The 57,671-nt window shown below is 70.7% G+C and carries 49 protein-coding genes and 1 pseudogene (1 of these 50 only partly in view); 28 read left to right on the top strand and 22 right to left on the bottom strand.

What is annotated here, in order from left to right; genetic code table 11:
• The first annotated feature begins 59 nt into the window (after positions 1–59).
• Genes O3X23_RS17115 through O3X23_RS17100 form a run of 4 tightly spaced genes read left to right on the top strand, consistent with a single transcriptional unit; the run spans position 60 to position 6,797 of the window.
• Positions 60–1,292 (top strand): MFS transporter, encoded by a 1,233-nt coding sequence (locus tag O3X23_RS17115; RefSeq protein WP_269272255.1) that lies wholly within the window; start codon positions 60–62, stop codon positions 1,290–1,292.
• Positions 1,289–2,770 carry an aminotransferase class V-fold PLP-dependent enzyme gene (locus O3X23_RS17110; RefSeq protein WP_269272254.1) on the top strand — a complete coding sequence of 494 codons (1,482 nt, stop codon included), beginning with the start codon at positions 1,289–1,291 and terminating at the stop codon, positions 2,768–2,770. The genes O3X23_RS17115 and O3X23_RS17110 overlap by 4 nt, the downstream gene beginning before the upstream one ends.
• Entirely contained in the window at positions 2,713–5,343 is a 2,631-nt protein-coding gene (locus O3X23_RS17105) for a tetratricopeptide repeat protein (RefSeq protein WP_269272253.1), read from the top strand. The genes O3X23_RS17110 and O3X23_RS17105 overlap by 58 nt, the downstream gene beginning before the upstream one ends.
• Entirely contained in the window at positions 5,343–6,797 is a 1,455-nt protein-coding gene (locus tag O3X23_RS17100) for a leucyl aminopeptidase (RefSeq protein ID WP_269272252.1), read from the top strand. Before O3X23_RS17105 ends, O3X23_RS17100 begins: the two co-directional genes overlap by 1 nt.
• A 57-nt stretch (positions 6,798–6,854) precedes the next feature.
• On the opposite strand, the gene O3X23_RS17095 is transcribed toward O3X23_RS17100, so the two are convergent.
• Positions 6,855–7,208, bottom strand: a complete 354-nt coding sequence (locus O3X23_RS17095) for an STAS domain-containing protein (protein ID WP_269272251.1) — start codon at positions 7,206–7,208, stop codon at positions 6,855–6,857.
• A 688-nt stretch (positions 7,209–7,896) separates the two neighbouring features.
• On the opposite strand from O3X23_RS17095, the gene O3X23_RS17090 reads away from it, so the two are divergent.
• The 7 genes from O3X23_RS17090 (at position 7,897) to fxsT (ending at position 18,447) form a co-directional block, all read left to right on the top strand.
• Entirely contained in the window at positions 7,897–8,355 is a 459-nt protein-coding gene (locus tag O3X23_RS17090) for a CU044_2847 family protein (RefSeq protein ID WP_269272250.1), read from the top strand.
• Positions 8,356–8,400: 45 nt separating this feature from the next.
• Positions 8,401–10,389 (top strand): VMAP-C domain-containing protein, encoded by a 1,989-nt coding sequence (locus O3X23_RS17085; RefSeq protein WP_269272249.1) that lies wholly within the window; start codon positions 8,401–8,403, stop codon positions 10,387–10,389.
• Between the two features lies 1 nt (position 10,390).
• A complete protein-coding gene (locus O3X23_RS17080) occupies positions 10,391–11,395 on the top strand; it encodes an AAA family ATPase (protein ID WP_269272248.1) in 1,005 nt (334 codons plus the stop codon).
• On the top strand, positions 11,392–13,854 hold the full coding sequence (locus tag O3X23_RS17075; protein ID WP_269272247.1) for an SAV_2336 N-terminal domain-related protein: 2,463 nt from the start codon (positions 11,392–11,394) through the stop codon (positions 13,852–13,854). Before O3X23_RS17080 ends, O3X23_RS17075 begins: the two co-directional genes overlap by 4 nt.
• Positions 13,855–13,985: 131 nt before the next feature.
• On the top strand, positions 13,986–14,195 hold the full coding sequence (locus tag O3X23_RS17070; protein ID WP_269272246.1) for a hypothetical protein: 210 nt from the start codon (positions 13,986–13,988) through the stop codon (positions 14,193–14,195).
• A complete protein-coding gene (locus O3X23_RS17065; protein WP_269272245.1) occupies positions 14,192–15,340 on the top strand; it encodes an FxsB family cyclophane-forming radical SAM/SPASM peptide maturase in 1,149 nt (382 codons plus the stop codon). Before O3X23_RS17070 ends, O3X23_RS17065 begins: the two co-directional genes overlap by 4 nt.
• A 65-nt stretch (positions 15,341–15,405) precedes the next feature.
• On the top strand, positions 15,406–18,447 hold the full coding sequence (gene fxsT / locus O3X23_RS17060; protein ID WP_269272244.1) for an FxSxx-COOH system tetratricopeptide repeat protein: 3,042 nt from the start codon (positions 15,406–15,408) through the stop codon (positions 18,445–18,447).
• A 227-nt stretch (positions 18,448–18,674) separates the two neighbouring features.
• Here the strand turns inward: fxsT and O3X23_RS17055 are convergent, their stop codons facing one another.
• The 3 genes from O3X23_RS17055 to O3X23_RS17045 all read right to left on the bottom strand — a co-directional run bounded on the left by O3X23_RS17055 (position 18,675) and on the right by O3X23_RS17045 (position 20,238).
• A complete protein-coding gene (locus tag O3X23_RS17055) occupies positions 18,675–18,929 on the bottom strand; it encodes a hypothetical protein (protein WP_269272243.1) in 255 nt (84 codons plus the stop codon).
• Positions 18,930–19,417: 488 nt separating this feature from the next.
• A complete protein-coding gene (locus O3X23_RS17050) occupies positions 19,418–19,651 on the bottom strand; it encodes a helix-turn-helix domain-containing protein (protein WP_269272242.1) in 234 nt (77 codons plus the stop codon).
• Positions 19,651–20,238 carry a DUF2975 domain-containing protein gene (locus tag O3X23_RS17045; protein WP_269272241.1) on the bottom strand — a complete coding sequence of 196 codons (588 nt, stop codon included), beginning with the start codon at positions 20,236–20,238 and terminating at the stop codon, positions 19,651–19,653. The genes O3X23_RS17050 and O3X23_RS17045 overlap by 1 nt, the downstream gene beginning before the upstream one ends.
• Positions 20,239–20,379: 141 nt before the next feature.
• Between O3X23_RS17045 and O3X23_RS17040 the strand changes: the two genes are divergently transcribed.
• Positions 20,380–21,303: an aminoglycoside phosphotransferase family protein gene (locus O3X23_RS17040; RefSeq protein WP_269272240.1), complete on the top strand. Its 924-nt coding sequence runs from the start codon at positions 20,380–20,382 to the stop codon at positions 21,301–21,303.
• Between the two features lie 68 nt (positions 21,304–21,371).
• Here O3X23_RS17040 and O3X23_RS17035 read toward each other — a convergent pair whose 3' ends face one another.
• Entirely contained in the window at positions 21,372–21,503 is a 132-nt protein-coding gene (locus O3X23_RS17035; protein WP_269272239.1) for a hypothetical protein, read from the bottom strand.
• 159 nt (positions 21,504–21,662) lie between these two features.
• On the opposite strand from O3X23_RS17035, the gene O3X23_RS17030 reads away from it, so the two are divergent.
• Complete coding sequence (locus O3X23_RS17030) at positions 21,663–22,745, top strand: protein kinase family protein (RefSeq protein WP_269272238.1); 1,083 nt, start codon at positions 21,663–21,665, stop codon at positions 22,743–22,745.
• 296 nt (positions 22,746–23,041) lie between these two features.
• Here the strand turns inward: O3X23_RS17030 and O3X23_RS17025 are convergent, their stop codons facing one another.
• The 4 genes and pseudogenes from O3X23_RS17025 to O3X23_RS17005 all read right to left on the bottom strand — a co-directional run bounded on the left by O3X23_RS17025 (position 23,042) and on the right by O3X23_RS17005 (position 27,650).
• Complete coding sequence (locus O3X23_RS17025; RefSeq protein ID WP_269272237.1) at positions 23,042–24,037, bottom strand: TolB family protein; 996 nt, start codon at positions 24,035–24,037, stop codon at positions 23,042–23,044.
• The gene (locus O3X23_RS17020; protein ID WP_269272236.1) at positions 24,034–25,347 is read right to left on the bottom strand and encodes an MFS transporter; all 1,314 of its coding nucleotides are present in this window, start codon (positions 25,345–25,347) and stop codon (positions 24,034–24,036) included. The genes O3X23_RS17025 and O3X23_RS17020 overlap by 4 nt, the downstream gene beginning before the upstream one ends.
• A gap of 86 nt (positions 25,348–25,433) precedes the next feature.
• Positions 25,434–26,567, bottom strand: a pseudogene (locus O3X23_RS44200) (chitosanase); the annotation flags it as partial.
• A gap of 33 nt (positions 26,568–26,600) precedes the next feature.
• On the bottom strand, positions 26,601–27,650 hold the full coding sequence (locus O3X23_RS17005) for an alkaline phosphatase family protein (protein ID WP_269272234.1): 1,050 nt from the start codon (positions 27,648–27,650) through the stop codon (positions 26,601–26,603).
• A gap of 758 nt (positions 27,651–28,408) precedes the next feature.
• Between O3X23_RS17005 and O3X23_RS17000 the strand changes: the two genes are divergently transcribed.
• Positions 28,409–29,833, top strand: a complete 1,425-nt coding sequence (locus O3X23_RS17000; RefSeq protein WP_269272233.1) for a lamin tail domain-containing protein — start codon at positions 28,409–28,411, stop codon at positions 29,831–29,833.
• A 101-nt stretch (positions 29,834–29,934) separates the two neighbouring features.
• On the top strand, positions 29,935–30,669 hold the full coding sequence (locus O3X23_RS16995) for a hypothetical protein (RefSeq protein ID WP_269272232.1): 735 nt from the start codon (positions 29,935–29,937) through the stop codon (positions 30,667–30,669).
• On the opposite strand, the gene O3X23_RS16990 is transcribed toward O3X23_RS16995, so the two are convergent.
• Positions 30,642–31,901 (bottom strand): erythromycin esterase family protein, encoded by a 1,260-nt coding sequence (locus O3X23_RS16990; RefSeq protein WP_269272231.1) that lies wholly within the window; start codon positions 31,899–31,901, stop codon positions 30,642–30,644. The genes O3X23_RS16995 and O3X23_RS16990 overlap by 28 nt on opposite strands.
• 69 nt (positions 31,902–31,970) lie before the next feature.
• On the opposite strand from O3X23_RS16990, the gene O3X23_RS16985 reads away from it, so the two are divergent.
• The 4 genes from O3X23_RS16985 to O3X23_RS16970 all read left to right on the top strand — a co-directional run bounded on the left by O3X23_RS16985 (position 31,971) and on the right by O3X23_RS16970 (position 35,714).
• Positions 31,971–32,720, top strand: a complete 750-nt coding sequence (locus O3X23_RS16985) for a TioE family transcriptional regulator (protein ID WP_269272230.1) — start codon at positions 31,971–31,973, stop codon at positions 32,718–32,720.
• A gap of 197 nt (positions 32,721–32,917) precedes the next feature.
• Positions 32,918–34,123: an NAD(P)/FAD-dependent oxidoreductase gene (locus O3X23_RS16980; protein WP_269272229.1), complete on the top strand. Its 1,206-nt coding sequence runs from the start codon at positions 32,918–32,920 to the stop codon at positions 34,121–34,123.
• 197 nt (positions 34,124–34,320) lie between these two features.
• A complete protein-coding gene (locus O3X23_RS16975) occupies positions 34,321–35,217 on the top strand; it encodes an RNA polymerase sigma-70 factor (RefSeq protein WP_269272227.1) in 897 nt (298 codons plus the stop codon).
• Between the two features lie 41 nt (positions 35,218–35,258).
• Positions 35,259–35,714 (top strand): GNAT family N-acetyltransferase, encoded by a 456-nt coding sequence (locus tag O3X23_RS16970; protein ID WP_269272226.1) that lies wholly within the window; start codon positions 35,259–35,261, stop codon positions 35,712–35,714.
• A 63-nt stretch (positions 35,715–35,777) separates the two neighbouring features.
• On the opposite strand, the gene O3X23_RS16965 is transcribed toward O3X23_RS16970, so the two are convergent.
• From O3X23_RS16965 to O3X23_RS16950, 4 genes are all read right to left on the bottom strand, one after another.
• On the bottom strand, positions 35,778–37,349 hold the full coding sequence (locus O3X23_RS16965) for a carbohydrate-binding protein (protein ID WP_269272225.1): 1,572 nt from the start codon (positions 37,347–37,349) through the stop codon (positions 35,778–35,780).
• Positions 37,350–37,640: 291 nt separating this feature from the next.
• Positions 37,641–38,513 (bottom strand): haloalkane dehalogenase, encoded by an 873-nt coding sequence (locus tag O3X23_RS16960; protein WP_269272224.1) that lies wholly within the window; start codon positions 38,511–38,513, stop codon positions 37,641–37,643.
• Between the two features lie 6 nt (positions 38,514–38,519).
• On the bottom strand, positions 38,520–38,942 hold the full coding sequence (locus tag O3X23_RS16955; RefSeq protein ID WP_443047867.1) for a pyridoxamine 5'-phosphate oxidase family protein: 423 nt from the start codon (positions 38,940–38,942) through the stop codon (positions 38,520–38,522).
• Positions 38,939–39,631, bottom strand: coding sequence for an NAD(P)-dependent oxidoreductase (locus O3X23_RS16950; protein ID WP_269272223.1), 693 nt, complete (start codon positions 39,629–39,631; stop codon positions 38,939–38,941). The genes O3X23_RS16955 and O3X23_RS16950 overlap by 4 nt, the downstream gene beginning before the upstream one ends.
• A gap of 76 nt (positions 39,632–39,707) precedes the next feature.
• Between O3X23_RS16950 and O3X23_RS16945 the strand changes: the two genes are divergently transcribed.
• A complete protein-coding gene (locus tag O3X23_RS16945) occupies positions 39,708–40,325 on the top strand; it encodes a TetR/AcrR family transcriptional regulator (protein WP_269272222.1) in 618 nt (205 codons plus the stop codon).
• 58 nt (positions 40,326–40,383) lie between these two features.
• Complete coding sequence (locus O3X23_RS16940) at positions 40,384–40,764, top strand: hypothetical protein (RefSeq protein WP_269272221.1); 381 nt, start codon at positions 40,384–40,386, stop codon at positions 40,762–40,764.
• Between the two features lie 111 nt (positions 40,765–40,875).
• On the opposite strand, the gene O3X23_RS16935 is transcribed toward O3X23_RS16940, so the two are convergent.
• Complete coding sequence (locus tag O3X23_RS16935; RefSeq protein ID WP_269272220.1) at positions 40,876–43,119, bottom strand: MMPL family transporter; 2,244 nt, start codon at positions 43,117–43,119, stop codon at positions 40,876–40,878.
• Between the two features lie 259 nt (positions 43,120–43,378).
• On the opposite strand from O3X23_RS16935, the gene O3X23_RS16930 reads away from it, so the two are divergent.
• Complete coding sequence (locus O3X23_RS16930; protein ID WP_269272219.1) at positions 43,379–44,089, top strand: TetR/AcrR family transcriptional regulator; 711 nt, start codon at positions 43,379–43,381, stop codon at positions 44,087–44,089.
• 83 nt (positions 44,090–44,172) lie between these two features.
• Here O3X23_RS16930 and O3X23_RS16925 read toward each other — a convergent pair whose 3' ends face one another.
• Entirely contained in the window at positions 44,173–45,456 is a 1,284-nt protein-coding gene (locus O3X23_RS16925) for an alkaline phosphatase (protein WP_269272218.1), read from the bottom strand.
• A gap of 142 nt (positions 45,457–45,598) precedes the next feature.
• Complete coding sequence (locus tag O3X23_RS16920; RefSeq protein ID WP_269272217.1) at positions 45,599–46,771, bottom strand: PP2C family protein-serine/threonine phosphatase; 1,173 nt, start codon at positions 46,769–46,771, stop codon at positions 45,599–45,601.
• 118 nt (positions 46,772–46,889) lie between these two features.
• On the opposite strand from O3X23_RS16920, the gene O3X23_RS16915 reads away from it, so the two are divergent.
• The 3 genes from O3X23_RS16915 (at position 46,890) to O3X23_RS16905 (ending at position 48,605) form a co-directional block, all read left to right on the top strand.
• Entirely contained in the window at positions 46,890–47,396 is a 507-nt protein-coding gene (locus tag O3X23_RS16915; protein WP_269272216.1) for a MarR family winged helix-turn-helix transcriptional regulator, read from the top strand.
• 265 nt (positions 47,397–47,661) lie between these two features.
• Positions 47,662–48,048 (top strand): STAS domain-containing protein, encoded by a 387-nt coding sequence (locus O3X23_RS16910; RefSeq protein ID WP_269272215.1) that lies wholly within the window; start codon positions 47,662–47,664, stop codon positions 48,046–48,048.
• Positions 48,049–48,266: 218 nt separating this feature from the next.
• On the top strand, positions 48,267–48,605 hold the full coding sequence (locus O3X23_RS16905) for an STAS domain-containing protein (protein ID WP_269272214.1): 339 nt from the start codon (positions 48,267–48,269) through the stop codon (positions 48,603–48,605).
• A gap of 92 nt (positions 48,606–48,697) precedes the next feature.
• On the opposite strand, the gene O3X23_RS16900 is transcribed toward O3X23_RS16905, so the two are convergent.
• The gene (locus O3X23_RS16900) at positions 48,698–49,483 is read right to left on the bottom strand and encodes a VOC family protein (protein ID WP_269272213.1); all 786 of its coding nucleotides are present in this window, start codon (positions 49,481–49,483) and stop codon (positions 48,698–48,700) included.
• A 271-nt stretch (positions 49,484–49,754) separates the two neighbouring features.
• On the opposite strand from O3X23_RS16900, the gene O3X23_RS16895 reads away from it, so the two are divergent.
• Positions 49,755–50,003, top strand: a complete 249-nt coding sequence (locus O3X23_RS16895) for a hypothetical protein (protein WP_269272212.1) — start codon at positions 49,755–49,757, stop codon at positions 50,001–50,003.
• A gap of 203 nt (positions 50,004–50,206) precedes the next feature.
• Positions 50,207–52,564: an Ig-like domain-containing protein gene (locus O3X23_RS16890; protein ID WP_269272211.1), complete on the top strand. Its 2,358-nt coding sequence runs from the start codon at positions 50,207–50,209 to the stop codon at positions 52,562–52,564.
• Positions 52,565–52,682: 118 nt separating this feature from the next.
• On the opposite strand, the gene O3X23_RS16885 is transcribed toward O3X23_RS16890, so the two are convergent.
• Together O3X23_RS16885 and O3X23_RS16880 are read right to left on the bottom strand one after the other, a co-directional pair.
• Positions 52,683–55,127 carry an RICIN domain-containing protein gene (locus O3X23_RS16885; protein WP_269272209.1) on the bottom strand — a complete coding sequence of 815 codons (2,445 nt, stop codon included), beginning with the start codon at positions 55,125–55,127 and terminating at the stop codon, positions 52,683–52,685.
• A gap of 293 nt (positions 55,128–55,420) precedes the next feature.
• Positions 55,421–55,885 (bottom strand): ATP-binding protein, encoded by a 465-nt coding sequence (locus O3X23_RS16880; protein ID WP_269272208.1) that lies wholly within the window; start codon positions 55,883–55,885, stop codon positions 55,421–55,423.
• 138 nt (positions 55,886–56,023) lie between these two features.
• Between O3X23_RS16880 and O3X23_RS16875 the strand changes: the two genes are divergently transcribed.
• Positions 56,024–56,377, top strand: coding sequence for a VOC family protein (locus O3X23_RS16875; RefSeq protein ID WP_269272207.1), 354 nt, complete (start codon positions 56,024–56,026; stop codon positions 56,375–56,377).
• Here the strand turns inward: O3X23_RS16875 and O3X23_RS16870 are convergent.
• Positions 56,331–57,392, bottom strand: a complete 1,062-nt coding sequence (locus O3X23_RS16870) for a BtrH N-terminal domain-containing protein (RefSeq protein ID WP_269272206.1) — start codon at positions 57,390–57,392, stop codon at positions 56,331–56,333. The genes O3X23_RS16875 and O3X23_RS16870 overlap by 47 nt on opposite strands.
• Positions 57,389–57,671 carry the 3' portion of a MerR family transcriptional regulator gene (locus tag O3X23_RS16865; RefSeq protein WP_269272205.1) on the bottom strand. The gene runs 527 nt beyond the window's last position, so the window shows 283 of its 810 coding nt (coding positions 528–810); its start codon lies off the right edge, out of view; its stop codon occupies positions 57,389–57,391. Before O3X23_RS16865 ends, O3X23_RS16870 begins: the two co-directional genes overlap by 4 nt.

The following is a 57,671-nucleotide window of genomic DNA, read 5'->3' as shown; positions in this document are numbered from 1 at the left end:
GCTGCATCAGTCAGGATGTCCACGGCTTCGAGGGCGCCGAAGAACCGGGGGTGGGGGCGATGGCGGCTGCGCGACCGGGCCTGGCGATCTTCCTCGCCGCGAAGGCGGCGTCGGACGTCGGGTACGCGCTGGACTTCGTCTGCCTGTCGGTGTTCGTCTGGGAGCGCACCGGCTCCGCACTGGCCACCGGGCTGGTCAGCGTCGCCCTCTACGCAGGCGCGATCCTCGGCGGGCAGGCGGGCAACCGCTACGGGCGCGCCTGGAACCGGCGCGGGGTGATGATCGGCGCCGACGCCCTCCGGATGGCGGTTCTGGTGGTGCTCGCGGTACTGCCGGCGGGGGCGCAGCTGGCTTGGCTCTATCCGGTGGTGTTCTTCCTGGGAGTCGGGCGGTCGGTGTTCGAGGGCACGTTGGCGGCGGCGACGCCGGTGCTGGCCGGTCCTCGGGTGCAGACCGTCAACAGCCTGCTGGCCGGGCTCAAGGGGATCGCGTTCGTGGTGGGGATGGGCGCGGCCACGGTGGTCGTGCCGGTCCTCGGCTACCGGGGGGTGTTCGCGCTCGACGCCGGAACGTACGCGCTGTCCGGGGTGGTGCTGTGCGCGCTGCGGCTGCCGCTGCGGGAGGCGGCGCCCGTGCCGCCGGCGGCTGCCGGGGCGGCCGACCGGGGATCCGGTCGGCCGACGTGGCCGCTGCTGGTGCTGACCGCGGTGGCACCGCTGGTGGTGCTGCGCGGGTTCGACGCGTTCGGCAGCTCCTCGCAGCAGGTGGGACTGCCCATCCTGGGCAGCCGGTTGCGGCCGGACGCGCCGGAGCTGTTCGCCGGCACCATGTGGAGCGTCTGGGCGGTGGGGCTGTTCCTGGCCGGGTTCGTGCTGCGACCGATGGCCACCCAGGTCGTGGCGCGGGCTCCCGCGAGGGTGTTCTGCCTGTCGACCATCGTCATGTCCCTCGGGTTCATCGGGGTGTTCTGGCTGCCGGGTTGGTGGCCGCGGCTGCTGGCGGCGCTGGTCGCGGGGGTGGGCGACGCGTTCAGCGAGATCACGTTCAAGCAGGCCCTGCAGCAGCTCCCGGACGAGGAGCGCGGGCAGGCGTTCGGCTTCTGCCAGATCGTCGTCAACGGCGGTCTGATGGCGGGGCTGGCGGTGACGAGTGTGGCCCTGACCCCGGATCTGGCGGCCCGCTGGGTGCTGCTGCTGCACGGCCTGCCGATCCTGCTGGCCGGATGGCTGGTGCTGACCTCCCAGCCGGGCCGCCGACTGCAGGAGCAGCAGGAACAGGAGCAGCCCACATGAGCGCCGACGACCGGGCCGCGCAGGCGCCGCGCGCCTACCTCGACCACGCCGGGCTCGGCCTGCTGCGCACCCCGGCCGTCGACGCGATGCGCGGCGCGCTGGACGAGGTCTATCCGTACGGCAGCGCCCGGATGGGGCGGATCTTCCCGGCTCGGGCGGCGGCCCGAACGACCGCCGCCCGCCTGCTGGAGTGCTCCCCCGACGAGGTGGCGCTGGTGCCCAACACCTCCACCGGCCTGCACCTGGTGGCCGACGGGCTGCGCTGGGCGCCCGGCGACGAGGTGGTGGTCTTCGACCGGGACTTCCCCGCCAACGTGCACCCCTGGCGGGCCCTGGTGGAGCGGGCGGGAGTGCGGCTGCGGTGGGTTCCGATGCGCCGCGGCGGCTACGAGCTCGACGACGTCGCCGCCGCGATCAAGCCCTCCACCCGGCTGATCGCGGCCAGTCACGTCAACTTCGCGACCGGCTTCCGGCTCGACCTGGACGTGCTCTGCGCGCTGGCCGCCCCGGTGGGCGCGCTGGTGTGCGTGGACGCCGTGCAGGGGTTGGGCGCGCTGCCGCTGTCGACGGCCGCCACCCCGGTGGACTTCGTCGCCGCCGGAGCGCACAAGTGGCTGGGCGGCCCGCCGGGCACCGGCCTGTTCTACTGCCGGTCCGCACGGCTGCCGTTGCTGCGTTCGGTCCCCGCGGGCTGGTTCGGCTACGACGGGGCCAACGACATGCTCAGCAAGGGGCCGGGGCACTTCCGCTACGACCTGCCCCTGCGGTCCGGTGCCGGCCGCGTGGAAGGCGGCATGTACGACGTGCTGGGCATGGTGGGGCTGTCGGCCGCGCTGGACGAACTGGCGCGGGTGGGCATCGGGGCGGTGGCGGAGCGGATCGGGTTGCTGACCGGGCGGTTGCGCGAGGGGCTGGCCGCGAGGGGCTGCCGGGTCGAGTCGCCTGCGGGTGAGGGCGCGGGTCGGTGGGCGGTTGGTGCAGGAGCTGGCGGCGCACGGCATCCACGTGTCGTACCCGGACGGCATGATCCGGGTCTCGCCGCACTACTGGACGGCCGACGAGGAGATCGATGTGCTGCTCGACACCTTGGCCGGACCGCCCACCCGCTCGCACCCCCGTCGGTGAGCAAGGGCTTGGCAGCAACTGCCCAACGTCTTGCGGCCGTTGACGGGTCGTGCGAGAAAGGATCCGTACTCGCACAAACGGGTGCGGGTCTTCCTGCAACGGAGGGGGTTCCTGATGGAGAAGGAATACGAGAGCTGGGAGCAGCTCGAGGACGAGGTCGAGGTCACGACCGGCGCGGCCGACTGCTGGACCTGTCTGATCGACGCCGGCGCCTGACCGTCGTCCCGCACACCACGCTCCCCGCGGTCGCGCCCTGTGCGGCCGCGGGGAGACCTTCTCTTCCCCGGGGGCTGCAGTGGAACGGTGGCGGTTCAGCCACGGCGTGGTCGGCGTCAACGCTCCCAGCTGGTTGACGTTCGAGGTGCACCGTCCGTATTTCGACGGTGCCGACTCCCCGCTGGCCGAGATCCAGGCCCGTGCGCCGCTGCTGGCCGCCCGCCGCTTCGACCAGCGCGCCGCGACCGCCCTGCGGTTCGGAATGAACATGCCCGCCGGCTACCGCCGGCTGCTGATCGAGGAATCGCGGTTGCGCGCCTACCGGGCCGTCGCTCCCACCGACCTGCCCCCACACCTGGCTTCGGCGTCCTGGACCCGGCTGACGCGGGCGTACGCGCGCCGGGACGGACTCGACCCGGTCGACCGGGCCACGCTGGCCCAGTGGCTGGTGGCCGTGTGCCTACCCGCGGCGGTGCTGGAGGTGGTGCCGGCCGATCTGGATCCGGTGCGCTGCCGCGACGAGGTCGAGGCCACCGTGCAGGCCGCACGGGCCTCCGCGCTGTTCCAGGCCGAGGGTCTGTCCGAGCGCACCGCAGCGGCCTTCCGGGTGCTGACCGAGGACCCGCCGGACACGTTGTGCCACGCCCAGGCCGCCGGATCCTGGGGCTACCTGCTGGCCCGGCACGCCGATGACGACGCGGCGGCCCCTGATCTGGCCCGTCAGGCGCGGGAACTGCTGGCGCGGGCGGCGGGCGGCCGCACCCCGTTCGAGTGCGCGATCGCGGCGGTCCGGCTGGACCTGCGCGAGGCCATGCGCGCCGAACGCGAGCGGGACTTCGACGGCGCCGCGACGCTGCTGGCCGCGTCGGACGCCTCGCTGGCACCGCTGGCCCCGGCCGGCCCGGAGGACGAACTGCTCCTGCTGGAGGCGCGGCGCCGGCTGATCGACCGCCGGCTGGAGATCGCGGTCCGCCGCGAGGACGTCGCGGGCGAGCAGCGGGCGCTGGCCGAGGGCATCGCCCTGGACCCCTACTCGATCAAGATCCGGATGCAGGCCGCGCAGGCGGAGCAACGGGCGGGCCGGCCCGACCGGGCACTGGCCGGCTACCTGCACGCCGCCCGGCTGGGTCCGCTGGGCACCGGTTTCGCACTGGTGGCCGCGGCCGAGTGCGCCCGGCAGGCCGGCCACCAGGAGTTCGCTCTGCTGCTCGCGGAGCGCGCCTTCCGGGCCGCGCCGCGCTCGGCCAGGACCGCGCAACTGCTCGCCGACGGCTACGCCCGAGCCGGCGAGGAGCCGCTGGCCGAGGTGGCACGCCGGGCCGGGCGCCGCCCGGACCGGCCCGCGTACCAGAACAACTGGCACTATCAGATGTACGCGTCCTACTTCAATCTGGGCGAGTCCCGCTCGCCGAACCTGTACGCCGCCCTGCCCACACTCGCCCATCAGCACGCCGCGGCGGGCAGCGCCCCGGACATCACCTACCAGCGCCTGATGCCGCCGGCGTTCCGCGGCAACCTGGTGCGCGAGTCCGGGCTCGCGGAGTTCGCCGTGACCCATCCGGCAGAACTGCCCGAGCACCTGCGCACCCCTGCCTGGGAGCAACTGTGCGGATGGCTCGACACGTTCGAGGCGGCGGACCCGGCCCGCCGGCTGCTCACCTCGGCCCTGCTCTTCCGGCTCGGCTTCGGCCGGCTGGTGCTCGACCTCATCCCGTCGCGTCCCGCCGCCGAACTGTCGGGGGCGGCCGAGTTGCGGCTGCACCACTGGCGCGACCTGGTGCGCTACGTGGGGTCGATCGGCGGCGGGCGCCAGCAGGTGGCCGCCCCCACCACCTCCTTCGACATCGCCCGGCACCCCGACTGCCCGTTGCGGCTGCGGTTCGTGATCGCGGTGTTCGCCGTGGTCTTCCACGCGCGGGAGACGAAGTCGCTGGACGAGGCACTGGCGTGGCGGGCCACCGCCGAGCAGGCCCTGGCCGAATTGCTGGCGGACCCCGACTGCACCCCCCTGGACCGGCTGATGCTGGAGAGCAGGTTCTACCGCAGCGTCACCTACGTGCCGTTCCTGCAGCGTGACGAGGAGCGGCTGGTCGCGGAGATGGACCGGGCCGAGGAACTGGCCAGGGCGGTCACGTCGGCCACACCGTACGAGGAGTTCCTGCGGCGCGAGAACCTGCGCGCCTGCTTGGAGAGCCGCTCCAAGGAAGCGCTGGGCCTCGGTCGCCACGACCTCGCCCACCAGCGGATCACCGAGGTGATCGCCCTCGACCCGTACGAGCCCAAGAGCCATATCGAGCTCGCCGAATCCCTCGTACGCCAGGGCCGGCACCGGGAGGCCGCCGACGCCTACCTGCGCGCCGCCCGCCTCGGGCCCACCTCGACGGCCATGAGCTACGGCCTGGCCGGCGAGTGCCTGGCCACGGCCGGGCTGCCGGAACTGGCCGGGGACTGCTTCATCCAGTCGCTGCGCATCGACCCGTACGCCGCATCGTCCGCCCGCGGATGGGCAGCCACCGGCGGCGACGACACGATGGGGGCGCTGGGCCGGGAGTACCGCGACGGCCTGGAAGCGTGGGCCGCGGCACGCCGCCAGGCCAGGACCGAGACCCGCGACGGGAGGACGGAGGTCCGGGCGACGCCTGCGGCGGACGTGCGGGCAGCGGTCGGCGTCAGCGGATCGACGGGCACCGGCCCTGGCAACCGGTCCTGATGCGCTGGTCCCTGACGGAACAGGCCCGGGCCGGCACCGACGCGGTGGTCGTGCCCGCCTTCGCGGACCAGCTGAAACACGTGCCCGCGGCCGACTTCGTGGCCGCCTGCGGTTTCACCGGCCGCCCCGGCGAGGTGCTCCGGCTGCCCGGCGCGGCAGGCGGACCCGCGCAGGTGATCCTCGGCTTCGGAACCGCCGCCGCCCTGGACGACGACACGATCCGGCACGCGACCGCCCGACTGGCCCGTGCGGTGCGCGGGTTCGGGCGGCTGGGCCTCGCGCTGCCCGCGCCCGACGGGCGAGCGCCCGGCCCGACGGCGGTGCGCGCCGCCGTCGAAGGATTCCTCCTCGGCGGCTACCGCTTCACCCGCCACAAGTCCGCACCGGGCGGTCCGAGCGGGCCTGAGCACGTCGACCTGCTCCTGCCGGACGGCGGCGGGGCGGCCGGGCTCACCGCGCTGGACGAGGGCCGGCGGCTCGGCGCCGCCACCTTGCTGGCCAGGGACCTGGTCAACGAGCCCGGTCAGGACCTCACTCCCGCGCTGTTCGCCGAGCGGGCGGCCGCGGTCGCGGCCGACAGCGGGCTGCGGTGCGAGGTGTGGGACGAGGAGCGCATCACCGCCGAACGCCTCGGCGGGCTGCTCGCCGTCGCCCGCGGCTCCTTGCGCCCGCCACGCCTGGTGAAGCTGACCTACCGGCCGGACCGGCCGACGGGCCGGTACGCGCTGATCGGCAAGGGCGTCACCTTCGACGCGGGCGGGCTGTCCCTCAAACCCAGCGCGGAAATGCTCACCATGAAGGCGGACATGGCCGGCGCGGCCGCCGTGCTCGGTGCGATGTCGGTACTGGCCGGGTTGAACTGCGGCACACAGGTCGACGCCTGGCTGCCCCTGACGGAGAACATGCCCAACGGCGACCCGGTCCGCATCGGTGACGTGCTGCGGATGCGCGGAGGCCGCACGGTCGAGGTGCGCAACGCCGACGCCGAGGGCCGACTGATCCTGGCCGACACCCTGACCCTGGCCGGCGAGTGCAGGCCGGACGCGATGATCGATGTGGCCACCTTGACGGACGCCGCCCCCATCGCCCTGGGCCGGAAGATCGCCGCCGTGATGGGCACCGACGACGCCCTCGTGGACCGGGTGCGGGAAGCCGCCGGGCGGGCCGGCGAGCCGGTCTGGCCGCTGCCGCTGTCCGACCGCTACCGCTGGCAGTTGGAGTCCCCGATTGCCGACCTGGTCAACTACACCATCGGCAACCGGCACGGCACCGCACTGCTGGCCGGTCTGTTCCTGCGCGAGTTCGTCCCACCCGGCGTCCCCTGGGCCCACCTGGACATCCAGGGCACCGCGCTGTGCGACGCCGAGGACGGCGAGTGGGTGCGGGGCGCCACCGGCTTCGGCGTACGCACCCTGGCCGCCCTGGTCCGCGAACCGTTCGCGTCGCCCCGTTGATCCGCTACCAGTAGGCGTGGCCCGCTCCTGCGCGGCACCCGCGCGGGCCGGCGGAGGTCAGCGGCCGGCGGGACCCGGGTGAGCGGCCAGCGCTGCCTCGAGGTTGCGGTGGCACCGGATGTCCGGGTCGCCGGCGCGGGGGGTGAAGGCGGCGTTGTCGACGGGCACCCCGGCCAGTTCCAACGAGCGCCCCTGCTCGGCCAGGCGCCCTGCCGCCGCCGCCAGCGTCTCCTGTCCCCCCTCGGACCAGCCCTGCAGACCGGTCAGATCCACGATCAAAGTGCCCTGGCCGCGGGTCAGAGCCCAGCCGACGGCCCCGGCGAATCGGGGGCAGGCCTGTTCACCGAGGAACCCCGACAATGACAGGAGGCCTACGCCGGGCCGGTTCTCGTAGTGCCACTGGATCGTCATAAGCCCTCGGCTCTCTGCTGGATATATCTATTGGATAGAAGGTCAGGGGTTCCGGCCGCCGCATCGCAGCGGTTCTTCCACCCGTTCTTCGCCACGGGTTCCCGGGCCTGTGGCGGCGACCGGCGCACCCCGAGCAACTTCTCTCCCACTCCGTTCCGACCCGCCCAACGTAGTACGTCCGCCGACTTCGTACCGCGGCTTTGTCCGAGCCGAACAGTGAATCGCCAATAGGTCATCAAAACCGGTCTCGGCGCCGATCGCAGCGGAGCCCGTGTCCGTCAACCGTCGCCCGGCGGCCGCCCCTTGAACGTTCTGTCGAGGACCGATCTGACGGGCGAATCCCATCATGGGAGGTCACCGGCCCTGCCGACCCCGCACGGCCGGGCTCGTCGTCGACGAATCCCCTGCCTCGGCACCGGGGGTCGAATTCGGAACACATCGGCAAATGACGCGGAGGCCGCTTCCCCGACAGTTCGGGACGTGCCGAAGTGATCCTTTCCTTCGCGCCTGCCCCGTGATCTTCCGGAGTTCCGCGTACCGGCCGGCTTTCTCGAATCGCGTCCACCTGCTCCACCGGGGCCGCTATGCTGAACTTCGCAAACGCTGCATAAATGCGGGGGGAGTTATCGTGGTGGACTTGGAAGGCATTCCGGTTCAGGTGGAAATGCCAACGGGCCAGTTGGTATGGGTGAGACTCAGCACCTCCGGGCTCGCGGAGACCTCCGAGTACGACGACGGCGACTCCGACTACGACGTGGACCCGGGCCGCGCCCAGGACACCGGCGGCCGCCCCTGGATCCGGCAGCGGCCGTCCGATCCGGAAGCCCCGGGATCAGTCGCCGACTCCCCCCGCCTCAGCGGGTTCACCGAGGCCATCGGCGGCATCGCGCAGAGCGTGTGGTCCAGCCTGCGCAGCGTGCGGCCCGACACCGTGGAGATCGAGTTCGGTCTGGACATCGACGCTTCGACCGGTCAGGCGGTGAGCCTGATCGCGGATGTGCACGCCAACTCGTCGGTCAAGGTGAAGCTCGGGTGGGACGCCAGGGACCGGATGCCGGGGGCCGCCCCTTTCGCGGACGACGAGTCGACAGCGTCGCCCCCGGCCGAAGGAGAACGGACGGCGGCGGCCGGCGCAGGGCAGGCGTAGCCGACGACAGGGCGGAGAAGGCCCTCACGGCGGGGGTCGCGCGCCGTGACGGCTGACGGCTCGAACCTTCTGGACGTGGACATCCCGTCCTTCTGCGAATACGCCGTCGTAGCGGTTCTGGAGCCGGGGCGGCAGGGCGAACTCCTGGGAACGGGCTTCTACATCACCCCGGATCTGGTGCTGACCTGCGCTCACGTCCTCAACGGCCGGCGCCGGGTCAGGATCAGGAACGACACGGTCGATGTGCGGGGGGTCGTCGAGCTCGCGGTGCCCGAACGCAGTCCCGCCGATCTGCCGTGGGGTCGTCCGGACCTGGCCCTGATCCGGGTGCCGCGCCGTGACGACCGCGGGAAGGGTGGTGTGGTCTGGCTGGAACTGGGGCCGGACTATCGCATCGAGGCGGCGGAGTGGTTCCTCGACTGGGGGTACGACAAGGTCGGCCTGGACCAGGTGTCCTGCGGCGACCGGACGTTCAGGGCCGCTGGGCGACGCATGGCGCGCCGCTCGCTCGATGTGATCGAAGTGACCGGCGACTCCGTCCCCAAGTTCCGGTCCGGTTCGCCCGTGATCGACAAGGCGACCGGCCGCGTGGTCGGCGTCATGAAAGCGTCCCGGGCTCCCAACGACGGCAAGGGCGGCTATGTGATCCCGCTCCAAAGGTGGTTGACCGAGGCGCTCGGTGGGCGAGCCGACAAGGTGATCGGCGACCACGACCGTTTCCACGCCCGTGACCGGGTGTGGCCGGCGGCGTGCGCACTGGTGCTTCCCCCGCCCCGGCCCGAAGCCGTCAGTGGGCGCCCGCTGCTCGAAGTCGTCCTGCTGGACCTGCTCGCCGACGCCAGGACGGTCCTGTCCGACGAGCAGCAGGCCGATCTCGTCGAACCCCTGGTCCGGGGGCGTCTGCTGGCAAGAGGCACTTCCCTGCGCGATGCCCTGCTCACGCTGGCCGGCCAGACGGCGCCGAACGCGGTCAATCCGCATGAACTGCTGGTGTTCTTCGACCGCTTCGCGGCGACCGTGCGTGCGGAGCTCGGGCCGCGATGGTCCCAGGACGCGGCCAAGTGGATCCAGGAGTGTGCCGACGCGCTGGGACACGGCAGCAGGTGGCAGGCACACCTGCGGCACGCAGCGACCTTGGACGAGGGTGCCGAGGAGCCCGCCGGGGGCTATCCCGTGCTGCGCGTCCACGTCCAGCCCACGCTCCAGCGGTCCGGCGGGTACGACGTCAGCGTACGTCTCCACCACGCCATCGAGGAGGAGGCGGCGGAGCCGGAACAGGGGCCGTCGGAGCCGGTCGACCGGGCCGCCCTGTGGCCATTGCTCAGAGAGCTGCTGCCCAAGTCGATCGCGAGCCTGCCCCGGCGCGCGTCGACCGTCCTGGACCTCATCGCCCCGATGGACCTGCTCAACGAGCCGGTCCACGCCTGGCACATACCCGGCCACGGGGTGCTCGGGCACCTGCTCCCCGTGGTCGTCCGATCCCAGGAGCGCTGGCAGGAGGAGGAGTTCGCGCCGAGCCGGGAAGCGCTGCGCGACATCTGGTCGCGCACCGCCGCGTCCGCGGCTCCGATCCAGTGGCTGATGTGCGACGGCACGGCGGACCCGGACGCCCGCGGAGGCGACGGCGCCCGACGGGCGGCTCGCGGCGGGTCCGACGCGGACCGGAGCGGCACCTGCGGTGTCGCGCTCGGCATGACCAATCCGCCGACCTTCAAGAACCCGCGCTCGTGCGCATGGCTGCGAGCGGCGGTGCAAGAGGGCCTTCCGGTGCTGGTGTGGCACGCCGATGGTTGCCGCACACGGCACGACCCGGGCAGCATGGAACCGGTGAAGTGCTCCGGCCTCATGTTCCGGGACCGGTTCGAATCAACGTTGAACGGAACCCGATTGATCGACCTACCGAGAAGGCTGTTCGAGTTACGGGCCGAGGCGCGGGAGCGCATCGCCGACGAGATCGTCCTGTTCTGGGACGACGCCGACCGCCCCTACCGGGAGCCCCTCCTCGAAGAGCCGGCCTATCCCGAGGTGGTATGAGATGGCAGACTGGTGGATCTTCAAAGGCGAGGGCGCCCCGCACAACGGAATCGCGGCCCTGCCCGAGCCGATGAGATCACGTGCGTTCGACGGCGCCCCGCTCGTTCCGGCGCAGTGGGCCGAGGACCGTTCGGCGCGCGCCCACCTGGGCATCGTCGACGTGCACGAGTCCCTGCTGCTGAGCGAGACCGATCTCGACCTGATCAACGCGGCGATCTACTGGCGCCGCCCCCTCCTGGTGACCGGAAAGCCCGGCAGCGGCAAGTCATCACTGGCCTACGCCATCGCCCGTGAACTCTCGCTCGGCACGGTGCTCCAATGGGGCATCACCAGCCGGTCGACCCTGCGCGAGGGGCTCTACAGCTACGACGCGCTCGCCCGTCTGGAGGAGACCAACCTCCGCCGTCTGGAGGAGCGCGGTCCGGCGGCGTCGAACATCGGCGACTACATCCGTCTCGGCCCGCTCGGCAGCGCTCTGCTCCCGCACGACCGGCCCCGTGTGCTGCTGATCGACGAGATCGACAAGAGCGACATCGATCTGCCCAACGACCTCCTGCACGCCTTCGAGGACGGCGAGTTCGAGATAGAGGAGCTGGTGCGCCTGCGGGATGCGGGAAGCCTGGTGCCGGTCGGGGTGACGGGAGGAACCCAGCCGGTCGATGTGGTCGCGGGCCGGGTCCGGTGCAGCGCGTTCCCGATCGTCGTGCTGACGGACAACGGGGAGCGCGAGTTCCCGGCGGCTTTTCTGCGCCGCTGTGTCCGCCTCAGGCTGGAGGAGCCCGGTGCGGAGCGCCTGGCACGCATCGTCGCGGCCCATCTGGGGGCGGATGTCGCGGATGCGAGCCGGGACCTGATCGAGGCCTTCCTTCACAAGCGCAGCGAGGGCACGGTCGCCACGGACCAACTGCTCGGCGCGGTCTATCTCGCGAGCGCGGCAGCTCTCGGCACCGGCGACCGCGAGGAGTTGGCGGATCTCATCCTCGCGCCCCTGGATCCGGTTCGGTGAACGCCGACGCGCCCCGGGCGGACAGCCTCGTGCGGTTCGCCGAGGCGATCGCGCCCTCCGGGCTGAACGCGCGGGAGATCGCCGAGGCGCTGTGGCTCGCTGCCCATGTGCAGGGTCTGGGGACGGGTGCCGCGGCCGGGACGGAGGCGCGGGACGACCCTCCGCCGGCGGGCGCCGAGGCGGTTCGGGCCGCTGCCGAGCGACAGGCACCGGCCAGGACCCGCAGGCGGCTGCCGGTCCGCTCGGCGCGGGACGGCTCGGCGCACCGGCCAGGACACCCCAGGAACCCGCAGGAGGGTCCGGCCGGAGTTCCCGTCCGGATTCCGGCCCCCAGCGGCTCGGACGCGCAGATGATCGGCCGGGCGCTGCGCCGATTACGCGAACGGCCCACCCCCGGCCCGTTGTGGGGACCACTCGACGAAGCGGCCACAGCGGACCGGGCGGCGCTGTCGGGGATCTGCTGGCCGGTCCCGGAACGGCTGCGACCGCGGCGGGCCACGGCGGCGCTCCTGGTCGACAGCTCCGTGTCCATGGAGTTGTGGAGAGATCTGGCCGCCGATCTGGAGGCCGGCCTCGCGCTGAGCGGGGCCTTTCGCACGGTCCACGCCTGGTCCTTCTACCAGCGGGACGGACGGGCACGGATCACCTCCCGCCATCGGGCCCACGCCGCGGAGCAGGCTGTAGAACTGCTGCACGACCCCAGTAGTCGCTCGGTGGTGCTGATCCTGACGGACGGCGTCTCCGCGCTCTGGCACAGCGGCGTCGGCGCCGCAGCCGCCGCGGCACTGTCCGCGCACTGCCCCGTCGCCGTCATCGAACCCCTTCCGCACCGGCTCTGGCGCCGGACGGGATTGCGTGTGCAATCGGCTCCGCTGGTCTCGGTACCGCTGGGTTCGGCCGGGTGTCTGCTGGCGATCCGGGGCGACGGGGCGGCGCGTGCGGTAGCCGTGCCGGTGCTCCAGCCGGAACTGCCGTGGTTCGCCGGTTGGTCGAACCTGGTGTCGGGGCGGTCCACGTCCGCTCGGCAGGCGGTCGTCGGCCTGCGCCCGGCGGCCCCGACGGGACGGGCGGGCTCCGAACGGCCGACCCGGCCCGGAGAACCCGCCGTGGCCGTCGCCTCCGGCCGCCAGGTACTGCGGCGCTTCGAGTCGATGGCGAGCGCGACCGCGTGCGACCTCGCGGCGGCACTCTCGTTGGTGCCGCTCAGCCTGCCGGTGATGCGGGCGGTGCTGACGCTCTGCTTCCCGTCGGGCAGTACGGTGCATCTCGCCGAGGTGGTCACGGGCGGGCTGATGCACCGCGCCGGTGGCCGGCGGTCACCGGGCTCGGCCCCGGCGTTCCAATGGCTCCCGGGCGTTCGCGAGGAATTGCGCCGCAGACTGACCGCGAGCCGTGAACTCGAGGTACTCGACGCACTCTCCCACTATCTCGACCAGGATCTCGGTATGGGGATCGGCTCTCGCGAATACCAGGCGGTGATGCCCCTTCCGGAACTGCGGTCGGGCGGCCGGACCATCGGCGCAGGGGAACTCATCGCCCACGTATCACCGGAGACGGCGCGCCGTCTGTTGAAACGTATTCCGGCCTCCGATAGTGTCCTGACCGGCCACCCCCACATGACAAATGACGAGTTGTCGGAGCAGCTGGGAGAGCGAGTCGAACGCGCGGAAGTGAGCGGGCGGGAAATCGAGATCGAAACGGCAATCGAATCCGCGCGGCACGTGATGGCCGCTCTGCCGGACCGGAACTCACGTCACTGGACGGGGGTCAGGGATCTTGCCCGGATGCTGGTTCTCCGCTGGCGTACCAGCAGCGAACTCGACGACCTGGACGAGGCCGTGTTCGTCCTGCGCAGCCACCTCGAGTCCGCCGAGCCGGGACTCCCGGGCACCGGCGAATGCCTCGGTATCCTCGCCGACGTGCTCCTGACGCGGTTCGGGGCCACTTCGGCCCCCGACAACCTGGACGACTCCATCAGCGTGCGCCGGTCGGCGATCACAGCCCTGCTCCCGTTCGGCACGAACGTCGCCGAACAGCGGGTTCTGCTCGCGGAGACGCTGCTGACCCAGTATGGGCTGACCGGAACGGCGTTGCCGCTCTACGAAGCGGTGGACCTGCTCGCCGACCTGGAACCCGTGGAGCGGCTCGAACCCCAGTTGCGCATCAGCGTCCGATTCACCCTGGCCCGATGTCTCGACGCCATGAGCCGAACCACTCGCACGGAGGACGACATCGCTGCCGCGGATCGTCAACTGCTCACCCTCCTGCCGGATCTCGCACTGGTGGCCGCCGCCTCCGCGGTGGCGATCCGCCAGGCATTCACGTCGAGAGTGGACTTCCTGATGCGCACCGGAAGAAAACCTTCCGCCGACATTCTGAACACTGCGCTCGAACGAGAACTCGAACATCTACCCAGTAATTGGGGGCGCGTCAACGACAATCGGACTTCTCACAATTGAGGACCCTTTCGGCAGCATTATTGTACGCGGACCGGCATGATGGAAGCATTGGGCCGGCATCACCGACTGCGACCGTGGCTGGACCGGAGCGGCGCGAGTGATCGCCGGGCAGACGAAGCGGGGGACGCGCTGTGAACGAGAGCACAGGTATGGACTGCAGGCTGGCAGCAGCAGTCGATGCCGCCCTGGCCGCCGGCCTGGACGCGGAACCGTCAGCGCTCGGATACGCGCTGAGACGGCTCAAAGCGGAGCGGGGCGGCGCACCCCAACGTGTCGTCGCCTGGGAATCCTGTCTCCTGCCGCCGCCGCCCGCCCTGGAGCAGTTACGGGGCACGTCGTGACCGCACGACCCGACGGAGCCGAAGTGGCGCACTGGCCCGGCGGACTGCGGCAGTTCGTGCTGAAGATGCACTCACGGTGCAATCTCTCCTGCGACTACTGCTACGTCTATCAGGCCGCGGACCAGAGCTGGCGTACCAAGCCGACCACGATGAGTCCCGCCGTCATCGACCAGGCGGCCGCCCGTATCGGGGCCCATGTCGCCGAGCAGCGGCCCGACTGGATCGAAGTCGTGCTGCACGGCGGCGAACCCCTGCTCGCGGGCACTGCGGCGATCGCCCACGCCGTCACCGCGGTGCGCGCGGCCGTACCCGCGACGACCCGGGTGCGATTCCTGATGCAGACGAACGCGGTGCTTCTCACCCGGTCGACACTGGACTTCCTGGAACAGCTGGACGTGCGGATCGCCGTCAGTCTTGACGGCGACGCCCACGCCCATGATCGGCACCGCCGCTTCCCGAACGGCGATGGCAGCTACGCCGCCGCCTCGGCCGGCCTCGGCCTGCTGACCTCCGCGCGCTACCGTCATCTCTTCGTCGGGCTGCTCAGTGTCGTCGACCTGGAGACCGATCCGCTGGAGACCTACGCGGCACTCGCCGCCTGGCAGCCGCCCGACATCGGCTTCCTGCTCCCCCACCGCACCTGGGCCGACCCCCCACCGCCCGGAGCCCGCTACGGGTCCTGGCTCGCGCGGGTCTTCGACACCTGGTACCCGACCGTCCCACGGGCAACCGGTGTGCGGATCTTCGATGAGATCATCGCGGTCTCCCTGGGTGCGCGAACGGCCACCACAGCCATCGGCGCCGGGCCGGTGCAGTACGTCACCATCGAGAGCGACGGCACCATCGAGGCCGACGACATCCTCAAGGTGGCCTACCCCGGTGCACCCGCGACCGGACTCAACATCGCGGTGGACGACCTGAACGCCTTCATCCACAGCGAGGCCATACGCCGACGGGCACCAGGAACCGAAGCACTGTGCCCACAGTGCCGGGAGTGCCGGATCGTCAAGGTCTGCGGTGGCGGCGCCTACCCGCACCGTTACCGGCCCGGGTCGGCCTTCGACAACCCCTCCGCCTACTGCGACGACCTCGCCCTGCTGATCCGGCACGTGCAGCAAGCGATAGCCAGGCAACTCGCCGCCTGAAGGGCCCGGCCCGTGCGGCGGCAGCAGATGTGACAGCGAGAAGGGAACGAAAACAGGTGAACGTCGTGTCGGACGAATCCGCTCCAACCGTGCGCGATGTGCTCATCGTGTACTGCGAGGCCGACGACCCCTGGGCCTCATGGATCGAGGAAGCTCTCGAGGACCACGGATGCTCGGTGCACCGATCCCCATGGTCCGCCGCCTGGGCCGACCTCGACAGTGCGATCGCCGCCGGCCTCTCCGGCGCGGACTGCTGTGTCGCCGTCGTGAGCGAGGCGTTCCTGTGCACGGCGCAGCACTCCTCGGCGGAGTGGCGCTCCGCGCTCGGCGCCAGTGCGCACCTCCTGGACCGGCTGATTCCGGTGACGGTCGACCGGGCCAAGCTGCCGGAGACCCTGCCGGTCGGCATTCGCGAGGCCATCGTCGACCTCTCGGACATCGGCGAGAAGGCCGCTCGGGACAGACTGATCCCCGCGGTGGCGAAAATTCCGCCCCGCCCGCAGATCCCGGCGAGAACCCGCCGGGGAGCGGTCCGCCGACGGTTCCCCGGGGAGGAACCCGCGGTGTGGAGCGACTGGATTCCCCAGCGCAACCACCAGTTCCGCGGCCGGGACGCCGAATTGGCCCAACTGCACGAGGCTTTGTGGAACACGCCGCGCGGACCCGCCATCGTGGCGCTGACCGGGATGGGCGCCGTCGGAAAGTCCGAGATCGCCTTCGAGTACCTGTACCGCTACCGGAGCGAGTACGACGCGGTATGGCTGGTGAGGGCGACCCGGTTGGCGGTGGCACGCCAGGACCTGCTGGCCCTCGACTCGGAACTGCACTTCCTCGGCGACGAGCAGGAACACCAGGCCCGCCTCGGCGCCGCGTTGCGGTCCCTGCGCACCGATGCCGCCCAACGCCGCTGGCTGGTACTGATCGACGACGCACGGACGGCCGCGGCCGTTCTCCCGCTCCTGCCGAACTTCACCGGTCCGGTCGGGCACGTGGTGATCACCTCGACCGACCAGAACTGGCACGACGTCGCCACCAAGGTGCCGGTCGAGCCGATGGGGCAGGCCGACAGCTTCGATTTCCTCCGGTGGCGACTGTCTGACTCCGGCCTCCCTGACGACCAACTGGCCGTCCTGGCCGAGCAGTGCGGGGGGCTCCCTGCCGCGATGGAGGTCGCGTCCGCGCACCTGAGATCGTCACCGCAACCGCTGGAGGACTACCTGGAGCGACTGCGAAGCCGCCCCCTCGAACCCTTCAGCGACACACCACCCCGCTACCCCCGACCGCTCATGCAGACCTACCTGGTGGCCCTGGACAGCGTGCGTCAACGCTCCACCGCGGCGGCGCAGTTGCTGACGCTGCTCTCCTTCATGGCGAGCACGGAGATCCGGATCAGTGTCTTCAGAGGTCTTGAGGAGCTGGACGGACCCATGAGCACGACGGAACTGGCTGAGGTGATGGGCAGCCGGAACGACATCGCCGGACAGCGCGCCATGCTCGACGAGATCCGGGCCTGCTCGCTGGCGAGAATCCAACTGGCCGGCGAGGGAACGACCATCAGCATGCACCGGGTGCCGCAGGGCGTGATCGCGGAAAGCGTCCCCGAGACAGAGGCCGAGCTCCACCGTCACACGGTCCACCTGCTGCTGCGCCGACTCGACGTCGGCCGCGCACGCACGGACGACCAGTGGCAGACCATGCTCCACATCTGGCGCAATCTGGCGGCGACGCAGGCCTGGACGTGCGTCCGATGTGCGGAGGACCCCACCACGCGCGCGTTGATTCTGCACGTCAGCAGGTCCCTGATGTCATGGCGTGAGTCACGGCAGAGCGGCATCGGCCTCCAAGCGGCGCTGGAGACCTGGCTGCAGGTCATCGGCCCCGACCACAGCGACGTCCGTGAGGCAGAGCTCGACCTCGCCAATGCGCTGCGGAACCAGGGCAGGGCCACCGAATCCCTGGCCATCGACGAGGCACTCTCCCGCAGCCTGGATCGCCATCCGGACAGTCGGCCCGAGATCAGGATCCGAGTGGGGCTGAACCTCGGCGGTGATCTGCGGCGGCTGGGCCGGTACGCCGAGGCCCGGCGCGTCGACGAGCAGACCTGCGAGGACGCGGTCGGTACCTTCGGCAGCGAGGACCGGCTGTCGGAGATGGCCCGGAACAACGTGGCGGTCTCCTGCCTGTTGCTGGGTGAACCGGACCACGCGCTCGCGAAGGACGAAGTGCTGCTGTACGACCGCAGGAAGAGCCGCGGCTCGACGGACCGGGCGACGCTGGCCACCTTGATCCGGATCGCGGTGGCCCACAACGACCTGGGGAACTACCGCGACGCCGTGGAACTGCAGGAGGGGACCGCTCACCGCAGCCGCCGCCTGTTCGGGGTCGACAACCCGACGACCCTGACCGCAAGGCTGTTCCTCGCCGCGTCCCAACGCAATCTCGGCCTGTACCAGGACGCCTGGCAGACCGCACAGGACGTGGCCGAACGGGTCGAGAAACTCTTCGGATCCGAGCATCCCGAGACCGCCATGGCACTGACCGAACTGGCCAGTTGTCAACGGGAGGTCGGCCGTCTCGAACAAGCGCGTGCGACCGGGCGGCGCGCACTCGACATCTCCGTGGCCGTCAACGGAACAGCGCACCCCTCGACGGCGATCTGCGGGAACAACCTGGCGATCGTCCACTTGGCCGCAGGCCGGATCCGGGAGGCCGAGCCCCTGCTGACCGAGGCCGCCTCGATCGTGGACGCCACGTTCGACACCGACCATCGGCACCGGCTGATCGTCGGAGTCAATCTCGCGACGCTGCGCTGGGAGCAGCACGACTACGCCGAAGTGGACCGTCTGGAAGCCGAGCTCATGCCGCGGATCGCGCGAGCGAACTGCCTCAGCGAGACCCACCCGGTCTTCTTCGCCTGTACGAGCAATCGGGTCACCACCATCGAAGCACACGAACGGACGCCGAGCCGCCAGAGTTCGGCGAACCTCATGTCGAAGAAATCCGTCGACGGATTCACCCGCATCCTGGGCAGGGAGCATCCGAACACCGTGATCGCCGCCGGACGCAGCCGGCGGATCCTTCTCGCGCTGGACCCGGTGGCGGTCTGAAGCGTGATCGCCGGCCGATCTGCCCTGCTGATCTGCCCTGCCGATCTGACGACGCCCCGAAGTCGGCTCCCGGGGTGCAGTCGTCGTCCCAGGGCACGGGCCGTCGTGCCGCCCAGCCGAAAGACCGCACCGGTCCCCCAGCGTGACTGAGCGCTTCAGTCGGCGAGTCTGAACGTTGTTGCTGGCGGGCACGCTGTTCCGGGGTCCGGTTCGGCCGGAGGACTCGGTTATGTGATGAGTGCGCTGAGGGCGTCGCCGATGTACTTCGCGCCCGGGACTGCCAGGACGACGGTCATGATGGCGCCGTTGTGTTCGGCCATCCATGCTTTCCAGTCGCCGAGGATCTTCGTGGAGCGGTCGCCGGTGCTCGCGCCGCTGGAGGCGATGGACAGTGCGCCGCCGACGGCCGGGACCAGGTTCTTGGGGTTGGCGACCGCGAGTGCTGCGGCCAGGCCGGGTGTCGTTGTTGGGGGTGACCACATCGGTGTTGGCCGGGGTGAAGGGCTGGGAGTAGTGCCGGAAGGTGCCGAAGCCGCCCACGTAGCGGGGGTCGTCGCTGTCGACGGCCTGGGGGTTCATCGTGCGGTAGTTCTCCAGCAGCGCGTAGCCGTAGATCCAGCCCTGTGCGGCGGTGGCGCGGACGGTATCGGCGTCGGGAAGCGTCAAGGTCGGCCTCCAGGTAGGTGGAGATGACGGATCGGCTGCGCGGCGCAGAAGTGGCGTCGGTCGGGCTGGCCATGTCCGTGGCCGGAGAAACGAGACATCCATAAATCTTCCGTCTTGTTCCTATTGGTCGAGCATATGGTTGCAGCCCTCCAGCGGCATGCTGACGCCGCACAGGGGTGGGCACCCAAGCTGACCGCCCCGCCGGCCGTGCCGCTCAGATCCGCCGGATCGAGCAGCACTGGCCGCCGGAAGGTGCGACGCCGCTGAGGCTCCTGCAATCCCGCTCCCCGCCGGGAGAGGCCGACTAGGCCGACTCGGCGGGGTCGTGGGTGATCAGGTCTCCCGGCTGGCACTGGAGGACATCGCAGATCCGCGACAGGGTCGAGAAGCGGATGGCCTTCGCCCGCCCGTTCTTGAGGACAGACAGGTTGACGACGGTGATGCCCACTTGTGCGGACAGTTCGGTGAGCGTCATGCCGCGGTCCGCGAGGATCCGGTCGAGGTGGATCCGGATCGCGTGCAGTTCCTCTTCGGGCATCAAATGGTCCCTTCGAGGTCCTCTCGCATGCGCACACCCTCGCGCATGATCTTCCCCATGATCAGTGCGGCGAGGCCGGCGAGGACGAGCACCTGCGGCCCGGCCACCTCCGGCCCGGATCCCACGACCGGCGCCATGCTACCGACGAGCCAGGACTGCGACCAGCCGACGACCAGGCCGGCCAACGGCGTGCCCACGGCAACGAACCAGCCGAGAACGGAGAGCCGTTGCGACACCGCGTCCGTGAACGGCCCTTGCGACAGGACCGCCTTGAGCAGCCGGGAGAAGAGCAGCAGGGCGAGGGAACCGAACAGCAGCCAGGGCAGTTCACCCCCGAGGTCGGCGGCGCGCTGCCCCACGGAGGGACCGTCCTGACAGAGGCGCGAGGCGCTGCTGGACGCCTCCACGCCCTTGCCCACCGGCAGCGAGCCCGGCGCCAGTGAGGCATTGCGCCAGAAGTCCGTCTGTACGCAGACCGCCCCGTCGTCGAGCATGTGCGTGACCCCCGTGCCGACGAAGGCGAGCCCGCAGAGCACCGCCAGCGCAAAGGTCACCGAGGCCAGAATCCTCGTGAGCCGCGTGTTCATCGCACCCCTCCCCATCGATTGTCGATACGCCAGAAGAGTAGGGGGCATATCGATAATCGACAAGTCCATGGCCGCCGTCGAGACCTCCTCAAAGGCGACGTCACCTGGGGCCTGGGCCGGCTCCGACTATGGTGGTGCCGCATGACGACGCATGCCGAGATCGAGATCACCGCAGAACTGGTCCGGGTTCTGCTGGACGAGCAGCACCCCGACCTGGCCGATCGCCCCGTGCGCCTGGGTGCGCGCGGCTGGGACAACCAGCTGTGGCGGCTCGGCGACGACCTCGCTGTGCGGTTGCCGTGGGCAACGGAGCGAGCGGACACACTGCTGCGCAACGAGCACACCTGGCTGCCCTCTCTGGCTCCGCGCCTGCCCCTGCCGGTTCCCGTACCCCAGCGCCTCGGTAAGCCCTCCGAGCTGTTTCCGCGCCCTTGGCTCGTCACCACCTGGGTGCCGGGTGCGCCTGCCGACCAGGTCCCCGCGACGCGCGCCGCGGAAGCCGCCGACGCCCTCGCCGCATTCCTGACGGCTCTTCACCAACCCGCACCCGACGGGGCGCCCACCGGCGGATTCGGCCGCGGAGGGCCGCTGGCGGACCTGGCCGAGCCCTTCGCCAGGCAGCTCGCCTCTCTCACCGAACTGGGGCTGATACCCGACCCGGACGCCGTCCGCGCCGTCTGGGAGGACGCCGCCGCCGCACCCGTCTGGGCGGGCCCGGCCCTGTGGCTCCACGGAGACCTCCACCCGGCCAACATCCTCACCGAGGACGGCACCTTCTGTGGCGTGATCGACTTCGGGGACCTCTGCGCGGGCGATCCGGCCGGAGACCTCGCCGCCGCCTGGGTGCTGCTGCCGGACGGCGCCGCAGACCGCTTCCACGCCGCCTACCTGCCGTCCCCGGATGCCGCGACCCTCCGCCGCGCCCGCGGCTGGGCCGTACTGCAAGCCCTCAGCGGCATCCTCGTCGGAGACGCCGGTATCCACGGCCGCCCCGGCGGCAAGCCCACCTGGGGCCCACCCGCGCACACCGCCCTCAAGCGCCTGATCGCCACCGCCCGCCGCTGAAACAGGAGCCGCGGCTCGCGCCGCGCCGGCCTGTACTCCGGTCTCCGACCGGCGTACGGCCACCGACCTCAGACGACGGAGAAGTCGTGCAGAGCGCCGAGGCGGGTGAGGGATTCCCGGCCCGGAATGCCGTCGGCCGCGGGCCCGGAGAAGCCGCAGCGTCGCTGCCAGCCGGCATAGGCCGACTTCGTCGAGAACAAGTTGTGACAGTGGATCCGCGACCCGGACCGCTTCCGCCGACCGTTCTTGATCTTGCTCCGCGAAAGGGTCGTTCATGAGAGTGCCTGATCTTCCCAGCGTAAGGTCGTTGCCGTACGCGGGATTGCCGAAGCCCTGGTTCGGGCACCGAGGAGCCGTCGATGCTGGACGAGAATTTGCTGCGCTCCGCGCGCCTGGCTGGTTACGGGACCGTGAGCACTCAGCTCTCCTTGCTGAGCGACCACCGGCTCGGGGAGGTCGTGACAGCCGCTACGACGCTCGGGTCGGGCATCGGCGGCAGGTCGGCAGAGCTGGACATTGACGGAACGCGCGTCTTCATCAAGCGGATCCCTTTGACGGACGCCGAATTGCGCCCGGAGAACGCGCGGTCGACGGCGAACGTCTTCGAACTGCCGATGTTCTACCAGTACGGGGTGGGCTCGGCCGGGTTCGGTGCCTGGCGGGAGCTTGCCGTGCACACCATGACCACGAACTGGGTTCTGGGCGACGAGTATGCGGGATTTCCCCTGATGTACCACTGGCGGGTTCTGCCTGACTCCGCTCCCGAAGGATCCACCGACGAGTTCGGGGGCCTGGAGGGGGCCGTCGCGCACTGGGAGGGATCTCCCGCCGTTCGTGACCGGCTGGAGGCCATCAACCAGTCCTCGTGCAGCCTGGTGTTTTTCCTGGAGCACGTGCCGCACACACTCGCCGGATGGCTGGCCGACCAGCGCAAAACCGCCGTGCCGGAAGACGGGGACAGCTCGCCCTTCCACTGGGTGGAGGAAGCCCTGATGAGCGGAGCTGCCTTCATGAGTTCTCATGGACTCGTCCACTTCGATGCTCACTTCGACAACATCCTGACCGATGGCCACCGGCTCTACTTCGCTGACTTCGGACTTGCCCTGAGCTCCCGCTTCGACCTTTCGGCGGAGGAGTCCACCTTTCTCTCGGACCACCTCGCATACGACCACTGCTACACCGCGAGCCACCTGCTCCAGCACCACTTGCTCGACGGCGTGCGCGGTGACACGGAACGCGAAGCCTTCCTGCACGACTGGATCGCGGGCCGGCGACCTGGCGACGTCCCGCCCGAGATCACGGCCATCATCGACCGGCACGCCCGCCCTACCATCGTCGTGGACTCCTTCTTCCGCCGTCTGCTCACCGAGAGCAAGCAGACGCCGTTCCCGGCCGCGGAGATCGAACGACAGTTGGGCGCCGGCGCGACGATTCCGAGCTGATCTACACCCTCGCCTCGGCTGTCCGGGCCGACCAGGGCGATGTCGGCGGGCGGATCGAGCAGGCCCGGTCCGGCCGGCGCTGCTTCCCTCGCATGCGGCCCCGACGGAAGCAGTGCGTCGAGCGCGGGGGCGGTTAACGGGAAGGCGCCGTACGGCGTTCGGGTCGAGCCGCACCGCCTGGCGGAGCGAGCCATCGTCGATACGGGTCGCCACCGCCCGCCCGCACCCCCCGCCGGAGGCCGGTTCCGCTCAGCGCCGGCCGGCCGAGCGGACATCAGGGGTCCGAGAGGAACGTGTCATCTCGATGTGGGCACCGCGGCCGGTGAGTTGGCGTCGTGGATGAGGAGGCGGGGCCTACCGCTGCCGTCGGCGGGCACGGACCATACGTCCCAGCCGCCTCCGTGGCGCGGCAGCCCGTACATCACGGTGTGGTCGTCGAGCCAGGCGGCCTGGTCGTCGACGCTGTGCTCCTCCGCCAGCGGGGTCTCCTTCATGGTGGCGAGGTCGAGGACGTAGAGGCGCCACGGCCTGTTGGCGCTGGCGTTGACCCTCTTCTTGAACACGATGCGGGTGTTGTCGGGCGACAAGGACGGGCATTCGGCGTTGGTCCGCAGGGTGTGGGCCGTCCACTTCCGGTAGTCGCCCTGGACCAGGTAGGTGCGGCCACCGGTCCGGACCGTGGCGTAGAAGGTGTTGTCGTCCGCGGCGAAGTTGACGCCCCAGTAGTTCAGGTCCGCGGCGTGGTACGGCTTTCCGTCGATGGTCAGCGGGATCTGCTCGATGCTGTCGAGCAGGCGGCCGGTCCTGGTGTCGAGGATCGAGGTCCGGGTCGAGAAGTCGTCCTTCAGGTAGGAGTCACCCTGCACGAAGGTGGTCCAGGAGATCATGGTCCCGCCGGCCGAGACCCGGGACCGGTTGGGGAACCCCTCAGTCTTGATCTGCCGCACCTGGTGCAGGTCGCGGTCGAGCACGGTGACGTGGGTGGAGGGGACGGGGCCCTTGCGCTGCATGCAGATGCCGGTGCCGTGGGCCGCGTAGAGCCGGTCGCACAGCACGGTGCCGGTGGTCCGCGGCGCGCCGGGGCGGTCGATGGGCACCGAGGCGATCCGGCCGAACGAGGCGCCCGGCGCGGTGTCGCGGAAGAGGATCTGCCCGGCCGTGTCCAGCCGTACGACCCCGCTCGCGCCGCCGGCGTCACCGGCGGCGCGGGAGCGCAGCACGTACCCGGTGACGGTGGTGACCGCGACGAGGGCCACCACCAGCAGGATCAGCAGCCGGTTCCTGGTGCTCATGCCGTGCTCTCCTTGCGCAGGGGAAGGATCACCAGCGCCGCCGCGATGGCGACGGCCAGGACGGTGAGGGCCACCTCGAGTGCGGTGTGCAGACCCCACCTGGACCACGCGGCGCCGAACAGCACCGAGGACGCCAGCGTGGCCAGCGACTGGCCCGTCTGGATCAGTGACATACCGGCGGCCCGCAGGTGTTCGGGCACCATCGGGCCGATGGCCGCCATCAGCACGCCGTCGGTGGCCGCGTAGAACAGCCCGTGCAGCACGAGCGTGGTGATGACCAGCACGGGACCGCCGACCGGTCCGAACAGCGCCAGGTAGGCGAGGAGCAGGGCTCCGTAGCCGGCGACGAACACCCGCAGACGCCCCAGCCGGTCGGCGAGTTGGCCGAGCGGCATCGCCATCAGCAGGTAGACGCCGGTGGTGCCCAGCGGCAGCAGCGGGAAGTACTCCGCGGGGATGTCCAGGCGCTGCTGGATGAGGAGGTAGACGAACGAGTCGCTGAGCGTCACCGCGCCGAGCAGCAGCACGCCGATGCCGACGCGGCGGAAGCCGGGACTGAGCAGCAGAGCGAGTACATCGCGTACGGTCGCCCGCTCGTGCCGTGCCAGCGGCTGCTGTCGGTCGCGGACGAACAGCGCCAGGATCACCAGCCCGAACGCGGCGACGCAGAAGCTGGCCACGAAGACCGTGTCGTACTGCCCGGGCGTCGCGAGCAGCAGCGCGAAGGCCGCCAACGGCCCGAGGAAGGCTCCGGTGGTGTCCAGCGCCCGGTGCGCGCCGAAGGACCGGCCCAGCGTCTGCGGGGTGCTGCTCAGCGAGATCAGCGCGTCCCGGGGGCCGGTGCGCAGCCCCTTGCCCGTGCGGTCGGCCGCGATCACAGCGCCGAGTGCCGGTACGGAGGAACCGGCCGCGAGCAGGCCCAGTTTGCACAGCGCCGACAGTGCGTATCCGCCGCCCGCCACCAGTTTGCGGCGCTGCCAGCGGTCGGCGGCGTGACCTCCCGCCACGCGGACGAGAGCGGTCACTCCGAAGTACATGCCGTTGAGCGCCCCGAACTGCAGGGGGCTCAGGCCGAGGGTGAAGATGACGTACATCGGCAGCACCGCGGTGATCATCTCGGAGGAGATGTCAGTGACCAGGCTGACTGATCCGAGCGCGAGCACATTGGATTCCACGCCCGCCCACGCCCGGCGCCGACCGGGGACGGCAGGAGTCTCGGGACCGGCAGGACCGGCGGGATCAGCAGCGGCAGGAGCCTCGGGAGCCTCGGCGGATGGGGGGCGGACGGCCCGGCTCGTCGAGATGTACATGACTGTCCTTTCTTGCGGACGCCTTTCCGATCGGGGGTCCGCCGGCCGGGGTGTTCCGGCCGGCGGACCCGTGAGCGGGAGGTGGGTCAGTCGCTGATCGTGTACGGGTCGCCGTAGACCTTCCACTGCAGCGGCGGGTTCAGGTTGAGGTTGCCGTTGCTGAGGAAGACCCGCTGTTCGGTGTCGACACGGCTGGTGTCCTCGTGCGCGGCCTCGGTGAGCATCGCCGCCTTGCGGGCGTCGAGGAACGCGTTGAGGTAGGTGGTCTCGTTGCCGCCCTGAGCCGGGGTCTTGGCCTTCTGCAGGGCGGCCTTGCGGATCCCGCCGAAGCTGGTCGCGTCATCGCCGGGGCCGTGCATCACGATGGCGTCGTAGTAGGCGAACTGGCCCAGAGCGTGCAGGCCGTCGGACTTCGCCTGGCTGACGGACGGGTTGAAGTACACCCGGTCGCGTTCGTCCTCCTGCGCCCGCTGGAAGACGGAGTCCTTGGCCGCGGTGTGCCATGCGGTCTCGAAGTTCGATCCCAGGCCGGTGTGCGAGGCGCTGCCGTTGACCTTCTCCAGTGCGGGAAGGTACGAGGCCAGAACGTTGCCGGGCTTCAGGTCGGTGTAGTGCCGGACGAGGTCGAGCATGTCCCCGGTACCGGAGCAGAAGCCGACGATCCCGGCGGTGTAGCCGCGGCCGTCGCCGATGTCCTCGATGTAGGTGTACTGGCTCTTCCAGTCCAGCGAGGAGTTCTCCGCACTGGAGACGAGCTCCATCGCGATCTCCTTCTTGCGCGGGTCCGTCAGGTCGGCGCCCGATCCGCCGGGCGGCGTGGTGGGGGCCGTCGTCGGCGGGGTCGTGGGCGGGGTCGTCGGGGGCGTGGTGGTCCCGGCGCCGTACACCTCGAACTCGTACAGCGAGTAGCCGTAGGCCGTGCCGCGCTGGGTACCGGACATGCGCACGTAGCGGCCGTGACCGCCGACGGTCAGGTCATCGGTGCCACCGTTGCCGGTGGTCGTGGAGTAGGCCGTCGTCCAGGTGGTGCCGTCCGTGGACGTCTGGATCTTGTACGACTTCCCGTACGCCGCTTCCCAGTTCAGCTTGACGCGGCTGAGTGGGGTGTCGGCCCCGAGGTCCACCGAGATCCACTGTGCGTCGGAGCCCTCCTTGCTGGCCCACCGTGTGGAGCTGCTGCCGTCCACGGCCTTGGCGCCGGCGAACGAGGTGCTCTCGGCGGACGAGGTGGTGGGGGGGTTCCCCGGGGCCTGTTACACGGCGCGGGTGGGGGGGGGGGTGGGGGGGGTGGTGGGAGGCGTCGTGGGCGGGGTGCCGGTCACGTCCCAGATGTCGGTGATCGGCTTCGCCGTGGCCGCGCTGCCCAGGGCGGGCAGCCCGTACATGTCCTCCAGCGTGCGCAGGATCGAGTAGTGGTTGTACTTGGTGCTGGAGGTGGCGCCCTTCTTGACGTTCGCACCGACGATCATGGTGGCGATCTTGTTGTCGGAGTCGTCGCCGTCGTTCTCGTCCCAGGTCAGGATGAGGGCGCTGTTGTGGGTCTTGGCCCACTGGATGTAGCCGTCGAAGTTCTTCTTCAGCCAGTCGTCGCCCCTCTTGACGCTGCCGTCGTGCATGTCGTTGTCGAGGTTCGGCACAACGAACGACACGTCGGGGAGCGTGCTGTAGTCCGTCGGGAAACGGCTGTAGCGCAGGTTCGAGGCCGCCGGGACGTTGGAGAAGTTCACCCAGCCGTTGTGCTTGCGGGCGTAGCCGTTGCTTCCGTCGTCGCCGCAGTCCTTCGAGCCGTCGGACGGCAGGTCCTCGGAGTAACCGACGAAGGAGTGCCCACGCGTCAGGAGCTGGTTTCCGAGGTTGTCCGACGCGTAGTCGTACGGACAGTTGTCGTCGTCGACGCCGTGCGTGGAGCCGGAGAAGAGCGCGATGTAGTTGCCCTGACTGGGGTGTGTCGTCCCGTGCATGTTGGAGAGCGACGCGCCCTGCTTGGCGAGGGAGTTGATGTACGGCGCGTTACTGCTGCCGACGACATCCTCGTAGAACTTGTTCTCCTCCGTCACGACCACGACGTGGTCGAACTGGGGGATCCCGTTGGCGGTCACAGCCGCCGGGGACGCCGTCGCGCTCTTCGTGCCGGACGGGGACGCGATAGCCGTCGCGGTCAGACCGAGCACACCCACGGCCACACTCATGCCGGCGGCGATGAGGGCGCGCCGGGACCGCCGGCCGCGTCGTGCGTGGGCGCCGCGCTCCCCGGACGGGGGGTCGGTGCTCGGGGAGCGCAGGGGAGGGTAGGGAGGGGTCATGCTGATCTCCTTGGACAAGGCGGTAGTGCTGGGTTCGGTGCGATGGACCTGAACTGCGCCTGGTCGGCAGTTGCGGCGGGCCCCCACGCGCGGGGAGGTAGCGCGTGCGGGCATGCGGCACTGCGGCGACAGGTGAGGCGGACTAGGGCCGCGGCGGCCGGGTCAGCTGCATTCACGAATGCAGGTGAGCGCGTCAGGTTCGGAACGTCCGCGCCGAGCCGCTGGCGGGATCCTATGGGATAGGAAAGTTAACTAACAGATGTTGGTGACCTCGAATGCAGAGCCCTTGGAGAAACGCGCAGCTCACCGGGTACGACCGCCGGGGAATCATCGGCTCCAGATCCCGCCGGCCCCGGTGCGAGGGCGTTCGACGGCCTTGTCGCGGTGGCTCAACGCCCTCACACTGACGTCACCCGGCGGCCCGCAGGACGCGTTGCCGGCTCACGGATGTCCTTCCGCGCAACGCGAGGACGCCGACCCGCGCAGCGGGTTTCAAGGAGGCTGACCGGCCGACCGGTCAGGGACCTGCTGCGCGTCGGTTCCGCGAGTCGGCTCCGTGCGTGAGTTCCGTGAGTCGGCTCTACGCGCCGGTTCTGTGAGCCGGTTCTGTGCGTCGGTCCTGTGGGTCACCCACGCCGTTCATCACGTGGCCCGGCCCTGGCCGCCCCACGGCCGCCGGTGTGCCCGAAGCTTCGCCGGAAGCGTGAGCGCGCTTCCCGTCCTCCCGCCCGCCGCCCCCCGAAAGAAGGACCGGTCCCTTGCGTACCCACTCGCGTACCCACTGGCGCAGAGCAGCCCACATCACCGCCGCCACCCTGACCGTCCTCGGGCTCGCCCTGGGCCTGGCCGGCGCACCGGCCTCGGCGCAGGACCAGCCCACGGTGCGGATCAACGAGATCGAGTCGAGTGACGGCAGCCCCGGCGACTGGATCGAACTCGTCAACACCGGGACAACCGCCGTCGACGTGTCCAAGTGGGTCGTCAAGGACAACGACAACGCGCACTCGTACAAAATCGCGTCCGGCACGACGCTGGCCGCGCACGCCTTCCTGGCGCTGAACGTCGAGTCGTCGTTCGGCCTCGGCAGCTCGGACTCCGCACGGTTGTTCCGGGCCAACGGCTCCACGCTGGTCGACTCCTTCACCTGGACCTCCCACGCCACCACCACCTACGGGCGGTGCACGGACGGCATCGGCGCGTTCACCACCACGACCGCCCCGACCAGGGGCGCGGCCAACGCCTGCGGCGGGGGCGGGCAGCCGTCCGACACCGTGTGGCCGGGCGGCACGGCGGTCACCATCGCCGACGGCTCGAACGTGTTCGGGGAGAACCTCAGCGGCCTGTCCTTCGAGAGCCCCGGTGTGCTGTGGGCGGTGGACAACGGCCCGAGCAAGCTCTACCGGCTGGTGCCCAACGGTGCGACCTGGCGCCCCGACCCGGCCGCCGGCTGGTCCTCGGGCAAGACCCTGCGCTACGCGGGCGGGAACGGCAGCCCCGACGCCGAGGGCGTGGTCGTCACCCCCGACGGCCTGTTCGTCGCCACCGAGCGCGACGACAGCAGCGGTTCCACCAGCCTGCCGAAGATCCTGCGCTTCGACACCTCCTCCACGGCGTCCTCGCTGAACGCGACCGCCGAGTGGAACCTCACCTCCGACCTGCCCTCCCTGCCGGCCAACTCCGGTCCCGAGGCCATCTCGTGGATACCGGACACGTTCCTGACCGCGCACGGCTTCCGCGACGAGCACACCGGCGCGGCCTACAACCCCACCGCCTACCCCGGCCATGGCAGCGGCCTGGTCTTCGCCGGTGTCGAGGACAACGGCACCGTCTACGCCTACGCCCTGAACTCCTCCGGCGGCGGCTACACCCGCATCGCCACCCTCCCGAGCGGCTTTCCCACGGTGATGGACCTGGAGTTCGAGCCCGGCACCGGACACCTCTGGGCGACCTGCGACGACACCTGCCAGGGCCGCGCCTCGACCCTCGACATCAACGCTCAGGGGAAGTTCACCGTCACCCACACCTACAACCGCCCCACGGGGATGGCCAACTACAACAACGAGGGCTTCGCCATCGCCCCTCAGTCCACCTGCACCGGCGGCCACAAGGCGGTCATCTGGTCCGACGACGGCAACGACGGCGGCCACGCACTCCGCGCGGGCACCCTGAACTGCACCTCCTGACACGGCACGGTGCAGCGGGGCTGCGGCTGTCCAGCCGCCGTCCCGCTGCGCCGTCGCAACCGCCACCTCCCGGCCACCTCCTGGCTCGTCATACTGTCGGTATGGAGATACACGCCACGGAGGACGCGCGGCGCTGGCTCGCCGAGCGGGGCGTTACCGAGGCCGGCGACGGGTGGGCCGACGTCGAGTCGGAGCATCCGCTCACCTGCAACGAGGTCGCGCACTCCTGGGCCGACGAGGTGTTCACCGACGAGGACCTGGACCGGGCCGGTCAAGTGAGGCTGGCCTTCGGGTTGCTGGATCTGCTCGACGACTACTGGGTGACGTGCGAGATCCGGTTCGCGGACCGAGGTGCGGAAGGGCCGCTGCCCGCCCACGTTCTGTGGGACGGATATCGCCGACGGCTGGAAGCGGACCGTGATCCCGAGGCCGTGACCTACTCGCTCTGGGTCGACTGGTTCGAGGACCGCGCCACCAGCGCGACGGCCTTCGCCGAGGTGCTCGGCAACGACATCGACCACATCGTGGCGGAGCCGACCTGCGGCACGCTCCTCCGCGCCGGCCGGGTCCTGGCCTGCTCAGGCCCCGTGCCCTGGCCCGTGAAACAGAAGGCCTACGAAGCGGCCGTGGCCCTCCCCGCCCTCCACCAACCCCTGTTCAGAGGCCTGCTGACCGGCTACCACGATATCTACGGCTGTCTGGAACCGGCGCCCGCCGAGGCGCTCCTCGCCCAGCTGCAACTGCCGACGACCACCCGGCACCTCGCGGAACTCCGGTCCGTGCTCGCCGCGGGACACAGAAACCACCGCTACAGTCCCGGCGCCTGGGAAGGGTAGGGCGGCTCGGTCGGGACGTTCCTGACGAACACGATGCCGTCGCTGTCCGCCAGTTGGGCCGGGTCCAGCGGGGCGTAGCCGAACCAGGGGGACACGCGCGGGGCGGGCCGTGGGTCGGCGAGGACGGTGGCCAGCCGCGGGGCGTCGACGACACAGCGGTCCTCCGGGAGCGCGTACAGGAGTCCTTCGACGGTGTCCGGCGGCGGTGTGCCCACTCCCTGGTGCCGGATCGTGCCGAGAGCCGTGGCCACGAAGGCGTATTCCTCGCCGAGCCGGGCGCTCACCAGCGCACCGGCGCTCCACCACTCCAGCGGCGCCCCGCCCATCCGCAGGGAGCTCTTGGCCCGTTGGAGGTGGGCGTTCTGGGCGTGGACGAGTGCCGGGCCGCGTTCGGCGACGGCCAGGAGGTTGTGCGCCATCATCTGGTCCCGCAGGCTCACCAGCCGGGTCATGCGGGCGGGTGAGGTGTCGGCCATCCAGTGGTGGTAGCGCAGCAGGCCGGTCGCGGTGCGCCCGTACAGGCACGCCCGGTCCCAGTCATCCCGCGAGGTCGTCGCGAGCAGGTGCGGTGTCTGCTGGTCGAGCAGGGCCGCCAGATCGTCGGCGAGCAGCCGCAGCCGGCCGGCATCGGCAGACTGCCCGGTGGACCGGGACGGGTCCATCATCGCGGCGGGTTCGATCCACCGGTCGTCGGCGCCGAGCAGGCGATCGAGTGTGTCCGCGGTGCAGGGCAGCAGCTCCGCGTCCACCTGGGCCGCGAGGTAGCCGTGGAGTGCGGTGAGCGCCTGCCGGGGGCTCGCGGCGTGCGTGATCTCCAGCGGGCCGTCGAAACCGGCGAAGCGGAGCAGCTCGGACGCGGGCCGTCCGTCGGTGTCGGCCCGGACGTTGTAGGCGCGCATCCAGCGCACGAGCTCGCGGTTGGCCGCGGAGGTCCCCCAGCCGTGGCTGATTCCCCGCTCCATGACGTCGTCGAGAGTGCCCGCGCCCGAGGTGACGTAGTCGTCGACGGCCAGGCCCATCACGCAGTCGCTCTCGATCGCGATCGTCCGGTACCCCTCCTGCTCGACGAGCTGCTGGAAGAGCTCGTTGCGCAGCTCGAGCAGAGCGTCCTCGCCGTGGGTCGGCTCCCCCAGGGCGAGGAGCCGGGGCCGGGCCGGGAGCAGCCGTATGACGGCGGCGGCGTCAACGGGATGGACGGTGTCCTTGATGGTGTCCTTGATGTCGGTAGCCATGCCTTCAACGCTATCGTTGAACCTTCGGTGGAGACTTGTGGAGATGTTCCGGCGCTATCGTCGGGTTCCATGGGGAGAAACCTTCAAAGCAAGGATCGGCTCAGGCCGGTCGATCTGGCGCGCGGGCACGGTCTGTCCACACAGGCGATCAGGAACTACGAGGAGGCCGGCATCCTGCCGGCCGCCGATCGCACACCCCACGGCTACCGCGTCTACACCTCACTGCACGCGGGGGCCCTGCGCACCTTCCTCGCTCTGGTGCCCGGCCACGGCCACCGGACGGCGACGTCGATCATGCGGGCCGTGAACCAGGGCGCGGACGAGGGGGCGTTCCACCTCATCGACGAGAGCCACGCCCAACTCCTCGACGACCGGCGGACCCTGCAGGCCGTGGAGCGCGCCCTGCGCGACCTGGAACCCGTCTCTGCGCTCGAGCCCGCCGCGGGCTCCGAGCCGGCCACGGTGTCCCCGCCCGGCGGCCTGTTCATCGGGCCGCTGGCGGACCGGCTCACCGTCCGTCCCGCGACGCTGCGCAAATGGGAGCGCGCCGGGCTGGTGCGCCCGAGCCGCGACCCGCGGACCGGGTACCGCGTCTACGACGAGGCCGACGTACGGGACGCCCGGCTGGCCCACCAGCTCCGGCGGGGCGGCTACCTGCTGGAGCAGATCGCTCCACTGATCGCCCAGGTGCGGTCGGCCGGAGGGCTGGAGCCGCTGGAGGCCGCGCTGCGCGACTGGCACGCTCGGCTGTCCGCCCGCGGGCGGGCGATGCTGACCGGGGCCGCGGAGCTGGAGAGCTTTCTTCGCGAGCGGGGATAGGACCCCGGTCATCGGCCGGACACCGCACCTCCATTCCGCCGGCGCACCAGCAGCGGCCCGTCGCCTCCGGGCACCACCGGCCCGCTCGGCACCATCGGTGGGGAATCCGGTGCACAGAGTGATCTGCCTCACAAGATGTCACGGGAGTCGGGCAGGCGGTGTCTTGTGCCCGAACGCTGGCAACGAAGGAGGACACCGTGACTGGGAACACCGATGTGGTCGTGATCGGCGGAGGGTACGCAGGCGTGATGGCGGCCAATCGCCTCAGGCAGCGCGACGACGTGACCGTGACGCTGATCAACCCGCGCCGGAACTTCGTCGAGCGGATCCGCCTGCACCAACTGGTGGGCGGATCCGACGACGCTGTCGTCGAGTACACAGAGGTGCTGCGCGAGGGCACCGCGCTGGTGGTCGACAGCGTGACCCGGATCGACCCGGCCGCGCGCAGCGTGGCGCTGGCATCGGGTGGCACGGTCGGCTACGACTATCTGGTCTACGCGGTCGGCAGCGGCAGCGCCGACCCGCGGGTGATCGGAGCGGCGGAGTTCGCGTACCCGATCGCGAGCCTGGAGGAGGCGCGGCGGCTGCGGCCGGTCCTCGACGCCGCGCCCGCCACAGCAGCGGTGACCGTGGTCGGAGCGGGTCCGACCGGTATCGAGACCGCCGCCGAGCTGGCGGAGGCGGGGCGCGCGGTGACCCTGGTGTGTGGCGGGGTGCTCGGCCCGTATCTGCACCGGCGGGGCCGGCGCGCGGTCGCGAAGCGGCTGGCCGAACTCGCGGTGACCGTGATCGACGGTCCCGACACGAAGGTGACGGCTGTGACCCGCGCGGCCGTGCGGCTCAGCGACGGCCGCGAGCTGCCGAGCGATGTGACGATCTGGACCGCCGGATTCGGCGTGCCGGACCTGGCCGCCCGCAGCGGGCTGAGCACCGACGACGTGGGCCGCCTGCGCACGGACGAGACCCTGACCAGCGTGGACGACGAGCGCATCGTCGCTGCAGGCGACTCGGCGGCGCCGTCGGATCTGCCGCTGCGGATGAGCTGCCAGGCCGCGATGCCGCTGGGCGCGCGGGCCGCCGACACGGTGCTCAGCCGGATCGCGGGTGAGCGGCCCGCGACCCTCAACCAGGTGTTCGCCGGACAGTGCATCAGCCTGGGCCGACGCGCCGGGATCTTCCAGTTCGCCCACCGGTACGACGTCGCGGTGTGGCTCCACGTCGCCGGGCGCCCGGGCGCGCGGGTCAAGGAGTTCATCTGCAAGGGCATCGTGAAGTACATGTCCGATGAGGCGGCCAAGCCCGGCTCCTACTCCCTGCACCGCGTCCCGGGAGGGTCCAAGCGCCGGCAACTGCTCCGGACCCCGCGCGGCAAGGCACCGGCCGCCGCCGAGCGGGCGGCGTAGGGGGGCATAGGTCGGCACGCGTGGTCGATCCGCTCGGACCGCGACGGCCCGGCGCGCGGGTGGTGCCTCCCCCCTCGCGGCTGCCCGAACGGGTGCGTCATGATCGAGCGGCCACCGACGGACGGGACCGCACTGCGGAGGCACGCCGAAAAGCCGCCGGCCACCGGGCCCGGCCGCGAAGGAGAAGGGGTCGAGAGATGAGTGACCAGGCCACTGACCCGGCGACGGAGACGTTCGTCGCCCACCGGAACCTGCTCTTCACCGTCGCCTACGAGATGCTCGGATCGGCGGCCGACGCCGAGGACGTCCTCCAGGAGACCTGGTTGCGGTGGGTCAAGGTCGACTTGGAGGAGGTGCGCGACCAACGCGCCTACCTGGTCCGGATCACCACCCGACAGGCGCTCAACCGGCTGCGCACGATGAGTCGGCGCAGAGAGGCCTACGTCGGTCCCTGGCTGCCCGAGCCGATGCTCACCGCACCGGACGTGGCCGACGATGTCGAGCTCGCCGAGAGTGTGTCGATGGCGATGATGCTCATCCTCGAGACGCTGTCGCCGACCGAGCGCGCGGTGTTCGTACTGCGCGAGGCCTTCGACGTCGGCTACGACGAGATCGCGGCCGCCCTCGACAAGACCCCCGCGGCCGTCCGCCAGATCGCGCACCGCGCCCGGCAGCACGTCGACGCGCGCCGCCCTCGCCAGGTGGTCTCCCCCAGCCAGGCCCGGGCGGCCCTGGCGTCGTTCCAGCGCGTGCTCGACACCGGGAATCCGCAGGACCTGCTCGACGTACTGGCCCCGGACGTCGTCCTGGTGAGCGACGGCGGCGGCTTCCGGCAGGCCGCGCTGCGGCCGATTGTCGGCGCCGAGAAGGTGACCCGCTTCCTGCTCGGTGCTCTCGGCAAGAACGACCTTCCGGTCACCGTCGCTCCCACGATGGTCAACGGCAGCCCGGCACTCCTCGTCCGCCTGGACGGCGAGCTCGACGGCATCATCGCGATCCGCCTCGAGGACGCCCGCATCACCGGCCTCTACTACGTCCGCAACCCCGAAAAGCTGTCCCGCGTCGAATCCGAGACCCGGCTCACCCGGCGGTGAGGCCCGGCTCCGCGACAGCCACCCAGAAAGGCAGAGCAGAAGTGAAGATCGTGGCAGACGACCTCTCCGGCCCGGAGATCGCCCGCTTCCTCGACGAGCACGTCCGGCAGATGCGGTCCATCACGCCGCTGGAGAGCAAGCACGCCCTCGATCTCGACGGGCTCCGCCGGCCCGGGATCACTTTCTGGTCGGTCCTGGACGGCGAGACCCTGGTGGGCTGCGGCGCGATCAAGAGGCTGGACGCGGGCCATGCGGAGCTGAAGGCGATGCGGACCAGTCCGGCCCGCAAGCGGAGCGGGATCGCGTCGCTGCTGCTGGCGCACATCATCGCCGAGGCCGAGCTCGCGGGCTTCACCCGGCTGAGCCTGGAGACGGGCGCGGCCGAGTTCTTCCTTCCCGCGAGGAAGCTGTACGAGAAGTTCGGGTTCACCTACTGCGAGCCGTTCGCGGAGTACCGGCCCGACCCCAGCAGCGCGTTCATGACCAGGACTCTCTGAACGACCTCGGATCATTCGTGCGGCCCGCCCCCTGCCGGGCGGGCCGCACGCGTTCCCGGGTGGTTACGGCGTGATCGCGCTGCCGCCGAAGGTCACCACAAGGCGGCCGTCGGTGGCGAAGGACCAGTGCAGGGCGCCGGAGTACGCGGAGCACCGGGATCCGTTCGAGCCGGTCCAGAACTGGTTCGAGCTGTCGGCGTCGCCGATGGTCTTGTCGTTCGACCCGCTGGCGCTGCGGCACGAGACGTTGTTGCGGAACACCGAGGTGCCGGCGTCGAACGAGTAGTTGCGCTCGTCGTTGTCGATGCTGACGTTGTCGGACACCGTCATGGAGCCGGGGTTGCTGTTGTACGTGAACCCGTGGTGGCCGTTGTCGTAGGCGATGTCGCGCCGGACGATGTGGTTGACCTTGATGTCGTCGCCGCCGAGTTTGTAGCCGTTGCGGTCTCCGTTGGTGTTCTGAGTGCCGTCGCTGAGGGTCCCGTTGCTGAAGGAGAGGGAGTCCTCGATGGTCACCGGGCCGATGGGGCCCGTGTCGGTCTTGGTGTAGAGGTCCCAGCCGTCGTCGATGTTGTGGTGCGACACGTCGTAGCGGAACACGTTCCCGGGGCCGGAGGTGAGTTTGGCGGCGAAGCCGTCGGCGTTCTCACCGCCGGAGTCGGCGTTGTCGTGCGACTCCGAGCTGAGGACGAGGTTGTTGGCGGGCCACTGGTCCTTGGGGGTGGTGGAGGCCGCGCGGGAGATCTGCAGTCCCGAGTCCCGGTTGAAGCGCGTCACCGTGCGCTCGATGATGTTGTTGCTGCCGCCCACGAAGATCCCGTTGTCGCCGGCGTGCTCGACGACGATGCCGTTGACGCGCCAGTACGACCCGTTCAGGGCGAGACCGCGGTTCGCCGGGTCCTCGGCCATGGCGGAGAAGTTCAGTACCGGGGTCTCACCCGGATAGGCCGACAACTGCGTGCGGTTGGCGGAGGTGCCGTTGTTGCCCGGCGGAACGGTGATGGTCTGCGCGTAGTGGTAGGTCCCGCCGCGCAGGTAGATCGTTCCGCCGGGGGTGACGCGGGTGATCGCCGAGGCGAGCGTCGTCGGGGCCGACTGCGTGCCGGCCGCGCCGTCGGTGCCGTTCGGCGCCACGTACACCGCTGATCCGGTCGGCGGCGTGGTGGTGCCGGCCTCGACGTCGAGGTAGTCGAGGTTGGGCAGGCCCGCGGAGGTGGTGGGGGTGAGCCGGACGGTGTTGCTGCCCGCGTTCACCGGCACCGTAAGGGTAGTCGTCGCCCACGCCGACCAGGTGCTGGTGCCCTCGAACGACGCGGAGGCGGCCGCCGAGCCGTTCACCGTGACGGCGGCGGGCCTGGCGACGGTGGTTCCGTTGGCGAAGCGGACCTGCACCGTGGCCGTGCCCGCGGTGGCGGCGGTCACCGTGAACTGGGCGAAGGCGCCGGTCGCGTTGTTGGCGTTGCAGAACCCGCTGCCGGAGTAGCCGGCCCAGTTGGAGTCGATGGTGCCGGTGCAGATCGCGGGCGAGTTCTCGGCCTCATAGCGAGTGGGGGCGGCCTGTGCGGTGGTGCCGGACAGAGCGACGAGCGTGCCTGCCAGCAAGCTGACGCACGCGATGACGGGTCGTAATTGCATCTGTTGTCTCCAGTTGATCGGCTCGCCCGTCCACGGGTTCGGCGCCGGGACGTCGAGGAACCACGCGGCGGTTGACGGCAGGAGCGGTCCGGACGGACACTGCTACCATCCGGAGAAAGCGCTTTCCCCGGACGGTAGAGGCTGGCCTTCGACGGGGTCAATAGACGCGTACGTGATTCCGGTTCACTTACATGAACCCAGGGATGTGAATGCGTGCCATCTCCCGGACCACCGCGACCACCTCCGGCCGGCCGCCGCGACCGACTACGGCACCGCCGCCACGAGATTCGCCTACGAACGGGCCAGGCCGTGGAGATCGGCCCAGGCGCTGATCGCCGCGGCCAACTCGTCGGGGCGGTCCTCCGGGGAGTGGTGGCCGGCCAGGCCGAGACGGGAGACCTCCAGCCCCGCGATGTTCTGCTCGCACCAGGCCACGGCTCCGCGATCGGTCATCGCGCCGGGGCCCGGCTCGAACGCGGCGAGCAGCTTGGGGACGTCGGGACTCGTGGCCAGCCAGGCGTCGTAGCGCACGATGCGGGCCACGACGTCGGCGGGCTCGGCGTCCAACGGCATCATGCGCGTCCACGCCAGGATCGGCCGGCGGCTGTGCGGGGTCGGGAAGGGGCGCCGGTACACCTCCAGGTCGGCGGGATCCAGCGGCGTGGCGAGCGTGTCCCCGAGCCCCTCGATGAACAGCGACTTCTCCAGGATCATCTCCTCGCCCACCCCCGGAGTGCGCAGCAGGGTGAACAACTCCCGTCCGGCAGCCGGGAACTCGTCGCCGATCAGCGGCTTGACGATCGTCTCGGTGAACGCGAGGCCGCGCACGCTGCCGGGCAGGCGGGCGGCGCGGTCGAAGGCGAGCGCCCCGCCCCAGTCGTGGCCGACGAGGACGGCCTCCTCCAGGCCGAGGGCGTCGAACCACGCGTCGAGGTAGCGCGCGTGGTCGTCGAAGGAGTAGGCGAGGTCGGGCTTGCCGGACTCCCCCATGCCGATGAGGTCGGGAGCCAGCAGCCGGCGGCCGGGCGCGGCCACGCCCGGCAGGACGTTGCGCCACAGGTGGGAGGAGGTGGGGTTGCCGTGGAGGAAGACGAACGGCAGCCCGTCCGGGTCGCCGGACTCGCGGTAGTGAACGGTGGACTCGAGGACGGGGAGCGTGGGCATGTGAGGTCACATCGCTTTCAGTACGGGGAGGTCGAGGTTCAGGACGCGGTCGACGGCGATCTCGATGACGACCAGATCCGGTGGGGCGGGCGGAGCCGTCCGGTAGCGGGCGGTGTAGCGGCGGACCGCCTCGGCCAGGCGCCCGGGGTCGTCGGTGACGGCGGCCCGGCCTTCGAGGGTGACCCAGCGGAATCCGTCCGCCTGGCAGAGCGCCACCCGGGCCGCCGGGCCGGCCGCCACCACATTGCGGGCCTTGCGGGCTCCCGCCCGGGTGGTCACCCGGGCCAGGCCGGCGCTCGCGTCGAAGGTGAAACGGACGGGGGTGACGTGCGGGGTGCCATCGGGACGGAGGGTGGTGAAGGTGGCCGGGTGGGCCTGGGCCAGGAACGTCCTTTGCGTGGCCGGGAGTTCGACCGTCGCGCGGCTCACTTCTTCTTCACGCCCTCGTTCCAGACCAGCTTGGCGATGTTCGGCTTCACTGCCGTGGTGATGACGCCCATGGCCGTGCGCACGTACCGTCGCTCCGCCAGCTCGCGCACCATGGCGGCAGCGAGGTCGGCGCGGGCGGTGAAGACGCCGTCGGCGCTGGTCTCCGCGGTGTGGTAGCTCGTGACGACGGGGTGCTCGAACAGGCCGGAGGGCCGCACGAGGGTCCAGTCGAGGCCGGACCGGCGGATCACGTCCTCCATGCGGCGCATGTCCTCGTGGACCGGTCGGGCGAGGCGCCGGTTCACCAGCGGGTCGAAGACGTGGTTGAAGAAGTGCGCACCGGTGGGGCGCCAGTTCGGGTCGGCGATGCTGGAGCTGACGGCGAGCAGCCGCTTGACGCCGTGGTGTTCCATCGCCGCGATGATGGCGGTCGCGCTCGCCGAGTAGGTGGTGACCGCCTGCTTGCCGGGACGTGCGCCCAGCGCGGACAGAACGGCGTCCGTTCCGGCGATCGCGGCGTCGACGGCCGCCGGGTCGGTGGCGTCGGCGACGGCCACGGTCAGGCCGGGCCGTGCGGTGAGGGAGCCGGGGCGGCGGGTCACGGCGACGACGTCGTGGCCGGCTGCGAGGGCCTGTTCGGTGAGGTGGCGGCCGGTCGGTCCGTTGGCGCCGAAGACTGCGATACGCATGGTGTCGGGTCGTCCCTTCGAGTGGTTGGTGGAACGCCCTTGACTGTGCCGATCATGAAACGCAAGCTCAACGGTGATGAATAACGCCGACCTCGCCCCCGCCCGCACCCGGGGCCGCCCCCGCGGCAGGCCGCCGACTCGCGAGTCGATCGTCCTGGCGGCCCGCGCGCTGTTCCTGGAGCGCGGCTACCGGCGCACCACCCTGCGGGCGGTGGCGGGCGCCGCCGGGGTCGACGCGGCACTGATCGCGTACCACTTCGGCTCGAAGAAAGGCCTGTTCGCGGACGTGATGCAGTTCCAGTGCGCGAACGCGCTGGCGGTGGACGACGTCCTCGGCGGCGACCCCGCCTCCCTTCCCGACCGCCTGATCGAGGCGGTGACCGGCCTGTGGGAGGACGCCGACTTCCGGCAGCTCACCGTCCGGGGTGACGAGGCCGCCGAGGTGATCCGCGAATACCTGGAACACGAGCTGCTGGCCCGTCTTGTTGAATTCATCGGCGGACGGGACGCGACCGCCCGCGCCACGGCCGTGGTGACGATCCTCGGCGGTCTGATCTACACCCGCTACCTCAATCCCCTCCCCTCCCTCGCCGCCCTCACCCCCTCCGAAGCCCGCCGCGTCCTCGTCCCGGCCCTGCGCGCGGCCCTGGCTCCCCGACCACGCACCACGGCCACCACCCGGACAGGCCGCTGAGTCAGGGCGCGTAGCGGTTCACCGGCCCATGTCAGTGGCCGACCGCATACTGGCGGCCATGCGGATAACGGAGCACGCACTGAAACGGGCCTGGCACGGGATCGCTGTGGGCTCCGACCTGCTCGATGACGCCACGCTCCCGCCGACGGGCACCTCACCCGAGCAGTGCGCGGAGCGTGCGGGTGATGCCGACGCCCTCTTCCTCGTTGTGGACCAGGACGGCACAGTCCGCGGCCACCACGGTCCCTACCGGGAAGTCTTCGCGACTCAGGATCTCGATCAGGTGCTGTACTTCGCCGCGGAGGAAGCGGTGCGCCGGCTCGCCGAGCACATCGTCGCCCACACCCCGGGCCGCGGTCCGGTCGCCAACCTCGTTCCCCGGCGCGACATCCAGGAGGGAACGGTCCGGGCCGCGCAGTGGGCACGCGGCAGCGGTTGAGGCGAACGGTGCGGCCCCGGGCCGCGGCGGCAGGCCCGCGTCGCGTGTCCTGCGCGGCAGCACCCGCCTCCGGTGGGGGGAGACGGGCGCTGCGGGGAGCGTTCTCGCGGGTCAGGCTTGCGTGGAGTTCTTCGCGTACGGCGACTCGGTGACGAGTTCCGGAGCGGTGGCGTGCTCGGGCGCGGGGCCGCTTTCGCTGAGGCCGAAGCGCTGGTGGAACGTGCGCAGGACTCCGGGCGCGTACCAGGCCGAGTCGCCGAGCAGGCGCATCGCGGCGGGGACGAGGATGCCGCGTACCGCGACGGCGTCGATGAGGACGGCCAGTCCACTGCCCAGCCCGAAAAGCTGCATGAAGCTGAGCTTGGCCGTTCCGAACGCGAAGAAGCTCACCGCGAGCAGGCAGGCCGCCGCGGTCACGATGCGTCCGGTGTGTCCCAGACCGTTGGTCACCGCCGACTCGTTGTCCTCGCCCAGGTCGTGGAGTTCCTTGATGCGGCTGGTGACGAACACCTCGTAGTCCATCGAGAGGCCGAAGGCGATGCAGAACATCAGCACGGTGATGGACACCTCCATGGGCTGCGCGGTGAAGCCGAGCAGGGAGGAGAGGTGGCCGTCCTGGAAGATCCACGTCATGACGCCGAGGGTGGCACCGAGACTGATCAGGTTGAGGAACAGCGCGCGCAGCGGCTGCACGATGCTGCCGGTGAACAGGAAGAGCAGCAGGAAGGTGGTGAGGGCGACCAGGGCCACGGCGAGCGGGAGCCGGCCGGCGATGGAGTCCTTGGAGTCGATGAGTGCCGCGTCGACTCCGCCCACCAGGGGGTGCGAGCCGGCGGGCGGGGCCACCGCCCGCACCTCGTCGACCAGGCCCTGGGCCGCGTCCGACTTCGGTGGCAGGGTGCTCACCACGTTGATCTGCTGCGCGTCGGGGCGTCCGAGAGTGGTGTTGCCGGGGTCGGTCGCCGTGGACCTGCCGCCGGCGTAGGTTCCCGTGCTGGTCTCGACGCGGACGACGCCCTGCAGCCCGGACAGCGCCACCGCGTACGACTCCAGGGGGGCCTTGTCCAGGCGTTGGTCGATGACGATGTGAAGGGCCGCGTCGTCGTTGCCGTGGAACTTCTCCTGGAGGACCGCCGAGACCTGGCGGCCGGCGGCGCCCTCGGGCAGCACCCGTTCGTCCGGGGTGCCGAAGGTGATGCCCAGGAGCGGGCTCGCCGCCAGCAGCAGGATCGTGAGGACAGGCAGCGCGGTGAGCGCGGGCCGCCGCATGACGGTGCCGGCCAGCCGTCCCCAGAAGGGTGCCCGGGTGGCGGAGCGCGCGGGCTTCACCCAGGGCAGCCGCCCACTGTTGACCCGGTGCCCCAGGACGACGAACAGGGCCGGCATGACGAACAGGGCGCTGACGGCCGCGATGGCCACGACACCGATCCCGGCGTAGCCGAACGAGCGCAGGAAGTACTGCGGGAACACCAGCAGTGCCCCGAGTGCGGCCGCCACCGTCGCGGCGGAGAACGCGACGGTGCGGCCCGCGGTGCTCACCGTCCGGCGGACGGCGTCGTCCACGTCGGCCCCGGTCGCGAGCTGCTCCCGGAAGCGGCTGACCATGAGCAGGGCATAGTCGATACCGAGGCCGAGCCCCAGGGCCGTGGTCAGGTTGATGGCGAAGACGGAGACGTCGGTGACGCTGCCGAGGACGAAGAGTTCCGCGAAGGTGCCCGCGATGGCGATGGTGCCGATCGCCAGCGGCAGGAGGGCTGCGACCATGCTGCCGAAGACGAGCAGGAGCAGGATGAGGGTGAGCGGCACGGCGATGGCCTCGGCCAGGAGGAGGTCCTCCCCCGACTGGGTGCCCATCTCGCTGATCACCGCGCCGCCGCCTCCCGCCTGGACGGTGAGTACGCCCGCGTACGGTCCGGTGTAGGCGTCGATGACGCCCTTGGCGTTCTCGCCGCGTTCGGTGTCGTTGCCCTTCACATGGGCGAGCACCACGGCCTCGCGGCCGTCCTGGGACCGCAGGTCGGGGTTGGCCGTGTCCCAGTACGAGATCACGTTGTCGAGGTTCCGCTCCTTCTTGAGGTCGGCCACCAGGGCCTGGCCACGGTGCTGGGCGGCCGCGTCGTCGACGCGGCCCGCGGAGGTGTGGACGAGCAGGACCAGGTTCGTCTGGCCGCCGAACTTCTCGTCGATGATCTTTCCGGCCCGGGAGGACGGGGAGGCCGGGTCGTCGTAGCCGCCGCCCAGCAGCTTGCCGAACGCACCGGCGCCCAGGACGCCCATGAGGGCCACAGTCACGACGGCGACGATCAGTACCAGCCGGGACCGGCGAATCGCCAGTTCGGCTATGCGTTCAAACACGCACGATCTCCTTTGATGTCCATCCGGCGAAAACGGCGCGCAAAAGGCGCAGTTGGCGCACGGGGGCCGGCGCGATGCTCCTGCGGAGTCGCTGCACCCCGCCGGAGGACGAGTGCGGGTCGCACTCCTCGTCGCCACGGGTGACGCTAGTGAAACCGTCAAAGTTTTGGCAGTGTTAGATTTTCCTAACATCCTGCATGGGTGGCCGTCCCGCCAAGGCGACCGTCGCAGGCCGCCCCCTGCCGCAGAGGAGCACGCCGTGGTCCCGCCCACCTTGCGCCAGCGCCGTCGCGCCGCCGCCACGCAGGAGATCCTGGACGCCGCCGAGTGCCATCTGACCGAGCACGGACCGGCGGCCCTGTCCCTGCGGGCGGTCGCCCGCAGCCTCGACATGACGGTCCAGGCGCTCTACCACTACTTCCCGAGCCGGGACGCCCTCGTCACGGTGCTCATCACCAAGGCGTACGACGACCTGGCCGATGCCGTGCAGGCCGCCGTCGACACCCCGGCACGCGACACGGCCCTGCCCCGTCTCGTGATCGCGGCCGAGGGCTACCGCCGGTGGGCCATCGCCCACCCCGAGCGCTTCCGGCTCCTGTACGGAACGCCGCTGCGGGACTACGCGGCACCCACCGACGGCCCCACCACCCAGGCGACGCGCCGCATAAGTTCAATCTTCGAGCGCGAGCTGTTCGCCGGGTTCACCGCGGCACAACTGGCCGCGGCCGAAACCCCCGCGCTCTCGTCCGTACTGCAGGCATACCTGGAACAACTGCCGCACTACGGACGGGGATACCTGCCGCCCCCCGCGACCGCCCTGCTGCTGAGCGCATGGGGGCACCTGCACGGCCTCGTCGTCCTGGAGGTGTTCGGGCACACCTCGTTCCTCGGTGACCACCAGCCCGAGATCTTCCGCATGGCCATGCGGAACCTGCTCGAGGACATCCACCGGCGCATACCCGCCGGGTGAGTCCTCCGCCGGCGGCCGCAGCGCACGAGACCGGCCCCGCAGATCCTTCCTGCGGGGCCGGTCTCGTGCGGGTGACAGGTCGGTCAGCGGGGGGCCAGCACCTGGGCGAGCACGTCGTGCACGTAGGTGTTGGGGTGCTTGCCGGAGAAGCGGTCGGACAGCGGACCACTGGCGTTCACCGGCACGTCCACGCTGGTGTGGCCGGACGTCGTCCAGTCCACGGTGAACGTCCTGGTGCTGCCGGCGATGGTGAACGGACCGTCCTCGGCGGAGATGGCGGTTCCGGACTCGTCGTTGGCGTCGTTCTCCTCCACCGCCAGACCACCGGTCTCGTGGTCACCGGTGACAACCAGCAGCGTGTCGGGGTGGGTGGCGACGTAGGCGCGCGCCACCGCGACGGTCTTCTCCAACTGCTGCATCGACTGCAGGAGGCGGGCACCGTTGTTGGCGTGCGCGAACTCGTCGGTGCCCTCCTCCTCGACGAACAGGAAGAAGCCCTTCTTGTTCTTGTCCAGGGTCGTCAGGGCCTTGGTGGTCATGGTCGCGAGTTCGACCACCGGGCTGTAGACGTCGCCCTGGCCCTCGGGACGCTGCTGGAACATCTCCTCGTTACTGAACAGGCCGAGGAGCTTGCCGCCCTTGGCCTTGTCCAGCTGCTTCGCGCTGGAGACATAGGTGTAACCGGCCCGCTGGGCCTTGTTGATGAGGTTGCCCTTGGTGCCGAGGCTGCCCTCGGTCGGGTCCTCGGCGGGCTTGTCCTGGAACGCGCCCGCGGTGCCCTTGGGCAGCCACCAGTCCTCGCCGCCGCCGAGGATGACATCCGGCTTGCTGACGTCGAGGTACTGCCGGGCGATCTCGTCCTGCGCGGAGCGGTTCACGGTGTTGGCGAAGAACGCCGCCGGGGACGCATCGGTGACCTGGGCGGTGGTGACCAGGCCGGTGGACTTGCCCGCCGCCTTGGCCTGCCGGCCCAGCGTCGCCAGCGCGTTGCCGTCGACGCCGACGCTGATCGCGCCGTTGTACGTCTTCTCCCCGGTGGCCCACGCCGTCGCGGCCGCGGCGGAGTCCGTCACCACGGACTTCGGGTCGTGCGGGGTGGTGGTCAGCTGACCGGACGCGGTGAGTTTGTCCATCGCCAGCTGCCCGTCCAGGCCGGCGAGGTGCAGACGGGCCGCCTCGCGGGCCGCGGCCCCCATCCCGTCACCGTTGATGAAGATCACGCTCTTCGCCTGCGTCCTCGCCTGCGCGCTCGGCGCGCTGGCGGAGGCACCCATCGTCGGGCTGACCACCATGGTCACCGACGCCGCGGCCACCGCCGCCACCAGGGGCGCACCCCACCGTCGTGCATTGCGCAACCGCCCGCTCACGGAACCTCCTGTAGCCACCTGACGCTCTTGACCTGCTGAACTTAGGAGGCGAGGGGATACCGCACCTGAACACCGTGCGTACACCGGCGAAACAGACCGAGCGGTGTCCCGGGTGCCGGCACCGCGACCCCGCCGAACGGCGTCAGACCGGGTTGCTGCGGCCGTACCAGTCGAGGCAGACCACCAGGGCGTCGTCGTCGGCGTCCGCGTCGCGGTAATCGGTGAGTTCGCGCAGCACGGCGCCGGGCACGTCGGCGGCCGGCAGCATGCCGGCCGCGCCGATGGCCCGCGCCAGAGCCTGCTCCTCGTACGCCACGCCGGCCGGCGACGAGGCGGCGTAGACGCCGTCGCTGACGAAGACCAGCCGGTCGCCGGGCAGGACCCGGAACTCCTGCACGACGTAGTCGGTCTGGTCGAACATCCCCAGCGGCAACTGGGCCTCGAACGGAATGCGTTCCACGGTCTTGTCCCGCTGGCGCCACAGCTGGGGCGAGCCCGCGTCCACCACCTGCACGTGGCCGGTGGCCAGGTCGAAGGAGAGCAGCAACGTGGACACGTGCGCGTTGCCGCCGTGCTCGGTGTACAGGGCCTGGTCGGCGAGGGCCGCCTGGTCGGCGATGCCGATACCGGCACGGCGGGCGTTGCGCAGGGCGTTGACCGCGAGGTTCGTCAGGAGGGAGGCGTTGATGCCTTCGCCCATCCCGTTGGTGATGGTCAGCGTGAGGGTCTGCGCGGTGCTGGCCCAGTCGAAGTTGTCGCCGTGGATCGCGTAGGCGGGCTCCAGCTGGGCGCCGATGGAGTACTCGGTGCGGGCGCAGGAGCGGGCCGGCAGCAGTTGCCACTGCATCTCGGCGGCCAGCGTCAGCCGGTTGACCCGCCGGGCCTGCAGATAGACGTCGGTGTCGCGCTCCGCGACCAGGATCTCGTGGCCCAGGAGCTCGGCGATGTCGGAGAGGTCGCGGACGGCGACCGGGGTGCAGTCCGCCGGAGGCAACCGGACGGTGAGGACGCCCAACCGGTCACCGCGCACGGTCACCGGCAGGTGCAGATCGATCATCTCGCTGTCCGGGGACCGTTCCTCGATCGCTTCCTGGCTGCCGAAGGCCCTGCCCTGCGCACTGGAGTGCACCGAGACCGCGGCGGCGGTGTGCGGCAGGGCGGTGACCTGCTGCAGCACGCTCTGGCTGTAGTCGGCCATCAGCAGATCCACCGCGTGCGCACCGTAGTGGGCGGCGAGCGCGGAGCGCACCGCGTCCAGCAGGGCGTGCGGAGCGGCCGTGCGCAGCGCACGCTCCACGGACAGGAAATTCTTCATGGGCCGGTTCAGACTTTCTCGACGGTGACGATGAGGAGTACAGGGTGCCTGCGATCACGGCGGGCAAGGGAGCGGTGACGGGGTGGAAAGAAGCCGCAACGGATGACACAGTGGGGTGATGCCCCCCACTCCCCCGCCTTTCGATGCCGCGCGGGCGGCGCATGCTGCCGGGACAGTGGCGGAGTGGCTCGAGGTGCTCTGGGGACGTGGCCAGGACGGCACCACGCTGGGTTCGCTTCCTCCTTCGCAGCTACGGGCCCTGACCGTGATCGAAGAACGGGCGGGGGCCAATCTGCGGACCTTGAGTGACGCACTCGGATCGCGTCCCCCCGCGGTGAGCCGGCTGTGCGACCGTCTCGAAGCGGGCGGTCTCCTCGAACGTACCCCCAGCGCCACCAGCGGGCGCGAGGTGGAACTGCGCCTGACCAGCCGTGGCCGGACCGCTCTGCACGACATTCGGACCCTGCGTCGGCACGAGGTCACCGCGGTCCTGCACACGATGTCCCCGGCCCAGCTCAGCGCCCTCGCCGAGGGGCTGGAGGCATTCCAGGACGCCGCACGCTCCCGCATCGGCCTCGCGCAACCGTCTGCGACGACCGCGCACGGCGAAGCCCACACCGCTTAGCAACCGCCCCACCCCCACTTCCCCTCCTGTACTCCGTGCCGGGGGTCGCCCCAGCACCCTCCCCCGGGCACCGTGAACCCCGCCCGCGACTGCTCATCGGGCACCCCCACCAGGAAATGTTGCCATAGGGAAACTAAGTGGTTAGCGTGGTGGTCCTGGCCGCATCCACGGTCGGCACCTGCCCGCCGGCGACCTGACCAAACGCCGCCGGCATCACGGGACCCGCAGCCGGCTCGGCCACCAGGCCATCACCGGCGCTACCGCCATGAGAGGCCAACCCGTGCACTCCTACGGCACCGCCGAGCTCGACCTACGGCTCACCAGTCGACGCACCGATCGCACCCTGATCATCACCGTCCGCGGCGAGGTCGACCTCGACACCATCGAACCGCTGCAGTACGCCCTCAGCGCCGCTCGCACGGGCCCCGACCTGGGTCGCACCGTGGTCCTGGACCTGTCCGGGGTCACCTTCGCCGGAACGTCACTGATCAACGCCCTACTGCGCGCCCGTCGCCACCTGGGGCCCGGACGCCTCAGGATCGCCGACCCCTCCCTCTGCGTCGCCCGGCTGATGCGCCTGGCCGGGCTGGACGGGCATTTCACCACCGCCACCTCGATCGGCTTCGCGTCGGCGCCGGCCATGGCCACCTGATCTCCGCGCGGGGCGAGGCCCCCTGGGCCGCGGCGGTCCGGGCTTGTCCCGCCGTCGCGATCGATCCCAGTAAATGGATCATGTGTACGTATATTGGGGGTGCGTCGTTCCACCGGGAGCTGGGCAGTTACTGTCCAGACCGGCGTCCGACGCCCGGGAAGCACTCCGCAGTCCGTGGAGGCAGACATGGATCAGGGGTGGTGGACCTTATGGAGCCGTTGCAGGTACGCCCAATCGGGCCGGACCGCCATGACGTAGTGGTGCTGGCGGTATCCGGAGAGCTCGACTACGCCACGGAGCAAGCCCTGGGCGAGGCGGTGACGAACGCCATGGGCGACCACTGCCGGCGCCTGGTCCTGGAGTGCGCGGGCGTGACGTTCTGCGACTCCCAAGGCCTCAACCGCTTCCTGCAGCTGCGGCTGGATCTGGAACGTCGCAACATCGGCCTGGTCCTCACGGGAATCAGCACGTCGCTGAGGGCCGTCCTGGACCTCACCGGCGCCATCGAGGTCTTCGTGCTGACCGAGACCGTCGAGGACGCCCTGCGCGCCTCCTGACCCGCCGGCCGCCGATTCTCCCGGTCAGGGCTGCCGCCCCTGCCTGGCGGCGGGCTACCGCACCCCTCGATGTCGACCTCCCCTATCGCGCGTCAGATGTCGGCGACGGCGAACAACGTGCCTTGCACGTCGGAAAGTCGCAGGCCCGGACCGATCGAGGTGGACCGCACGGGACCCACGAGGACTCCGCCCGCCGCCACCGCGCGACCGGCCGCCTCCTCCGCGTTCGGGGTGCGGAACGTCACCTGCCAGCGGGGCCGGATCTTCGGATCCGGTGCCTGGTCCACCGCGCCTCCGTACAGGCTCGCCACGGCGTGCCCGTGGATCTCGAGAACCTCCCGGTCGTCCTCGTAGCGCAGCGCGCAGCGCTCGGGCGGTTCGGTGTCCCAGCCCAGGGCTTGGCTGTAGAAGATCGCGGCGGCGAAGGTGTCCCGGGTGTGCAGATCCAGCCACACCCTCCGGCTGCTCCCGCTCCCGGGGCGACCGGCGCCCCAGCGGGGCGTGACGGGACCCTCCCACAACACGAAGGGGGCCCCGTCCGGATCGGTGGCCCACGCCATCCGCCCCGGACCGAAGGACAACGGGCCGACGGCGACGGTACCCCCGCGCTCACGAACGCGATCGGCTGCCTGGTCCACGCTGCTCACGGCGAAGTGCACCGACCACGCCCGCGGCACCCCCGGGGCGCGCCCGGCGGCCCCCATTCCGGCGAGGGGCGCCTCGTCGCTGAGAGCGATCGCGTACTCGTCGAGCCCGAACCCGGGCCGGTAACGCCAGCCCAGGGTCGCGGCGTAGAAGTCCTTGACCATCGCGAGATCAGGGGCCGCCAGGCTCACCCAGCACGGCGCGCCCTGCACTACATCCTCAGCAGCCGGCATACCGGCTCCTTTCTGCACAAAGGGTGAGTGATCACTGTGCCATCAGCCGGGCACGGGAGGGCCCGGGGGCGCGATCCCCGGAGCGGGCGTGTCGAGCGCCGCGGTTGACGTTCCCCTTCGGAGTCACCGTCACCAGCCCGATCCACAGGAGGTGCACGCTTGTCACCGTGCTGACAATTGCCGGGCAAGGTGGAGGGGCCCACTGCCGCTGTGTCGGTGCTGTGCGGTAGGAAGGAGGCACAAGCAGGGCTGGTCAGAGGGGGTTACGGACATGGGGCCACGGAATCGGCCGTTGCGGGCGCTCGAGCACGGCAGCGAATCGGACGCTTTCGCCGGCCTGACGGTGCCGCTGCGGGTCGCCGCGTCACTGCTGGGAATCTCGACCTACATGCTCGACAAGCTGATAGCCGACGGGGTGTTCGTCGTCGAACGGGAAGACGGCTCGTCCCAACGCGTCATCGCCCTACCGCGGGTCCTGGCGGTCCGCCGCTGGATGTTCCACGGCTCCGCCGCCGAGTGAGGCGGCCCGCCTCCTCACCCGCGTCGCCGTCCCCCTTGCCACGGAAGCGGGGAGCCTCGCCAACCGCCCCTGCCTCGGCGCCGATCCCGGACGTGAACCGGTGCGGGAGGGGTGCGGTCCGGCCGCCGTCGCGGAACGGCTGATTTTCCCGGAGCACGGTCAGTACCGTCGAGGTTCATGTCACCTCAGGTGGGGAGAGAACCGTGGCTGTGTTATCCGCGCGAAGACACGCGTACCGGTCGGACGGGCGGCCGTCGCGTCCGGCCGTCCTGCTGATCGCCCTGGTCGCCCTGGCGATGGCCGGGCTGGTACTGGGCGTTCCGGGGGCCGCGCAGGCCAGTACCACCTTCTCGGCGAAGATCGACTTCGGCACCGCTACGACGGTGCCCGTGGCCGGTTACGCCCTGGACTACGGCCAGGCCTACGGACCGCGCACCGGTCCCGGCCAGGGCACCGGGCTGAGTTACGGCTGGACCGCGATGGGCTCCGCCACACCGCTGGACCTGGTGGGCAATGGCCGGGACAGGGGAACGGCCGAGCCCGATCGGCTGCTGGCCACGCTCATGCACCTGCAGTTGCCGGCCGCCTCCCCGGGCGTCAAGACCCCGGGCAGATGGGAGATCGCGGTGCCCAACGGCACCTACACGGTGACCGTCGCTGCCGGCGACAGCACCTCGACGGACAGCGTGCACACCCTCCAGATCGAGGACCAGAACGCAATCGACGCGTTCGTGCCGAGCGGCACCGCCAAGTACCGCACCGGCACGGCGTATCCGACGGTCGCCGACGGACGGCTGACGATCAGCCCGCTCGGCGGCACCAACACGAAGATCAACTACGTGGTGATCGCTCCGCTGGCCGACGCCGACGCCCGTCCAGGAGTGCGGGCGGTGACGCCGGCGAACACCGCGGCCGGGGTGTCGCCTACCGGCAGCATCGTCGCGGACCTGCGCCTGCTCACCTCCGGCATCGACACCGCGACCCTGTCGAGCAGCACCGTCACGCTCAAAGAGACGGCCAACGGGGCCCCGGTGGCCACCCACGTGATCACCAGCGGCGGGGGCGACGTGATCAACGTGTCACCGACCGCCGGACTGAAACCCACGACCCGCTACGCGTTGGCGGTGACCAGTGGCGTCAAGGACCTGAACGGCAAGGCGTTCATCCCCTGGAGTTCGGTGTTCACCACCGGAACATCCGGTGGCGGCGGGACGGTCGCCTTCGACAAGGTGCCCAGCGGGGCGACCGGCAAGATGTTCTCGACCGTCGTCAAGGGCCCGGACGGAAAGCTGTACGCCGCCACATTGGACGGCTATGTCATGCGGTACACCATCGCCGCGGACGGCACCCTCGGCGGTGAGGAGACGATCTCCACCGTCCGTACCGACGCGACCGCGCGCGGCCTGCCGGGAGCGCCGAACCGCTCGATCATCGGCATGGCCTTCGACCCGGCGTCCACGGCGGCCGGCCCGATCCTGTGGATCACGTCCAACACGATGTACGGCGGCGGCACGCCGAGCGAGCCGGACTGGTCGAGCAGCATCGCCCGGCTGACCGGACCCGCGCTGGCCACGTACACCGAGGCGGTCAACCACCTGCCGAGGTCGGTCAAGGACCACGAGACCAACTCCCTGGCCTTCGGGCCGGACGGGGCGCTGTACGTCACCCAGGGCGCCAACAACGCGATGGGCGCGGCGGACCCCACCTGGGGCAACCGGCCGGAGCACCTGCTGAACGCCGCGGTCCTACGGCTCGACCCGGCCAAACTCCCCGCCACCGGGGCGGTCAACGTCCAGACCGAAGCCCCCGGGACCTACGATCCGTTCGCGGCCGACGCTCCGCTGACCCTGTACGCCACCGGCGTACGCAACGCGTTCGACCTGGTGTGGCACAGCAACGGCCATCTGTACACGCCGACCAACGGCTCGGCCGCCGGCGGCAACACCCCGGCCACGCCGACGCCGCTGCCCGCCGCCTGTACCCGCCGCGTCGACGGGACCACGGCCGGCGCCTACACCGGTCCCGGTGTCCCGGCCATCACGTCGAACCCCGACGCCGAGACCGACTACGTCTTCGACATCAAGAAGAACCGCTACTACGGGCACCCCAATCCGTCGCGCTGCGAATGGGTGCTGGCGGGCGGCAACCCGACCTCCGGCACCGATCCCTTCGAGACCAGGAGCTATCCCGTCGGTACCCTGCCCGATCGCAACCTGGATCTGGCCGGCATGTACGACGCCGGGCTGCACGCCTCGGCGGACGGCGCCGTCGAGTACCGCAGCAACACCTTCGCGGGGGCGCTCAAGGGCAAGCTGCTGGTCGTCCGCTACAGCAGCGGCCAGGACATCGAGACCTTCGGGGTCGACGCCGCGGGCCAGCTGTCGGCGCCCACCGTGGGCACCACCGGGTTCACCGGATTCCAGCAACCGCTGGACCTCACCGAGGACACCGCCAACGGCAACCTGTACGTCACGGAGTTGGGCGCATCCAAGATCACGCTGTTGCGGCCGCGGGTGACCACCGGCGCCACGGCCACCCCCGCGGCAACCTCCGGAAACTGACCCGCTTCCACCACCGCGCACCGGCCGTCCCGGTACGGGCCGCCACGGGGACGGACGGGCGGCCCGAGACCTGCGGCGGAGCGTGGCACGCCCGCCGCGGGTTTCGGGCCGCCGGCTGTCACCGCAACTGCCACAGGTGGTCGGCCGTGCCGTTGTCGTCGTACTGCACCACATGGGCGCTGTTGGCGGTCGACATCAGATCCACACCCAGGACCTTGCCGGAGTTGCGGTTGCGGATGCGGTACCAGCCGTCGCCGTTGTCGACCAGGGACCACAGATGGTCGGCCGTGCCGTTGTCGTCGAACTGCACGACATGGGCGCTGTTGGCGGTCGACATCAGATCCACACCCAGGACCTTGCCGGAGTTGCGGTTGCGGATGCGGTACCAGCCGTCGCCGTTGTCGACCAGGGACCACAGATGGTCGGCCGTGCCGTTGTCGTCGAACTGCACCACGTGGGCGCTGTTGGCGGTCGACATCAGATCGACACCCATGACCTTGTTGGAGTTGCGGTTCCAGATCCGGTACTCGGTGGCGGCCGGGATCCAGAGGTGGCCGTCGGGAGCGGCGGTGGGGAACGCGGTGATGCGCAGCCGGGCGGCGCCCATCGGGATGAGGGTGAGGGTCTCGACGGGGGCGGTACTGCGCGCCGGGCTCTCCTGGAGCGGTGTGACGACGTGCTGGGTGTCGGCCGTCCACTCGGCGATCCGGCGCCCGGGGGCCGTGATCCGCACGGGGGTGCCGGCCTGGGTGAAGGGGTTGGCCGTCAGGCGGCCGGCGGGTCCGGTGAAGGTGAGCCCGGCCGGGGCGGCCGGGTCGATGGCCAGGCCGTAGTTCCACGGCGAGGTCGCGTGCACCGCGTACTCGGGAAACTGGTCGTTGCCGGCGAAGCGGTCCCACTGCTCGCCGACCTTGAGGGAGTAGGTGAGAGGCCCGTGGTCGACCGAGACGGAGTGGTGGTTGGCGCCCCAGGTGCGGACGGCCGTGGTCTGCGGGAAGCGCACGGTGACCTTGTCGCCGTTCGACCATGTCCGGTTGATCTTGGTGAACGCCGGTCCCGCCGGCGCGGCCTGCGGCCGGCCGTTGACGGCGATGGAGGGGGTGGCGCACCAGGCCGGGATGCGCAGGTAGAGGGGGAACGCGACGGCGGCCGGGGTGGTGAGCGTGAGGGTCAGGGTGTCGGCGAAGGGGTAGTCGGTGTCCTCGGTGATGGTGACGGTCGTGCCGTTGGCGACCTTGGCGGTCACGACGCTGGGGGCGTACAGGGCGGCCGCCAGACCCAGGTCCGGGGTGGCGAGCCACAGCTCCTCGGTGAAGTAGGGCCAGCCCATGCCGTAGTTGTGGGGGCAGCAGCGGTAGTTGTCCACTCCCGGCTGATACGCCTGCATCGCAAAGCCGTTCTGGAACTGCCCCTGTGACTTGGGCGCGTTGTCCAGATCGACGCTGTTGGCGCTGGTGATGTAGTGGACGGCGCGTCCTGCCGGATCGAGCGACGCGGGCAGCGAGTTGAAGGCCAGGTCCTCGCAGCGGTCGGCCCACAGCGGGTCGCCGGTGATCCGGGTCAGCAACTGGTGGCTGGCCATGAACTCGACGATGCCGCAGGTCTCGAAGCCCTGTCGCGGGTCGCCGAATCCGGGCCGGGCGTTCTCGTCCCCGGCGAACCCGCCGCCGGGGAACTGCCCGTAGGAGTTCATGACCGTGTTGTACGTGCCGTAGGTCGCCTGGGTCAGCGCGGCCGAACCGTTGCGGAGCGCGTACTGGGCGGGTTCGCGAAAGCCCTGCGCGATGTTGACGTTGTGGAGGCTCGGAAGGTTGTTGACCCAGCTGGCCCCATTGGTGTGAATCTTGTCGGCGAGGGCCAGCAGGAAGGCGTCCCGGGTCCGGTTGAACAGCCAGAAGACGCTGTCCAGGCCGTCGCCCCAGCGCACGGAGACCCAGCTGGAGTTGAACGCGCCGGGTCCCTGCGCGTTCATGTAGCGGAAGAAGCGGGTGAGGAAGGGGACGATCCTGGCGTCACCCGTGAACTCCTGCCAGGAGCGCAGCGCCTGCAGCAGGGGCAGGAAGGGCCAGAAGTCCGGCCCGTTGTTCAGGGAGGTCCGCAGGGCGGTCGGGCCGAAGAATCCGTCGGACTGCTGGGTCGCGAGGATGCCGTCGATCCACCGCCGGCTGCCGTCGCGCGCGGCGGCGTTGCCGGTGACGGCCGCGAGGTCGACGTAGCCGCGCAACCAGTACGGCACCTCTTCCCATCCGGCGCGGTCCGGGTGCGTCCATCCGGAGGTGGTGATGTCCAGGAAGTGCGAGGCCTGCTCGTAGCGACCGCACAATCCCTCCAGTTGGAGTTGGAGTTGCCCGGCCAGCCAGCCTCTGGCGGTGACGCTGCCCGGCGGCAGTTTGAGGAAGGCGGTCGGCTGGAGGGGGGCGGCGTTGGGGAAGTACAGGCCGCCTCGGGCGGGGGCGACACGGGCCGCGGCGGCGGTGACGGATCCCGCCCAGCGGGCGGACATCGCGACGGTCAGCCCGGTGGCCATGGCGCTGCTGATGAACTGCCGGCGGTTCACAGACATGGTGACGGCTCCTCGTCGGGCGCGGAACCCGTCTCCGTGCGAGGGGCGGATGGCGCGCGCTGGGCACAGGTGCGAACACCGCCCGGCAAGGGAGCGAGGAGGACAGAACGCCATCCTCTCCATCGTTGCAAAGCGCGTGTTCAGCGAAATGACAGCATGACGGAGGAGTCCTGTCCAGATGCGTGACAGAACCCGCCGCGCATCCCTGCACCCGCAAATGCAACGTTAGAAACAACGCCGCAGGCCAGCGCGGCAGCCGCGGAGACGTGCGCTCCAGCAGAGAGGAGCGCGGGTCAGTGCTCCACGGCGTTCCGCTCGGACTGGTCGGACTGGTCGGACCGGTGCGGGTCGAGTCCGCCGGGCGGGGTGAAGCAGGCGGTGATCGTCTTGCCGGACCGCTGGTGGCGGGTCTCCCAGCTGTCGGCGAAATGATCGATCAGAGCCAGGCCCCGCCCGGAGGTGGCAGCGTCGCCGGCTTCGCGCGGCGCGGGCAGCTCGGTACTCGAGTCGTGGACGCTCACGTGCAGGCACTGGCTGTCCCACGCCAGGACGAGCTGGGCGGTGCTGTGCGCGTGCACATGCGCGTTGGTGATCAGTTCGGAGACGGTGAGGAGGACCGCGTCGACCGTTTCGGGCGCCTGCTGGGTCCACCCCAGGGCGTCCAGGTGTTCCCGGGCCCAGACGCGCCCCTGTCGTACACCGCCGGACACCGGGAAGGACTGTGCCCATCCGACGGCCCGCAAGGACATGTCGCCCATCGTATTGCTCCTTAATGCCGGGGTTGCCCGTCGCCTACCCCGGCAGCGGGCGATCAGCCGCCCCGGGTCGCGAACCCCGGAGCCGGCCGGTGCGTGTGGTGCCACCGGACCTGATCGTCGCCCTGGCAGGATGGCGGCATGGAACGTGTGCTGGGAATCGGTGGGCACTTCATGCGGGCCGCGGACCCGGCGGCCCTGGGCGCCTGGTACCGCGAGTGCCTGGGCCTGGACACGGATGACAACGGTCTGTGGCGCCAGGAGGCCGGGCCGACGGTGTTCGCGGCGTTCGAGTCCGCGACCGACTACTTCGGCTCCCGCACCCAGCAGACCATGCTCAACTTCCGGGTCCGCGACCTGGACGCGATGCTCGCGCAACTGCGCGCCAAGGGCGCGGACGTGGCCGAGGAGACACAGGACATGGCGGGTGTGGGTCGATTCGGCTGGGTCACCGATCCTGAGGGAAATCGGGTCGAACTGTGGCAGCCCGCCTGACCACGTCGTCGCGACGCGCCGGCGGCTCGTGCCTCAGGCAGGCCAACGCCTGCATGGCCTCGCGCTCCACGCGGGCGAGGTCGCCCAGGACACTGCCTGCCTGCACGAGGCACCGCTCATCACCTGACGCGCCGGCCCGTGCGATCAGTGCCGCCACTTCCGGCCACAGGGCGGCCGCCTCCGTGTACAGCCCGAGGCCGGTGCGCAGATGGCCGCTGTCGATCTGCCGGCCGCATTCGGCGAGGAAGTCCCGGTAGAGGTTGCGGAACAGGGCGCCGCCGGTACCGGCCTTCTCCATCAAGCGGGCAGCCTGCGGCAGATCGCGTTGCGGGTCGTCGGTGCGCCGGAGCCAGGTGCGTACCTGCCTGCCGGCCTTCTCGATGCCCCGGTGACCGAGATTGGCGATGGGCGGGTTGAGGAAGGCGTCGGCGCAGGCGGTGATGGCGGGAATCAGTTCACCCCGCGGGGACGGCGGACTGTCCGGAACGGTGAGGGTGAAGGACCGGTGCCTGGCGGTCATCGGACCCCGCGCGGCCCTCGCCCGGGCGAGGCCGGCCAGCGGGGTGGTCACCGCTCCGCCCTGCTGATCGGTGTCGACCAGATAGGCGTCGTGGTCGTCGTAGCCGTACATGGCGACGACATGACCGCCGAAATGCGCCTTCGACCCGAAATAGTCCAAGTGGTAGCTGTCGAGCTGGAGTCCCACGGGATGGCCGGCGTCGATGGGACCCCGCACGTTCTCCCAGGCCCTGCGGGGCGAGGCGGTCTCCTGCACCGACAGCTCCAGCCCCAGCCGGGCGGCCAGGTTCCTGGTGAGGTCGAAAGGCTTGACGCGCCCCCCGAGGAAGGGGAAGTCCATGTTCTTGCTGTCCCAGTAGATGAAGGACAGACCGGCGCCCAGCCCGAAGAGCAGGGGTTCGGACAGATCGAGTCCTTGATGCCGCAGCAGCACCCCCAGAGCTGTCGTCTCGCAGTGCTGCGCCCCGCGGGCGTCGATGTCTTTGACCGTGGTCATGCTGTGTACTCCTGGACGGGGATGAGGACTCGGGTCATCAGCTCTTCCGGCGGCGCCTCCGCCGGTCCGACGAGGTACGCCTCCCGTGCGGGCGCGTGCGGGCGCAGCCCGCGCTGGTGGATGGCGGCGAAGAGCGCGTTGTAGGCCAGGGGCAGCTGGGCGTAGGGCCCGATGTGTACGGTCTCGGCCACGGGGCCGCCGGGCAGCACCTGGAACTCCAGGTGGGGCGCGCCGTCCCCTCGCGCTGTCGTCTCGGCTCCGAGGGTGATCTCCATCCGC

Source organism: Streptomyces sp. H39-S7, assembly GCF_027158205.1.
In the GTDB taxonomy this organism is placed as follows: Bacteria; Actinomycetota; Actinomycetes; order Streptomycetales; family Streptomycetaceae; genus Actinacidiphila.
Note: the sequence above shows the minus strand (reverse complement) of the source record. Positions and strands in the feature narration are given on the sequence as shown.

Coding starts and splice junctions, on each gene's coding strand:
- O3X23_RS17115 (WP_269272255.1), top strand. CDS start 60: ATGGCGGCTGCGCGACCGGGCCTGGCGATCTTCCTCGCCGCGAAGGCG.
- O3X23_RS17110 (WP_269272254.1), top strand. CDS start 1,289: ATGAGCGCCGACGACCGGGCCGCGCAGGCGCCGCGCGCCTACCTCGAC.
- O3X23_RS17100 (WP_269272252.1), top strand. CDS start 5,343: ATGCGCTGGTCCCTGACGGAACAGGCCCGGGCCGGCACCGACGCGGTG.
- O3X23_RS17095 (WP_269272251.1), bottom strand. CDS start 7,208: ATGACGATCCAGTGGCACTACGAGAACCGGCCCGGCGTAGGCCTCCTG.
- O3X23_RS17080 (WP_269272248.1), top strand. CDS start 10,391: ATGGCAGACTGGTGGATCTTCAAAGGCGAGGGCGCCCCGCACAACGGA.
- O3X23_RS17055 (WP_269272243.1), bottom strand. CDS start 18,929: ATGTGGTCACCCCCAACAACGACACCCGGCCTGGCCGCAGCACTCGCG.
- O3X23_RS17050 (WP_269272242.1), bottom strand. CDS start 19,651: ATGCCCGAAGAGGAACTGCACGCGATCCGGATCCACCTCGACCGGATC.
- O3X23_RS17045 (WP_269272241.1), bottom strand. CDS start 20,238: ATGAACACGCGGCTCACGAGGATTCTGGCCTCGGTGACCTTTGCGCTG.
- O3X23_RS17040 (WP_269272240.1), top strand. CDS start 20,380: ATGACGACGCATGCCGAGATCGAGATCACCGCAGAACTGGTCCGGGTT.
- O3X23_RS17030 (WP_269272238.1), top strand. CDS start 21,663: ATGCTGGACGAGAATTTGCTGCGCTCCGCGCGCCTGGCTGGTTACGGG.
- O3X23_RS17025 (WP_269272237.1), bottom strand. CDS start 24,037: ATGAGCACCAGGAACCGGCTGCTGATCCTGCTGGTGGTGGCCCTCGTC.
- O3X23_RS17020 (WP_269272236.1), bottom strand. CDS start 25,347: ATGTACATCTCGACGAGCCGGGCCGTCCGCCCCCCATCCGCCGAGGCT.
- O3X23_RS17005 (WP_269272234.1), bottom strand. CDS start 27,650: ATGACCCCTCCCTACCCTCCCCTGCGCTCCCCGAGCACCGACCCCCCG.
- O3X23_RS16995 (WP_269272232.1), top strand. CDS start 29,935: ATGGAGATACACGCCACGGAGGACGCGCGGCGCTGGCTCGCCGAGCGG.
- O3X23_RS16990 (WP_269272231.1), bottom strand. CDS start 31,901: ATGGCTACCGACATCAAGGACACCATCAAGGACACCGTCCATCCCGTT.
- O3X23_RS16985 (WP_269272230.1), top strand. CDS start 31,971: ATGGGGAGAAACCTTCAAAGCAAGGATCGGCTCAGGCCGGTCGATCTG.
- O3X23_RS16975 (WP_269272227.1), top strand. CDS start 34,321: ATGAGTGACCAGGCCACTGACCCGGCGACGGAGACGTTCGTCGCCCAC.
- O3X23_RS16965 (WP_269272225.1), bottom strand. CDS start 37,349: ATGCAATTACGACCCGTCATCGCGTGCGTCAGCTTGCTGGCAGGCACG.
- O3X23_RS16960 (WP_269272224.1), bottom strand. CDS start 38,513: ATGCCCACGCTCCCCGTCCTCGAGTCCACCGTTCACTACCGCGAGTCC.
- O3X23_RS16950 (WP_269272223.1), bottom strand. CDS start 39,631: ATGCGTATCGCAGTCTTCGGCGCCAACGGACCGACCGGCCGCCACCTC.
- O3X23_RS16945 (WP_269272222.1), top strand. CDS start 39,708: ATGAATAACGCCGACCTCGCCCCCGCCCGCACCCGGGGCCGCCCCCGC.
- O3X23_RS16940 (WP_269272221.1), top strand. CDS start 40,384: ATGCGGATAACGGAGCACGCACTGAAACGGGCCTGGCACGGGATCGCT.
- O3X23_RS16920 (WP_269272217.1), bottom strand. CDS start 46,771: ATGAAGAATTTCCTGTCCGTGGAGCGTGCGCTGCGCACGGCCGCTCCG.
- O3X23_RS16915 (WP_269272216.1), top strand. CDS start 46,890: ATGCCCCCCACTCCCCCGCCTTTCGATGCCGCGCGGGCGGCGCATGCT.
- O3X23_RS16910 (WP_269272215.1), top strand. CDS start 47,662: ATGAGAGGCCAACCCGTGCACTCCTACGGCACCGCCGAGCTCGACCTA.
- O3X23_RS16900 (WP_269272213.1), bottom strand. CDS start 49,483: ATGCCGGCTGCTGAGGATGTAGTGCAGGGCGCGCCGTGCTGGGTGAGC.
- O3X23_RS16895 (WP_269272212.1), top strand. CDS start 49,755: ATGGGGCCACGGAATCGGCCGTTGCGGGCGCTCGAGCACGGCAGCGAA.
- O3X23_RS16885 (WP_269272209.1), bottom strand. CDS start 55,127: ATGTCTGTGAACCGCCGGCAGTTCATCAGCAGCGCCATGGCCACCGGG.
- O3X23_RS16880 (WP_269272208.1), bottom strand. CDS start 55,885: ATGGGCGACATGTCCTTGCGGGCCGTCGGATGGGCACAGTCCTTCCCG.
- O3X23_RS16875 (WP_269272207.1), top strand. CDS start 56,024: ATGGAACGTGTGCTGGGAATCGGTGGGCACTTCATGCGGGCCGCGGAC.
- O3X23_RS16870 (WP_269272206.1), bottom strand. CDS start 57,392: ATGACCACGGTCAAAGACATCGACGCCCGCGGGGCGCAGCACTGCGAG.